The sequence below is a fragment of the Roseateles sp. AC306 genome (assembly GCF_979253795.1).
Map to the genome: position 1 here is coordinate 1 of NZ_CEEDEB010000016.1, position 54,425 is coordinate 54,425.

58 protein-coding genes and 1 tRNA gene (1 of these 59 running past the window's edge) are annotated in these 54,425 nt (G+C 68.6%); 23 read left to right on the top strand and 36 right to left on the bottom strand.

The window, feature by feature from the left end; genetic code table 11:
- Positions 1–170 precede the first annotated feature (170 nt).
- Positions 171–1,949, bottom strand: a complete 1,779-nt coding sequence (gene ptsP, locus AC0IZJ_RS23755; RefSeq protein ID WP_471854047.1) for a phosphoenolpyruvate--protein phosphotransferase — start codon at positions 1,947–1,949, stop codon at positions 171–173.
- A gap of 115 nt (positions 1,950–2,064) precedes the next feature.
- Here ptsP and AC0IZJ_RS23760 point away from each other — a divergent pair, with 115 nt between their 5' ends.
- The gene (locus tag AC0IZJ_RS23760) at positions 2,065–2,874 is read left to right on the top strand and encodes a GNAT family N-acetyltransferase (RefSeq protein WP_471854048.1); all 810 of its coding nucleotides are present in this window, start codon (positions 2,065–2,067) and stop codon (positions 2,872–2,874) included.
- Positions 2,875–2,928: 54 nt separating this feature from the next.
- Here AC0IZJ_RS23760 and AC0IZJ_RS23765 read toward each other — a convergent pair whose 3' ends face one another.
- From AC0IZJ_RS23765 to AC0IZJ_RS23775, 3 genes are read right to left on the bottom strand one after another with little or no spacing between them, the layout of a single operon-like run.
- Positions 2,929–3,198, bottom strand: a complete 270-nt coding sequence (locus tag AC0IZJ_RS23765) for an HPr family phosphocarrier protein (RefSeq protein ID WP_471854049.1) — start codon at positions 3,196–3,198, stop codon at positions 2,929–2,931.
- On the bottom strand, positions 3,195–3,593 hold the full coding sequence (locus AC0IZJ_RS23770; protein ID WP_471854050.1) for a PTS sugar transporter subunit IIA: 399 nt from the start codon (positions 3,591–3,593) through the stop codon (positions 3,195–3,197). The genes AC0IZJ_RS23765 and AC0IZJ_RS23770 overlap by 4 nt, the downstream gene beginning before the upstream one ends.
- 10 nt (positions 3,594–3,603) lie before the next feature.
- Positions 3,604–4,074, bottom strand: coding sequence for a hypothetical protein (locus AC0IZJ_RS23775; RefSeq protein ID WP_471854051.1), 471 nt, complete (start codon positions 4,072–4,074; stop codon positions 3,604–3,606).
- 71 nt (positions 4,075–4,145) lie between these two features.
- On the opposite strand from AC0IZJ_RS23775, the gene AC0IZJ_RS23780 reads away from it, so the two are divergent.
- The 4 genes from AC0IZJ_RS23780 to AC0IZJ_RS23795 all read left to right on the top strand — a co-directional run bounded on the left by AC0IZJ_RS23780 (position 4,146) and on the right by AC0IZJ_RS23795 (position 8,228).
- Positions 4,146–5,384 (top strand): CaiB/BaiF CoA transferase family protein, encoded by a 1,239-nt coding sequence (locus AC0IZJ_RS23780; protein WP_471854052.1) that lies wholly within the window; start codon positions 4,146–4,148, stop codon positions 5,382–5,384.
- Between the two features lie 140 nt (positions 5,385–5,524).
- Positions 5,525–6,673, top strand: coding sequence for a hypothetical protein (locus tag AC0IZJ_RS23785; protein ID WP_471854053.1), 1,149 nt, complete (start codon positions 5,525–5,527; stop codon positions 6,671–6,673).
- Between the two features lie 22 nt (positions 6,674–6,695).
- The gene (locus AC0IZJ_RS23790) at positions 6,696–7,187 is read left to right on the top strand and encodes a TlpA family protein disulfide reductase (protein WP_471854055.1); all 492 of its coding nucleotides are present in this window, start codon (positions 6,696–6,698) and stop codon (positions 7,185–7,187) included.
- Positions 7,188–7,229: 42 nt separating this feature from the next.
- Entirely contained in the window at positions 7,230–8,228 is a 999-nt protein-coding gene (locus AC0IZJ_RS23795) for an N-acetylmuramoyl-L-alanine amidase-like domain-containing protein (protein WP_471854056.1), read from the top strand.
- On the opposite strand, the gene lipA is transcribed toward AC0IZJ_RS23795, so the two are convergent.
- Both lipA and lipB read right to left on the bottom strand, forming a co-directional pair.
- Entirely contained in the window at positions 8,229–9,194 is a 966-nt protein-coding gene (gene lipA / locus AC0IZJ_RS23800; RefSeq protein ID WP_471854057.1) for a lipoyl synthase, read from the bottom strand. It lies immediately after the preceding gene.
- 2 nt (positions 9,195–9,196) lie between these two features.
- Positions 9,197–9,865, bottom strand: coding sequence for a lipoyl(octanoyl) transferase LipB (lipB, locus tag AC0IZJ_RS23805; RefSeq protein ID WP_471854058.1), 669 nt, complete (start codon positions 9,863–9,865; stop codon positions 9,197–9,199).
- 56 nt (positions 9,866–9,921) lie between these two features.
- Between lipB and AC0IZJ_RS23810 the strand changes: the two genes are divergently transcribed.
- Positions 9,922–10,542: a tetratricopeptide repeat protein gene (locus AC0IZJ_RS23810; protein WP_471854059.1), complete on the top strand. Its 621-nt coding sequence runs from the start codon at positions 9,922–9,924 to the stop codon at positions 10,540–10,542.
- Here the strand turns inward: AC0IZJ_RS23810 and AC0IZJ_RS23815 are convergent, their stop codons facing one another.
- Genes AC0IZJ_RS23815 through AC0IZJ_RS23840 form a run of 6 tightly spaced genes read right to left on the bottom strand, consistent with a single transcriptional unit; the run spans position 10,543 to position 14,522 of the window.
- Positions 10,543–10,845, bottom strand: a complete 303-nt coding sequence (locus tag AC0IZJ_RS23815; protein WP_471854060.1) for a YbeD family protein — start codon at positions 10,843–10,845, stop codon at positions 10,543–10,545.
- Positions 10,846–10,862: 17 nt separating this feature from the next.
- A complete protein-coding gene (locus AC0IZJ_RS23820; RefSeq protein WP_471854061.1) occupies positions 10,863–12,008 on the bottom strand; it encodes a D-alanyl-D-alanine carboxypeptidase family protein in 1,146 nt (381 codons plus the stop codon).
- Between the two features lie 9 nt (positions 12,009–12,017).
- Positions 12,018–12,641, bottom strand: a complete 624-nt coding sequence (locus AC0IZJ_RS23825) for an alpha/beta hydrolase (RefSeq protein ID WP_471854062.1) — start codon at positions 12,639–12,641, stop codon at positions 12,018–12,020.
- Positions 12,638–12,964 carry a (2Fe-2S) ferredoxin domain-containing protein gene (locus AC0IZJ_RS23830; protein ID WP_471854063.1) on the bottom strand — a complete coding sequence of 109 codons (327 nt, stop codon included), beginning with the start codon at positions 12,962–12,964 and terminating at the stop codon, positions 12,638–12,640. Before AC0IZJ_RS23830 ends, AC0IZJ_RS23825 begins: the two co-directional genes overlap by 4 nt.
- Positions 12,965–12,978: 14 nt before the next feature.
- Positions 12,979–14,079 (bottom strand): VanZ family protein, encoded by a 1,101-nt coding sequence (locus AC0IZJ_RS23835; RefSeq protein WP_471854064.1) that lies wholly within the window; start codon positions 14,077–14,079, stop codon positions 12,979–12,981.
- A gap of 14 nt (positions 14,080–14,093) precedes the next feature.
- The gene (locus AC0IZJ_RS23840) at positions 14,094–14,522 is read right to left on the bottom strand and encodes a CopD family protein (protein ID WP_471854065.1); all 429 of its coding nucleotides are present in this window, start codon (positions 14,520–14,522) and stop codon (positions 14,094–14,096) included.
- Between the two features lie 365 nt (positions 14,523–14,887).
- On the opposite strand from AC0IZJ_RS23840, the gene hemB reads away from it, so the two are divergent.
- Both hemB and AC0IZJ_RS23850 read left to right on the top strand, forming a co-directional pair.
- A complete protein-coding gene (gene hemB / locus AC0IZJ_RS23845) occupies positions 14,888–15,904 on the top strand; it encodes a porphobilinogen synthase (RefSeq protein WP_471854066.1) in 1,017 nt (338 codons plus the stop codon).
- A 5-nt stretch (positions 15,905–15,909) separates the two neighbouring features.
- On the top strand, positions 15,910–17,016 hold the full coding sequence (locus AC0IZJ_RS23850) for a magnesium transporter CorA family protein (protein WP_471854067.1): 1,107 nt from the start codon (positions 15,910–15,912) through the stop codon (positions 17,014–17,016).
- A gap of 6 nt (positions 17,017–17,022) precedes the next feature.
- On the opposite strand, the gene ybeY is transcribed toward AC0IZJ_RS23850, so the two are convergent.
- Complete coding sequence (gene ybeY / locus AC0IZJ_RS23855; protein WP_471854068.1) at positions 17,023–17,469, bottom strand: rRNA maturation RNase YbeY; 447 nt, start codon at positions 17,467–17,469, stop codon at positions 17,023–17,025.
- A complete protein-coding gene (locus tag AC0IZJ_RS23860; protein ID WP_471854069.1) occupies positions 17,466–18,440 on the bottom strand; it encodes a PhoH family protein in 975 nt (324 codons plus the stop codon). Before AC0IZJ_RS23860 ends, ybeY begins: the two co-directional genes overlap by 4 nt.
- A gap of 89 nt (positions 18,441–18,529) precedes the next feature.
- Between AC0IZJ_RS23860 and AC0IZJ_RS23865 the strand changes: the two genes are divergently transcribed.
- From AC0IZJ_RS23865 to ruvB, 4 genes are all read left to right on the top strand, one after another.
- Positions 18,530–19,942: a sensor histidine kinase gene (locus AC0IZJ_RS23865; protein WP_471854070.1), complete on the top strand. Its 1,413-nt coding sequence runs from the start codon at positions 18,530–18,532 to the stop codon at positions 19,940–19,942.
- 24 nt (positions 19,943–19,966) lie between these two features.
- Entirely contained in the window at positions 19,967–20,620 is a 654-nt protein-coding gene (locus tag AC0IZJ_RS23870; RefSeq protein WP_457422300.1) for a response regulator, read from the top strand.
- 78 nt (positions 20,621–20,698) lie between these two features.
- Positions 20,699–21,268 (top strand): Holliday junction branch migration protein RuvA, encoded by a 570-nt coding sequence (gene ruvA, locus AC0IZJ_RS23875; RefSeq protein WP_471854071.1) that lies wholly within the window; start codon positions 20,699–20,701, stop codon positions 21,266–21,268.
- On the top strand, positions 21,265–22,323 hold the full coding sequence (gene ruvB / locus AC0IZJ_RS23880) for a Holliday junction branch migration DNA helicase RuvB (protein ID WP_471854072.1): 1,059 nt from the start codon (positions 21,265–21,267) through the stop codon (positions 22,321–22,323). Before ruvA ends, ruvB begins: the two co-directional genes overlap by 4 nt.
- A 44-nt stretch (positions 22,324–22,367) precedes the next feature.
- Here ruvB and AC0IZJ_RS23885 read toward each other — a convergent pair whose 3' ends face one another.
- The 8 genes from AC0IZJ_RS23885 to AC0IZJ_RS23920 form a co-directional block, all read right to left on the bottom strand.
- A complete protein-coding gene (locus AC0IZJ_RS23885; RefSeq protein WP_471854073.1) occupies positions 22,368–23,324 on the bottom strand; it encodes a porin in 957 nt (318 codons plus the stop codon).
- A 137-nt stretch (positions 23,325–23,461) separates the two neighbouring features.
- Positions 23,462–24,103 (bottom strand): histidine phosphatase family protein, encoded by a 642-nt coding sequence (locus tag AC0IZJ_RS23890; RefSeq protein ID WP_471854220.1) that lies wholly within the window; start codon positions 24,101–24,103, stop codon positions 23,462–23,464.
- 2 nt (positions 24,104–24,105) lie between these two features.
- Positions 24,106–24,429, bottom strand: coding sequence for a DUF1840 domain-containing protein (locus AC0IZJ_RS23895; protein WP_471854074.1), 324 nt, complete (start codon positions 24,427–24,429; stop codon positions 24,106–24,108).
- A 32-nt stretch (positions 24,430–24,461) separates the two neighbouring features.
- A complete protein-coding gene (locus tag AC0IZJ_RS23900; protein ID WP_471854075.1) occupies positions 24,462–26,600 on the bottom strand; it encodes a putative bifunctional diguanylate cyclase/phosphodiesterase in 2,139 nt (712 codons plus the stop codon).
- The gene (locus AC0IZJ_RS23905; RefSeq protein ID WP_471854076.1) at positions 26,597–27,889 is read right to left on the bottom strand and encodes an HD-GYP domain-containing protein; all 1,293 of its coding nucleotides are present in this window, start codon (positions 27,887–27,889) and stop codon (positions 26,597–26,599) included. Before AC0IZJ_RS23905 ends, AC0IZJ_RS23900 begins: the two co-directional genes overlap by 4 nt.
- A gap of 284 nt (positions 27,890–28,173) precedes the next feature.
- Positions 28,174–29,532 (bottom strand): GH1 family beta-glucosidase, encoded by a 1,359-nt coding sequence (locus AC0IZJ_RS23910; RefSeq protein WP_471854077.1) that lies wholly within the window; start codon positions 29,530–29,532, stop codon positions 28,174–28,176.
- Positions 29,533–29,797: 265 nt separating this feature from the next.
- Entirely contained in the window at positions 29,798–30,829 is a 1,032-nt protein-coding gene (locus AC0IZJ_RS23915; RefSeq protein WP_471854078.1) for a LacI family DNA-binding transcriptional regulator, read from the bottom strand.
- A gap of 147 nt (positions 30,830–30,976) precedes the next feature.
- On the bottom strand, positions 30,977–31,330 hold the full coding sequence (locus AC0IZJ_RS23920) for an HU family DNA-binding protein (RefSeq protein ID WP_457422282.1): 354 nt from the start codon (positions 31,328–31,330) through the stop codon (positions 30,977–30,979).
- Positions 31,331–31,433: 103 nt separating this feature from the next.
- Here AC0IZJ_RS23920 and AC0IZJ_RS23925 point away from each other — a divergent pair, with 103 nt between their 5' ends.
- Positions 31,434–33,500: a putative bifunctional diguanylate cyclase/phosphodiesterase gene (locus tag AC0IZJ_RS23925; protein WP_471854079.1), complete on the top strand. Its 2,067-nt coding sequence runs from the start codon at positions 31,434–31,436 to the stop codon at positions 33,498–33,500.
- Positions 33,501–33,675: 175 nt separating this feature from the next.
- Here AC0IZJ_RS23925 and AC0IZJ_RS23930 read toward each other — a convergent pair.
- The 3 genes from AC0IZJ_RS23930 to AC0IZJ_RS23940 form a co-directional block, all read right to left on the bottom strand.
- Positions 33,676–33,760 (bottom strand) — tRNA-Leu (locus AC0IZJ_RS23930).
- A 30-nt stretch (positions 33,761–33,790) separates the two neighbouring features.
- Positions 33,791–35,302: an L-piperidine-6-carboxylate dehydrogenase gene (amaB, locus tag AC0IZJ_RS23935; RefSeq protein ID WP_471854080.1), complete on the bottom strand. Its 1,512-nt coding sequence runs from the start codon at positions 35,300–35,302 to the stop codon at positions 33,791–33,793.
- A gap of 17 nt (positions 35,303–35,319) precedes the next feature.
- Positions 35,320–36,414 carry a saccharopine dehydrogenase family protein gene (locus AC0IZJ_RS23940; protein ID WP_471854081.1) on the bottom strand — a complete coding sequence of 365 codons (1,095 nt, stop codon included), beginning with the start codon at positions 36,412–36,414 and terminating at the stop codon, positions 35,320–35,322.
- 119 nt (positions 36,415–36,533) lie between these two features.
- On the opposite strand from AC0IZJ_RS23940, the gene AC0IZJ_RS23945 reads away from it, so the two are divergent.
- The 6 genes from AC0IZJ_RS23945 to AC0IZJ_RS23970 all read left to right on the top strand — a co-directional run bounded on the left by AC0IZJ_RS23945 (position 36,534) and on the right by AC0IZJ_RS23970 (position 41,023).
- Positions 36,534–36,989 (top strand): Lrp/AsnC family transcriptional regulator, encoded by a 456-nt coding sequence (locus AC0IZJ_RS23945; protein ID WP_471854082.1) that lies wholly within the window; start codon positions 36,534–36,536, stop codon positions 36,987–36,989.
- 11 nt (positions 36,990–37,000) lie between these two features.
- Complete coding sequence (locus tag AC0IZJ_RS23950) at positions 37,001–37,570, top strand: NnrU family protein (RefSeq protein WP_471854083.1); 570 nt, start codon at positions 37,001–37,003, stop codon at positions 37,568–37,570.
- A 93-nt stretch (positions 37,571–37,663) separates the two neighbouring features.
- Positions 37,664–39,892, top strand: a complete 2,229-nt coding sequence (locus tag AC0IZJ_RS23955) for a C1 family peptidase (protein ID WP_471854084.1) — start codon at positions 37,664–37,666, stop codon at positions 39,890–39,892.
- Between the two features lie 13 nt (positions 39,893–39,905).
- Positions 39,906–40,337, top strand: coding sequence for a DUF6970 domain-containing protein (locus AC0IZJ_RS23960; RefSeq protein WP_471854085.1), 432 nt, complete (start codon positions 39,906–39,908; stop codon positions 40,335–40,337).
- Between the two features lie 15 nt (positions 40,338–40,352).
- Entirely contained in the window at positions 40,353–40,556 is a 204-nt protein-coding gene (locus AC0IZJ_RS23965) for a hypothetical protein (protein WP_471854086.1), read from the top strand.
- A gap of 32 nt (positions 40,557–40,588) precedes the next feature.
- Positions 40,589–41,023, top strand: coding sequence for a VOC family protein (locus AC0IZJ_RS23970; RefSeq protein WP_471854087.1), 435 nt, complete (start codon positions 40,589–40,591; stop codon positions 41,021–41,023).
- 1 nt (position 41,024) lies between these two features.
- On the opposite strand, the gene AC0IZJ_RS23975 is transcribed toward AC0IZJ_RS23970, so the two are convergent.
- From AC0IZJ_RS23975 to AC0IZJ_RS24010, 8 genes are all read right to left on the bottom strand, one after another.
- On the bottom strand, positions 41,025–42,272 hold the full coding sequence (locus AC0IZJ_RS23975; protein WP_471854088.1) for an FCSD flavin-binding domain-containing protein: 1,248 nt from the start codon (positions 42,270–42,272) through the stop codon (positions 41,025–41,027).
- Positions 42,269–42,559 (bottom strand): c-type cytochrome, encoded by a 291-nt coding sequence (locus AC0IZJ_RS23980; protein ID WP_471854089.1) that lies wholly within the window; start codon positions 42,557–42,559, stop codon positions 42,269–42,271. The genes AC0IZJ_RS23975 and AC0IZJ_RS23980 overlap by 4 nt, the downstream gene beginning before the upstream one ends.
- 171 nt (positions 42,560–42,730) lie before the next feature.
- Complete coding sequence (locus tag AC0IZJ_RS23985) at positions 42,731–43,810, bottom strand: class I SAM-dependent methyltransferase (RefSeq protein ID WP_471854090.1); 1,080 nt, start codon at positions 43,808–43,810, stop codon at positions 42,731–42,733.
- Positions 43,807–45,876: a putative bifunctional diguanylate cyclase/phosphodiesterase gene (locus AC0IZJ_RS23990; RefSeq protein ID WP_471854091.1), complete on the bottom strand. Its 2,070-nt coding sequence runs from the start codon at positions 45,874–45,876 to the stop codon at positions 43,807–43,809. The genes AC0IZJ_RS23985 and AC0IZJ_RS23990 overlap by 4 nt, the downstream gene beginning before the upstream one ends.
- Positions 45,873–46,703 carry a uracil-DNA glycosylase gene (locus AC0IZJ_RS23995; protein ID WP_471854092.1) on the bottom strand — a complete coding sequence of 277 codons (831 nt, stop codon included), beginning with the start codon at positions 46,701–46,703 and terminating at the stop codon, positions 45,873–45,875. The genes AC0IZJ_RS23990 and AC0IZJ_RS23995 overlap by 4 nt, the downstream gene beginning before the upstream one ends.
- A 1-nt stretch (position 46,704) precedes the next feature.
- Positions 46,705–47,187, bottom strand: a complete 483-nt coding sequence (gene rimI / locus AC0IZJ_RS24000; RefSeq protein ID WP_471854093.1) for a ribosomal protein S18-alanine N-acetyltransferase — start codon at positions 47,185–47,187, stop codon at positions 46,705–46,707.
- Positions 47,184–47,876: a tRNA (adenosine(37)-N6)-threonylcarbamoyltransferase complex dimerization subunit type 1 TsaB gene (gene tsaB, locus AC0IZJ_RS24005; RefSeq protein ID WP_471854094.1), complete on the bottom strand. Its 693-nt coding sequence runs from the start codon at positions 47,874–47,876 to the stop codon at positions 47,184–47,186. The genes rimI and tsaB overlap by 4 nt, the downstream gene beginning before the upstream one ends.
- Positions 47,877–47,937: 61 nt before the next feature.
- Positions 47,938–48,432, bottom strand: coding sequence for a TspO/MBR family protein (locus AC0IZJ_RS24010; RefSeq protein ID WP_471854095.1), 495 nt, complete (start codon positions 48,430–48,432; stop codon positions 47,938–47,940).
- 154 nt (positions 48,433–48,586) lie between these two features.
- Here AC0IZJ_RS24010 and AC0IZJ_RS24015 point away from each other — a divergent pair, with 154 nt between their 5' ends.
- The 4 genes from AC0IZJ_RS24015 to AC0IZJ_RS24030 all read left to right on the top strand — a co-directional run bounded on the left by AC0IZJ_RS24015 (position 48,587) and on the right by AC0IZJ_RS24030 (position 51,251).
- Positions 48,587–48,760, top strand: coding sequence for a hypothetical protein (locus tag AC0IZJ_RS24015; protein ID WP_471854096.1), 174 nt, complete (start codon positions 48,587–48,589; stop codon positions 48,758–48,760).
- Between the two features lie 218 nt (positions 48,761–48,978).
- Positions 48,979–50,127 carry a GGDEF domain-containing protein gene (locus AC0IZJ_RS24020; RefSeq protein ID WP_471854097.1) on the top strand — a complete coding sequence of 383 codons (1,149 nt, stop codon included), beginning with the start codon at positions 48,979–48,981 and terminating at the stop codon, positions 50,125–50,127.
- A 111-nt stretch (positions 50,128–50,238) separates the two neighbouring features.
- On the top strand, positions 50,239–50,928 hold the full coding sequence (lepB, locus tag AC0IZJ_RS24025; protein WP_471854098.1) for a signal peptidase I: 690 nt from the start codon (positions 50,239–50,241) through the stop codon (positions 50,926–50,928).
- Between the two features lie 116 nt (positions 50,929–51,044).
- Positions 51,045–51,251: a hypothetical protein gene (locus AC0IZJ_RS24030; RefSeq protein ID WP_471854099.1), complete on the top strand. Its 207-nt coding sequence runs from the start codon at positions 51,045–51,047 to the stop codon at positions 51,249–51,251.
- Positions 51,252–51,255: 4 nt separating this feature from the next.
- Here the strand turns inward: AC0IZJ_RS24030 and AC0IZJ_RS24035 are convergent, their stop codons facing one another.
- The 3 genes from AC0IZJ_RS24035 to AC0IZJ_RS24045 all read right to left on the bottom strand — a co-directional run.
- Positions 51,256–52,530, bottom strand: coding sequence for an ABC transporter permease (locus AC0IZJ_RS24035; RefSeq protein WP_471854100.1), 1,275 nt, complete (start codon positions 52,528–52,530; stop codon positions 51,256–51,258).
- A gap of 4 nt (positions 52,531–52,534) precedes the next feature.
- Complete coding sequence (locus tag AC0IZJ_RS24040; protein ID WP_471854101.1) at positions 52,535–53,464, bottom strand: ABC transporter ATP-binding protein; 930 nt, start codon at positions 53,462–53,464, stop codon at positions 52,535–52,537.
- A gap of 118 nt (positions 53,465–53,582) precedes the next feature.
- Positions 53,583–54,425: the 3' end of a winged helix-turn-helix domain-containing protein gene (locus AC0IZJ_RS24045; RefSeq protein WP_471854102.1), read on the bottom strand. Its footprint extends 1,086 nt past the window's final position; only the last 843 of its 1,929 coding nucleotides appear in the window; its start codon lies beyond the right edge, outside the window — the gene reads right to left on this strand; the stop codon is at positions 53,583–53,585.

Consider the following 54,425-nt stretch of genomic DNA (forward strand, 5'->3'; position numbering starts at 1 on the left):
CGTCTCCAGATCACTCAGCGCTTTGTCATCAGCGAAGCCCACGACTGTAGCACAGGTTTTTGATCAGGCGCAAGCGTCCCATCAGTTCAATACCTTGTGCGGGCCCTCGCCGCAGGGCGTGCATCCCGCCAGTGGCGGAGCGCATGCCGCGGTTGACTTCCCGTGCTTACTCAATGAACTACAGCAGCCCCACCTCTGGCGGTTGCGAGTTCCTTGCTCGCCGCAGTCCGGGGATCTTCACTTTCAAGCACGCGCGGCAGTGCGGCCGCCAAGCGCTGGGTATCAGCGCGGAGCACGCGCTGCTTGACGGCAGGGATCTGCGAGGGATGCATGGAGAAGCTGCGCAGCCCCATCGCCAATAACAAGTCCGTGAAATCAGGGTCGCCGGCCATCTCACCGCAGACGCTGACCCCCTTACCCGCTGCGCGCGATTCCGCGATGGCGCGGCTGATGAGCTGCAACACCGCCGGGTGCCAAGGGTCGTACAGGTGGGCCACCGCCTCGTCGGCGCGGTCGATGGCCAGCGTGTACTGGATCAGGTCGTTGGTACCGATGGAGACGAAGTCCAGATGCCGCAGCAGCATCGGCAGCATGACCGCCGCAGCCGGGATCTCGATCATGACGCCGAGCTCGACGCGGGTGAAGGCGTGTCCCGCATCGGTGAGCTGCTGCTGCACCTTGCGGATGGTCTCGATGATCTGCTTTACCTCGCTGAGGTGAGCAACCATGGGCACGAGCAGCCTGACCTTGCCGAAGGCGCTGGCCCTGTAAATGGCGCGCAGCTGCTGGCGGAACATGCTCGGCTCGGCCAAGCTCCAGCGGATGGCGCGCAGGCCCATCGCCGGATTCAGCACATGCTCGTGGCGCAGCTCGGAAACGCTGAGGCGGTCGAGCGGCTTGTCGGCACCGATGTCCACAGTCCGGATCGTCACCGGCATTCCCTTCATCGCCTCGACGGCCGCCCTATAGACAACGAACTGCTCTTCTTCGCTCGGCAGTTCACCGTCGCGGTTCATGAAGAGGAACTCACTGCGGAACAGGCCTACGCCTGTCGCGCCCGCGGCCACGGCGGCTTCCGCGTCTGCCGGCATTTCAATGTTGGCGTGCAGTTCGATGTGCTCGCCGTCCAGGGTGACGGCGGGCGTGTGCCTCAGCCGCCCGAGGCGGGCGCGCTCCAGCTCGCTCTGGCGTTGGCGGAAGCGGTACTCCTCCAGCACGATAGGCGAGGGGTTGACGATGACGGTACCTGCGTCGCCGTCGATGATGACCCAGTCGTCCTGGCGGATGAGGCGCGAGGCCTCGCGGGTGCCGACGACCGCCGGGATGTCCAGGCTGCGCGCGACGATGGCGGTGTGCGAGGTTTTGCCGCCGATATCGGTGATGAAGCCGCGGAAAACGCTGCGCTTGAACTGGATCATGTCGGCCGGCGCGATGTCGGCGGCGACGAGCAGCAGCGGGTCTTCACCGCCGAAGTCGCGCGGCGTGACGGGCGTGGGTGTGTCGCCGAGGGCATGCGCCAGGGCGCGCAGCACGCGCTCCACCACCTGCTCCAGGTCGGCCTTGCGTTCGCGCAGGTAATCGTCCTCCATCTCGTCGAACTGGCGCGCGAGCACTTCGAGCTGGGCGGACAGTGCCCATTCGGCGTTGTAGTGGCGGTCGACGATCCACTGGCTGGCGCTGCCGGTGAGGGCCTCGTCGTGCAACAGCATCAGGTGCACGTCGAGCAACGCGGCCAGTTCGTGGGGCGCGTCGCCAGGCAGTTCATCGCGCAGCGTTTCAAGTTCGAGCACGACAGCATCGCGACCGCGCAGCAGGCGGGCGATTTCCGACGCAATCTGGTCAGGCGCGACGAAATAGTGCGCCACGTCGACACGGCTGGACGCCACGAGCACCGCGCGGCCGATGGCCACGCCGCGTGAGACCGCAATGCCGAACACCTGGAAACTCATCGCACACCCCGCAGTTCGAGGGGTCAATGTAGCCGGTTGTACGAGCGCCGCACGTCATGGTTTTTTCATTGCGCCTTCATGGCTGCGTCAAACCAGCCGCTCAGCATTCCGCCGCATGAATCGCAGTCACATCGTCACGCGTGCGCCGTCGCAAGCCCCTGCCCTGCCGCGCCTGGAGCGCGCCACTCCCACCCGCCTGAGCGTCAGCTGGGCCAGCAGCGAGTCAGAGGTGCGCGAAGCCCAGGCGCTGCGCCACCAGGTGTTCGCGGTCGAAATGGGCGCGCGCCTGGCGCCGGCCAACGGCAAGGCGACCGGCCTGGATGTCGACCTCTTCGATGCCTACTGTGAGCATGTGCTGGTGCGCGCGGGCAGCGAGGACGGCGACGAGCCTGGCCCCGTCGTCGGCACCTACCGCGTGCTGACCCCGGCGGCCGCCAAGCGCGCCGGCGGCTTCTACAGCGACACCGAATTCGATCTCACCCGGCTGCGCGGCATGCGTTCGCGTGTGGCGGAGATCGGCCGCTCCTGCGTGCATGCCGACCACCGCAGCGGTGGCGCCATCATTGCGCTGTGGGGCGCGATGGCCGACTTCATGAACCGCAACGGGCTGGACACCGTCATCGGCTGCGCCAGCGTCAGCATGCGGGACGGCGGGCATTTCGCGGCCAGCCTGTGGAAGCAGATGGCGGCCACGCACCTTGCGCCCATCGACTGCCAGGTCCGCCCGCGCCTGCCGCTGCCAATCGCCCATCTGCGCCAGGACCTGAACGTCGAGGCGCCGGCGTTGATCCGCGGCTATCTCCGCTGCGGCGCCAAGCTCATGGGCGAGCCGGCCTGGGACCCGGACTTCAACACCGCCGACCTGCCGCTGCTGGTGCGCATGGCGGACCTGCCAGAGCGCTTTCGCCGCATCACCAGCTTTTAAGCCAGTTGGGGACAAAACTACTCGCTGCGCTCGATCGGTCTGTCCCGCAAGGTCTTATTGACCTTCGCCGAACTTGTCGTTGACGAGCGCGGTGATCGCGTCCTGCGCCGCCTGTTCATCTTCGCCCTCGGTCTCCAGTTCGACGGAGGCGCCAAGGCCGGCGGCCAGCATCATGACGCCCATGATGCTCTTGGCATTCACACGACGGCCGTTGCGTGTCATGTGGACATCGCACTTGAAACTGCCGGCCAGCTTGGTCAGCTTGGCCGAGGCGCGTGCGTGAAGACCCAGCTTGTTGCTGATGGTGAGGGTGGAAGTGATCATTCGTCGGAAGGCAAGGGAGGCGTGGCGACGACGCCGGCGACCGCGCCTTGCACGGCGCGCCGGGCCAGTTCGGTCAAGGACTTCTGGCTGGCGTAGCAGAGCGTGCGCCACAGCATGGGCACGCTGACGCCGCTGAGCACCTGCACCTGCTCCCCCGCCAGGCGCAGTGCGCCGTTGCAGGGGGTGGCGCCGAAGACGTCGGTCAAGACCAGCCACTCGGGCTGGCTGGCGTCGGTCATCAGCGCGCGAGCGGCCGTCTCGACATCGTCGGCGCACATGCCGGGGTGCACGTCCAATACGGTCAGCGTGGGCGCACAGTCCGGAAAGGTGTGTTCAGCCACCTGCCGCAGCGCAGAAGCGAGCGGCGCGTGGGCAATCACGAGGAGTTGGGCCATGAGCGGGATGTTAGCGGGCGGGCTCGATAGCCCCTGCCACACGCATGCCGCCGAGGAAGCTGTCCCACGCGGCTGAATCGTCTCGCGGCGCCGTCATCAGCGCCTGATAGACCCGCCCGCCATGGGAGAACACGGCCAGCCGGGCGGCGCCGCTGGCGCCGGCCATGCGGTACTGGGCGGCTTCGGGCAGGGGCGTCATGCCGGGAACCTGGAGCGGCTGCGCCAACGGCAGCGGCTGACCGACCTTGGCGGCCAGGGCCAGCGCCATGGCCTTGAGCGCGGGCCCTGACTGGCTAGGGTCGGGGGCGTCCGCCCAGGACAGCGCGAATCTCATTCCCGCAGCCTCGCACTGGGCCAGGCCCATGCCGGGCCGCTGCTCGACCTCCGGCTTGCAGGGGAAGAGCGCCACGGCGTTGGACTGCGCCGGCCGCACCTCGCGCCAGTTCAGCGCTGGCTGGCACGCGGCCAGCAAAACCAGCATTAGGGCAAATCCGGCGATGAGGCGATGGTGCATCGCCCAATTATCTGCAGGCAGCCCCCGACAATTCCGCCATGCAAGATTTGCCCTCCCCTCAAGCACTGTCTGGCGTGCGCGTGCTGGACCTGTCCCGCGTGCTGGCCGGCCCTTGGTGCACGCAGACGCTGGCGGACCTGGGTGCCGACGTCATCAAGATCGAACGGCCTGGCAGCGGTGACGACACGCGCGCCTGGGGGCCGCCTTACTTGAAAGACGCGCACGGGCGGGACACGACCGAGGCCGCGTACTTCCTCGGGGCCAACCGCAACAAGCGCTCGCTCGCCGTGGATCTCGCCACGCCCGAGGGGCAGACCATCGTGCGCAAGCTGGCCGCCCAGGTCGACGTGCTGGTGGAGAACTTCAAGGTCGGCGACCTGGCCCGCTATGGGCTGGACGCGCAAAGCCTGCTGGCCGAGCACCCCGGGCTCGTCATCTGCTCCATCACCGGCTTCGGCCAGACGGGCCCATACGCCGAGCGCGCCGGCTACGACTACGCCGTGCAGGGCATGGGCGGGCTGATGAGCGTGACCGGCGAGCGCGACGACCTTCCCGGCGGCGGGCCGCAAAAGGTGGGCGTCGCGGTGGCCGACCTCTTCACCGGCATGTACGCCACCGTCGCCATCCTGGCCGCGCTGCGCCACCGCGACGCCACCGGCCAGGGCCAGGTCATCGACATGGCGCTGCTGGACACCCAGCTCGCCATGCTGGCCAACCTGGGCAGCAACTACCTGTGCAGCGGCCAGGTGCCTGGGCGCATGGGCAATGCGCACCAGAACATCGTCCCCTACCAGGTGTTCGAGGCCAGTGACGGCCACCTGATCCTGGCCGTGGGCAACGACCGCCAGTTCGCCAAGTTCTGCGACGTGGCAGGCAGACCGGATTGGGCAGCGGACGCGCGTTTTGCCACCAATTCGGAGCGTGTCCGTCATCGCGCCATCCTCGTGCCGCAGCTGGCTGAAGCCATCCGCCTGCGCCCCCGCAACGACTGGCTGAGCGCGCTGGAGGCCGCCAAGGTGCCTTGCGGCTCCATCAATGGCATCGACGAGGCGCTGACCGACCCGCAGGCGCAGGCGCGCGGTGCGGTCGTCGGCATGGATCACCCGCTGACGCCGGATTTACGCCTCGTCGCCAGTCCGATGAAGCTGTCGGCCACGCCGGTTCAGTACCGACATGCGCCGCCGCTGCTCGGCCAGCACAGCGACGAATTGCTGCGAGAAGCCGGCTGTAGTGCGGAGGAAATCACGAACTGGCGCGCCAACGGTGTGATCGCTTGAGGGCAAACCCACCCCTAAACCAAGGGTTTCCCCCTGCCCAGGGGATGGAGGTTGGCGCGCCCTGTGCCCAGCATGCGTTCTCGCACCGCGGCGGGCCAACAACTTAGAACCATCCGCCGCGGCTTGTCGTCATCGGGGTCATGTCCACACCGCCTTCTTCAGCGCCAGTCAGCGCCGCCAACGATGTCACGCCTGAGCCCACGCCGGTGCAGTGGGCCGACATCGTCCAGCAATTGGGCGCCGAGATCGCCGGGCCGCTGAGCGCGGCGCTGGAACAGATCCAGGCCCTTGCCACCAGTGGCCAGATCGACCGCCGCGGCTTGCGCCTGCTGCGCCGCAGCGTCGACGACGCTCGCACCGCCGGCATGCTGGGCCAGCAGCTCTCGCGCCTGGCCTCCGGCCGCCTGCGCCTGAACCGTGAGCGCCAGCACCTCACGCAGATGCTGCGCAGCGTACTGGCCCAGCGAAGCCGCGAGACCCAGGCGCGCGGCGTGCAGGTGCGGCAGTCGCTGCAGGCCGTGGAGATCTGGGCCGACGGCGCGCTGCTGTTTGCGCTGTTGAACGCGCTGATGGATTGGGCGCTGGCCAACACGCATTCTTCCGTCGACCTGCGCCTGGACCTGACCCCCTGGCCCGTGAAGGCGCGCCTGAGCTGCCGCTTTGCCCACCGCTCGCTGGAGCTGCTGGGTGACCACCCGGAACCACGAGCAGCGTCCGCCGGCCTGGACTCGCTGGCCTGGAAGCTGCTGGAGCAGACGGCCATCACCTTGGGCGTGCTGCCGCTGCGCGAGCAGGAGGCCGGCATCACGCTGCTGACGCTGGAGTTCAACCAGCTTGCCCCCGACGAAGCGCCGCCGCCCGACAGCACTCAAGCGCGGCTGGAGGCGGAAGTCGAGCGCATGGGCGGCAACTCGCGCCCACTGGCCGGCTGCCAGTTGCTGATCCTGGCGGCCAACCGCGACCTGCGCACGGAGGCCCAGGCTGCCGTGCGCCACATGGGCATGCTGGTGGACGTGGTGGGCAGCGTGGCCGAGGCCGAGCAGTTCTGCCGCGAGGGCCTGCCGCATGCGCTGCTGTTCGACGCGGCGCTGATGAACGAGGCCCTGCTGCAACTGATCGCCGAGGTGATGCGCGACGCGCCGGACTTCTGCTTCGTCGAGATGTTCGACGCCGAGCACCGCACCCAGCTGTCCACGGCCACCGACGACGGCCTGGCCCGCATCTCGCGCCGCCATTTCCCCGACGCGCTGCCGTCGCTGCTGATGTTCGAGCTCGCCAAGAGGAATTGACGGGTTTCCTAGAATGCGGCCCATGCTCAAGCGCCGCACTCTCGTTCCTGCCCTCGCGCTGATCTGCGCTGCCGCACTCGGCGGCTGCGCCCGAGAACGCGCGCCTGAGGTCAGCTACACCCTGTTGAGTGGCCAGAAGGCCGGCTCCCAGCAGTGGGCTGGCAAGGTCATGCTGGTGAACTTCTGGGCCACGAGCTGCGCGACCTGCGTGAAGGAAATGCCGCAGATCGTCGCTACGCACGACAAGTTCAAGGCCCGCGGCTTCGACACGCTGGCCGTGGCCATGAGCTACGACCCGCCAGCCTTTGTGTCCCGGTTTGCCGAGACGCGCCAGCTGCCCTTCGGCGTGGCCATCGACAACACCGGCAGCGTCGCCCAGGCCTTCGGCCCGGTGCAGATGACGCCGACGACCTTCCTCATCAACAAGCGCGGTGAGATCGTCAAGCGCTACGTCGGTGAGCCGGATTTCTCATCCCTGCACGAGTTGATCGAGAAGCTGCTGGCCGAGGCCTGAGCCCACGCGGCAGCGCACCGGCCCATGGCTGACACTGCGGCGATGAAGCAACTTGGCGCCCTGGCCCTTTCACTCTTGCTGGCCGCCTGCGCGCACCAGCCCGGCACCCCGCCGCCGGCGCTGCCGCGCATCGAACCTACCGCCGCACAGCTAGATGCAGCACGCCGCGTCGGGCTGGATGGCGCCGAGCTGGGCTCGCTGCTCAACAAGCCGCTGTACCGGATGCAGCCTGCCGAGCTGGGCCGCTTCCTTGCCTGGCAACAGCTGGACCAGCCCGACCTGCGCCGGCGCATCGCGGCGCTGGCGCGCAAGAACATTGGCCAGCCCTACGAGCTCTATCTATTGGGCGAGTTTCCCTACGAAACCTACGACAGCCAGCCGCTGTTCAACCTCACCAAAAGCGACTGCGTCGTGTTCGCCGAGCACATCTACGCGATGGCGCTGAGCGCATCGTGGGAGGAGTTCTTCTGGATGCTGCAGCGCCTGCGCTACCGCGACGGCGTCATTGGCACGGCCACGCGCAACCACTACACGGAAGCCGACTGGAACATCGCCAACAGCTGGCTGGTGCAGGACGTCACTGGCGCGTTGGGTGCACCGACACAGGCCTACCGGCAGCGCATCGACCGCAGCGCATTCCTGCGCAAGCAATTCAAGATCGTGCGCGACATCCCCGTGCAGCAGTTCGAAGACGTGTTCGTCGCCAAGCAGGACGTGGCCGCCATCGAGACGCAGCTGCAGGAAGGCGATTTCGTCAACGTGATCTCGGGTCGCGACGGTGGCTATTGGGCCTCGCACGTCGGCCTCATCGTCATTGGCAGTGACGGCCGGCGCAACATCGTGCACTCGGCCGAGCCGCAGGTGCGCGAGGAGCCGTTGCAGAGCTTCATCGCCCGCCTGGACGAGCGCGACTCACGCCAGGCTGGCCAGAAAAAACCTCAGCTGGTGGGCTTCAAGTTCCTGCGCCTCAACGACGCGCCGCGGGTGCCGCCGATGGCACCGCAGCCCAGGCCTGCACGACCTGCCGCATTGCTGGGCTGATCAGGCGGCGGTGGGGTTCAGGGCCGCGTGGGCCTGCTCGTCCGCGTGGTAACTGCTCCGCACCATCGCACCCACGGCCGCGTGCGTGAAGCCCAGCTCGTAGGCTTCCTTCTCGAACTGCTTGAACATCTCAGGCGTCACATAGCGGCGCACCGGCAGGTGGTGGCCGGACGGCGCGAGGTACTGGCCGATGGTGATCATGTCGATGTTGTGCGCGCGCATGTCGCGCATCACCTGGCGGATCTCGTCGTCGGTCTCGCCCAGGCCGACCATGATGCCGCTCTTGGTCGGCACGCCCGGCACTTCTTCCTTGAAGCGGCGCAGCAGGTCCAGGCTGAACTGGTAGTCCGAACCCGGGCGCGCTTCCTTGTACAGGCGCGGCGCGGTTTCCAGGTTGTGGTTCATCACGTCCGGCGGCGCGGCCTTCAGGATGTTCAGCGCGCGGTCCGCGCGGCCGCGGAAGTCGGGCACCAGCACCTCGATCTGCGTCTGCGGCGACAGTTCGCGCGTCTTGATGATGCACTCGGCGAAATGACCGGCGCCGCCGTCCTTCAGGTCATCGCGGTCCACGCTGGTGATGACGACGTACTTCAGCTTCAGCGCGGCGATCGTCTTGGCCAAGTTCAGCGGCTCGTCCACGTCCAGCGGGTCCGGCCGGCCGTGGCCGACGTCGCAGAACGGGCAGCGGCGCGTGCACTTGTCGCCCATGATCATGAAGGTGGCCGTGCCCTTGCCGAAGCATTCGCCGATGTTCGGGCAGGAGGCTTCCTCGCAGACGGTGTGCAGCTTGTGCTCGCGCAGGATCTGCTTGATCTCGTAGAAGCGGGTCGACGGCGAACCAGCCTTGACGCGAATCCAGTCCGGCTTCTTCAGCACCTCGGCCGGAACGATCTTGATGGGGATGCGCGAAGTCTTGGCTTCGGCCTTTTGCTTGATCGTCGGGTCGTAGGTGGTCGTGTCGGACATGGTCATGACGTGAACTGTGCCGAGAGCCGTTCGGCGAGCCGCCCGGCCGCGGTCGGCCAGTCGGTGAAAACCCCGATTTTATCGAGGGATGTAGTTTCCAGCCCTTCGTATCCGCACGGGTTGATGCGCTGGAAGGGTTCCAGGTCCATCGCCACGTTCAGCGCGAGGCCGTGGAAGGTGCAGTGCCGGCTGACCTTGATGCCCAGGGCGGCCACCTTGGCCAGATCCTTGAAGGCATTCGCCGGGTCGACCGGGCCGGCCAGCGCGGCGTGGCTGCCAGGGTCGGCCGGGCGCACGTAGATGCCGGGTGCGCCGGCCACGCGCAGGCCGGTCACGCCATAGCTGTCGAGCGTCTGGATGATGGACGTCTCCAAACGGTAGACGTATTCCTTGACGAAGATGCCGAGGCGCCGCAGGTCGATGAGCGGATAGGCCGTCACCTGGCCAGGGCCGTGATACGTGACCTGGCCACCGCGCTCGGTCGGCACCACGGGAATGTCGCCCGGCAACAGCAGATGCTCCGGCTTGCCGGCGATGCCTTGGGTGAAGGTGGGCGGGTGCTCGCAGAGCCAGAGCTCGTCCGGCGTGTCGGCATCCCGCACCGCCGTGAAGGCGCGCATGGCCTCCAGCGTGGGCAGGTAATCAACCCGTCCGAGGGACTTGACGATCATGCGGGCATCATAGGCAGGCGCTGTAAGCCCTTGCCCGCCCCAACCGACTTGCCACGATGAAGATTCCGCTGATTGCCGCCTTGTTGGTCACCGCCTCGCTGGCCCACGCCACCTCGCTCGATGATGCATTGGCCGCCTACGACGAGGGCAAGTTGAAGATTGCCGCAAGGGGCTTCACCGCCGCCGCCAAGCGCGGGGAGGCGCTGGGCCAGTTCAACCTGGCGATGATGAACCTGCGCCGCGAACTGCCCGGCGCGAGCGATGCGAAGGCCTGGCAATGGCTGGAGCGCGCCGCGGCGCAGAAGTTCGCGCTGGCCGAGAACGCGCTGGGCGAGATGGTCGAGCAGGGCCGCCGTGGCAAGCCCGACCCGGCTGCGGCTTGCGATTGGTTCGAACGCGCCGCAGAACACGGCAACGGCGAAGGCGCGCTGGCGATCGCCACCTGCTTTTACCTGGGCCGTGGCCGGGCGCAGGACATGAGCCAGGCGCACCGCTGGTACCTCGAAGCCGCCAAGGCCGGCGACGTTGGCGCGCAATACCTCGTCGCGTCGATGTTCGAGACGGGGCTGGGCGTGGAAGCGGATGCGCGGCTGGCGCGCTACTGGTACGAGGCGGCCGCCAAGAACGGCGACGTGGCGGCCAAGGCCAAGATCACGGCGCTGGACAGCGCCACCTGATCACAGCACCACCTTGACCATCGGATGCGTCGTCAGCGTCCGGTAGATCTCGTCCAACTGCTCCCGGCTGGTGGCCGTGATGGTGATGGTCAGGCCGAGGTAGTTGCCGGCCTTGCTCGGGCGCTGCTCGATGGTGGCCGGATCGAAGCCGGGGTCGAACTGTTTCGCCACATGCGCGATGGCCTCGACGAAGCCGTCGGCCTTGGCGCCCATGACCTTGATCGGGAACTGCGACGGGTACTCGATGAGCGATTTTTCGGGCGGCACGTCGGGCAGTTCAGGCAAATCAGGCGGCAGATTCATCGCAACCTCCTCACTGCTCACTTGATCCACAAGCGGATGGAGTCGAACGCACGGCCGAGCAGGCCCGCTTGCGGCACGGTCTCCTGCACGATCAGCGGCACCTCGGCCACCGGCGCGCCGGCCGTCGTCGTCACGCGCAGCGTGCCCACGCGCTGGCCCTTGTTGAGCGGCGCGACCAGCGGGTCGGTGTGCTCCACCTGCGTTTGCAGCTTGCCGGCATCGCCCCGCGGCACGGCGACGAAGATGGCATCCGCAGCGCCCAGCTTGACCTCCTTGGCCTCGCCCTTCCAGACCGGCACGGTCTTGATGGCGGTGCCGGCGTCGAAGACCTTGACCGCATCGAAGGCCGTGTAGCCCCAGTTCAGCAGCTTCTGGCTCTCGCTGGCGCGGGCCTCTTTGGACGACGTGCCCATGACGACGCTGAGCAGGCGGCGCTTGCCGTTGGGGAAATCGCGGTTGGCGCTGGAGACGAGGCAGTAGCCGGCCGCCTCGGTGTAGCCGGTCTTCATGCCGTCGACAGTCGGGTCGCGGCGCAGCAGCAGGTTGCGGTTGTCCTGGCGGATCTTGTTGAAGGTGTAGTCGCGCTGCGAGTAGTAGGCGTAGTACTCGGGGTAGTCCGTGATGATGTGGGCCGCGATGGTGGCGATGTCGCGCGCGCTGCTCCGGTGGCCCGGCTCGGTCATGCCGCTCACGTTGCGGAACTCGGTGTTCTTCAGGCCCCAGGCCTGGGCCTGGCGGTTCATCAGCTGCACGAAGTTCTCGACCGTGCCGCCCACGCCTTCCGCCAGCGCCACGGCGGCGTCATTGCCGCTCTGGATGATGAGGCCGCGCAGCAGCTCGTCGACCTTGGGCGTCATCGTCGTGTCGATGAACATCAGCGAAGGGTCGCCCTTGCGCTCGTCCCAGGCCCGCTTGGACACGGGCAGCGTCTGCTCCAGCGTCAGCTTCTTCTCGCGCAATGCGCCGAAGACGACGTAGGCGGTCATCAGCTTGGTGAGCGACGCCGGATCTTGGGGCGCATCAGCCTCGCGCTCGGCGAGGGTCTTGCGCGTCGTCAGGTCGATCAGCACGTAGTTGCGCGCGGCGATCTCGGGCGGCAGCGGCGCCTGGGCTTGCGCAGTCAGGGACAGCGCGGTGAGGAGGGAAGCTAGCAGTCGTTTCATGGATTCGGGTCAGGCACGGGCCGGATCAAAGGCGCGCACCACAAGTGACTTGAGCAGCGGCAGCTGCCCATGGAAGAAGTGGCCCACGCCGGGGACGACGGTGACCGGCAGGCTCTGCGGGCGGGCCCAGTCGAGCACGGCGGAGAGGGGCACAACGTCGTCGACCTCGCCGTGGATGACCACGGTGTCGGCCGGCACGGGGGCGGTATCGAAACGGCTCGTGGCGGGGCCGACGAGGACGAGGCGCTGCGCGGGCGGGTCGGTGCGCAGCGCAGCTTGGGAAGCAACGAAGCCGCCAAAGGAGAAGCCGGACAGGATCAGCGCCTCGCCGGGCGTGCGGACGGCAGCGAGCACGGCGAGTGCGTCATCCACCTCGCCGCGGCCCTCATCCCACGCGCCTTCAGACTGGCCGATGCCACGGAAGTTGAAGCGCACGGCGCGCCAGCCCAGCTGGATGAAGGCGCGCGCCAGGGTCTGCACGACCTTGTTGTCCATCGTGCCGCCCTGGGTCGGGTTGGGGTGGCAGATCAGCGCCGTGCCGACGGGCGTGACGCCGTCGGGCGGGAGGTCGATGGCCACCTCGATCTGGCCGGCCGGGCCGGCGACGAGGCGTTTCTCGGTCTGCGAGTTCATCGACCGACGTTGTCCGGCAGCACCAGGCGCTCGACGACCTTGCCGTCACGCAGATGGCTTTCGACGATCTCGTCGATGTCGCTCTTGTCGACCCAGGAATACCAGACGGCTTCTGGATAGACCACGGCCACCGGCCCGCCGGCACAGCGGTCCAGGCAGCCGGCCTTGTTGACGCGCACGCCACCCTTGCCGGCCAGGCCGAGCTGCTTCACGCGGGACTTGCAGTGGTCGAAGGCGGCTTGCGCATCGTGGTCGCCGCAGCTGGACTCACCGTTGCTGCGCTGGTTCAGGCAGACGAAGACGTGGCGTTGGTAGTAGCTCATCGAGGTGGATTGTCTCAGCTTGGCCGTTGCACCAGCCGCGCCGCGAGCCAGACCAGGGCGATGAAGGGCCATGTCCAGGCCACCCAGCGCGTCAGGCCGTAGAGGTTGACGAAGCGGCCATGCTCCCAGGCCTGCAGATTCAGCGTCAGATAGGGGTCGCCGGGCGCGACGCTGATGAGGCCGATCAGCGCGCACAGCACGAAGAGGCCCAACGCCGCAGCCACGCGCGACGGCAGCAGGCAGGCCAGCAGCGACAGCACGATGCCAAGCCCCACGCCCGGCCGCGTCGCATCGCTGAGCCAGGCCCAGGCGTGGTCGGGCCCGAAGGCCATGGCCGTCGCCGTGGTCGTGCCCAGCAGGCCAAGCAGCACCGCACCGCCCGCCAGCACGAGGCGGCGCAGGCCGGGGCGGGCGACCGTGATCATCAGCAGCACGGGCGCCACCAGGCCCAACGCGATCGCCAGCGCCTGAAGGCCCGGCGGCAGTTCGTGTTCAACGGCAACCGTATCGCCCCAGCTCAGCGCCCACGGCGTGCCGGACAGGCCGTCCATCAGCGTCTCGCGCCACCAGGGCAGCCACTGACCAAGGCCGAAGGGCAAGGGTGTCGGATACAGCAGGGCCAGCGGCCACAGGGCCAGCAGGGCCAGGGCCGGCGCGCTGCTGGTGCCGAACCAGTGGTCGCGCACGTCCTCCCAGCGCTGCAGGCCGCCCAGGCTGTTGAGGAGCACGCCCAGCAGTGCGCCCAGCATGCTGCCGGCGGAATTCAGCGCCCAGTCCGACAGCGACGGCACACGACCAGGCAGGAAGAACTGCATCGTCTCCATCACAAAGGACACCGCCGGCCCCGGCAGCAGGCCGAACAGAAGTGACGCGCGCAGACCCCAGCCGGAACGCATCCCCGCCGCGAAGCCCAGCAGGCCGAGCGGGATGTAGCCGATCAGGTTGGCCTGCATGTCATAGGCGTAGAAGCGCGGTGGCCAAGGCAGGCCGAATACCCACGGCAGGCCCATGCCCGGCGGCCAGCGCCAAGGAAAGAAAGGGTAGAGGCTCGCGTAGACGACCAGCCCGATGTGGGCCAGCAGCAGCCAGGTGGCGGAACTCTGCCGGTGGCGCATGCCCGGGGTGATCCTCAGAACGGCTTGACCGTCACCAGCACGACGATGGCGGTGAACAGCAGCACGGCGCTCTCGTTGTAGACGCGGAACCACTTGTGGCTGCGGCGGTTGGACAGCTCCTCGAAGCTGCGCAGCAGGCGGCGGTTCATGTGGTGCAGGCCGATGGCACCGACGACGAGCAGCATCTTGGCGTGCAGCCAGTAGCTGCCCGAGAAGCGGCTGGCGCCCCAACCCACCAGCACCCAGATCCCCAGCAGCAGCGCCACGCCCATCAGGATGCTGCTGAACCGATGCAGCTTGTGCGCCATCAGCAGCAGGCGCTCACGTTCGGCATGGCTGTCGGGCGCCACCATGGCCAGGTTGACGAAGATGCGCGGCAGATAGAAGAGGCCAGCAAACCAGGCGGCGACGAAGACGATGTGAAAGGCTTTGACCCAGAGCATGGCGGCATTATGGGCAGCCAGTGAGGCAGAAGCAGTCAAGTCCGGTTGCGCAGCAGCAGGGCTTGCAGATGGACGAAAGCCGCGCCGCCAGGTGCGCTGCGCGACTGCGCAGGCGGGTTCGCGAAGCGGCACGGCGCTTTCGTACAGATGAAAAAAAGCCCCGGTAGAACCGGGGCGAGAAAGCCTTTTCGCTGTCATCACGTCAAGGCTCCTGCTCAGGGAGGAAAAGCAGGGAACGACGACCTTGCGGCTATCATTCGCTGACAAGTTTAGCGCGCTTGAGCGGTAGCCGTCACGAATAAATGACGCTGGATGTGTCGTCCATCACAAGCCGGGCCGCAGCCCCCGCAGATTGAGGATTCGACGTGCCCCGCTCAGTTATCACCTCCGCCGCCTTCCCTGCGGCACGCCCCCGCCGGCTGCGCCGCGACGCCTTCACGCGCGCCCTGGTGCGCGAGCATTCGCTGCTGGCCAGCGACCTCATCCTGCCCGTCTTCATCCACGAAGGCGAGAACCACCTGGACGCCGTCAAGTCCATGCCCGGCGTCTCGCGCCAGAGCCTGGATCACCTGTTGCGCACCGCCGAACAGTGCGTGGAACTCGGCGTGCCGGTCATCGCACTTTTCCCGGTCATCGACGCCGCACTGAAGACGCCCGACGGCGCCGAGGCGCTGAACCCCGACGGCTTGGTGCCACGCGCCGTGCGGGCGCTCAAACAGAACTTCCCGCAGCTCGGCGTGCTGACCGACGTGGCGCTGGACCCGTTCACCAGCCACGGGCAGGACGGCGTCATCGACGACAGCGGCTACATCCTCAACGACCCGACCGTCGAGATCCTGGCAAAGCAGGCCATCGTGCAGGCCGACGCGGGCGTCGACATCGTCGCTCCCAGCGACATGATGGACGGTCGCATCGGCGCCATCCGCCAGGCGCTGGAGGCCGCCGGCCACATCCACACGCGCATCATGGCCTATAGCGCCAAGTACGCGAGCGCCTTCTACGGCCCCTTCCGCGACGCCGTCGGCTCGGCCGCCAACCTGGGCAAGGCCGACAAGAAGACCTACCAGATGGACCCCGGCAACAGCGACGAGGCGCTGCGCGAGGTGGCGCTGGACCTGGCCGAGGGCGCCGACATGGTGATGGTGAAGCCCGGCATGCCCTACCTCGACATCGTGCGGCGCGTGAAGGAGGAGTTCCGCGTGCCGACATTCGCCTACCAGGTCAGCGGTGAGTACGCGATGGTCAAGGCCGCCGCGGCCAATGGCTGGCTGGACCATGACGCCGTCATGATGGAGTCGCTGCTGGCCTTCAAGCGCGCGGGGGCGGATGGCGTGCTGAGCTATTTCGCGCTCGACGCCGCACGGCTGCTGAAGAAGGGTTGAGGCCCATGCGGGTCTTCCACATCGAGCCGGACCGCTTTACCGAGCTGCCGGCCCTGCCCGACACGCTGCCCGCGCGCGGCTTCCTGTGGCTGGGCTACGGGCGGCGCGAGTTCGAGGTGGGCGAGGCGGCCGCGCAGCAGGCGCTGGCGCGCTGGGGCTGCGGCAACATCGTCGACCTGCACGTAGCGGATCTGATCAACAACCAGTTGCCCTCGCACTTCGACTACACCTCCTGGTACGACATGCTGGTGTTCCGCCGGCTGGCGGCCGCACCCGGCAGCGCCGAGCTGTTCGTGGACGACGAGCACGGCACGCTGGCGTCGGCGCAGAAGGCGATGCGCTCCATCGACACCAGCCCGGTGGGTTTCGCGGTGTTCGACCGCGTGCTGGTCACGGTGCATCCGACCGACTGTCAGGTGCGCGAGTTCTTTGCGCAGAAGCTGGACCGTCTTATCGAAGGGCGCGACAAGGCCCCCGCGCGCGGCAGCGCCCGCCTGCCGCTGAGCCCCGCCGACCTGATGCTGCGCATGGTCAACCACATGGTGGACAGCTACCTGGAGCTGCGCCGCCTGCTGACCCGCCAGCTCGGCACGCTGCAGCGCGTGCTGCTGGATCAAAGCAGCGAGTTCAACGACTGGCCCCTGCTGCTTGAGAGCCGCGACGCGCTGCACCGGCTGGAAGACACCTGCGAGGACCAGCGCGCCGCCATCCAGGAATGGATAGACGCGCTGGACGAATGGCCGGCCGACGGCGACCCGCACGAGACCCGTGAGCGAGAGCTGCTGCGGGTGCGTTCGCGCGACGTGCTGGAGCATGTGGAGCGTGTGCTGACCCATGTGCGCCGGCTGGAGTCGTCGGCCGAGTCTGCCGTGCAGATGCATTTCAGCGCGCTCGGCCACCGCACCAACAGCATCATGCGCACGCTGACCGTGCTGACGGCCATCTTCCTGCCGCTGAACCTGATCACCGGCATCTTCGGCATGAACTTCGAATGGATGCCGCTGATCAAGAACCCCCACGGGTTCTGGGAAGCGGCGCTGTTGATCGGGGCCGTGGCGCTGGGGCTGTGGCTGCTGTTCCGCAGCAAGCGCTATCTGGGTTCCGGCAAGTAGCGCCGGCTAGGGTTTGCGGCGATACGGGTCCGCAAAGCCCAGGCCGAGCAGGATCTCGGTCTCCCGCGCCTCCATGGCCTCGGCCTCGTCGTCGGCCTCGTGGTCGAAGCCCTGCGCGTGCAACGTGCCGTGCACGAGCATGTGCGCGTAGTGGTCCAGCAGCGGGATGCCCATCTCAGCGGCCTCGCGCTCCACGACCTCGGCGCAGATGACCAGGTCCGCGCCGACGACCGGCTCGTGGCTGTAGTCGAAGGTCAGCACATTGGTCGCGTAGTCCTTGCTGCGGTACTCGCGGTTCAGCGCACGGCCCTCATCGGCACCGACGATGCGCACGGCAATCTCGCCCGGCAGCTCCAGCGCCGCACGGATGAAGCGCTGCACCTTGTGGCGCGGCAGCAGCGCGCGGTGGCGCGGATCGGCGAACTGCAGCGACAGGTTCAACTCCGGCTTCATATCTCGCGCGCCTCGCGCAAGGCTCTCGCCTCATAAGCCTCGACGATGCGGGCCACCAGCGGGTGGCGCACGACGTCGGCACTGGTGAAACGCGTCATGGCGATCCCCTTGACCTTGGCCAGCACATGCTCGGCGTCGATGAGGCCGGACTGGGTGCCGCGTGGCAGGTCGATCTGGCTGGTGTCGCCGGTGACGACGCATTTGCTGCCGAAGCCGATGCGGGTCAGGAACATCTTCATCTGCTCGGGCGTCGTGTTCTGCGCCTCGTCGAGGATGACGAAGGCGTGGTTGAGCGTGCGCCCACGCATGAATGCAAGCGGGGCGACCTCCAGCTGGGCTTTCTCGAAGGCCTTGGTGACGCGGTCGAACCCGAGCAGGTCGTAGAGGGCGTCGTAGAGCGGGCGCAGATAGGGGTCGACCTTCTGCGTCAGGTCGCCGGGCAGGAAGCCCAGGCGCTCGCCGGCCTCGACGGCCGGACGGGTCAGGATGATGCGCTGCACGGCCGAGCGCTCCAGCGCGTCCACCGCGCAAGCCACGGCCAGGAAGGTCTTGCCCGTCCCGGCCGGGCCGAGGCCGAAGGTGATGTCGTGCGACAGGATCTGCTGCAGGTATTGATGCTGGCGCGGCGTGCGGGCCGCCAGGTCGGCGCGGCGCGTGCGCAGCACCAGGCCGCCGTCGTCGCCCGGCTTGGCTTCGGCGGCCTCGCTGGCCTCCGGCGTCTTGGCCTCGATGAGAGCCAGCTGCATGGTCTCGGCGGGCAAGGCGCGGCGCGCGCGCTCGTAGAGCGTCTCCAGCAAGGCCTTGGTGCGCTCGGCCGCGGCCTTGGGGCCGTCGACGCGGAACTCCGCGTCGCGGCGGCTCAGCTTCACGCCCAGCGCCGCCTCGATCTCGCGCAGGTGAATGTCCAGGCTGCCGCAGACACGGGCCAGGCGGGTGTTGTCGACGGGTTCGAGGACGAAGCGCAGGATCACTTTGTGGCGTCAAAAGCGAGTGGACCGCGATTGTCGCTGGTGCATTCCCCGCCCTGCCCGGCACCGGGCCTCCCGCACAATGCCGCCCCATGACGTCCCCCACCGCGCGCAGGCCTGCAATGGCCTGGCGCCCGCCCCTGTTCCTGTTGATGGCCCTGGCTGCGCTATGGCCGGCGGCCGCCCACGCCCAGACGCAGGCCGGCCTGTACTGGGCCGCCACGCTGCACGGCTGGCTGGCGGCCATGCTGGCGCTGATGGCCACGGTCGTCGGCCTGGTCTCCAGCCCGCATCACCGCGAGCGGCCGTCCAGCTTCCTCGTCGGCATGATGCTGAGCTGGGTTGTGCTGCGCGCCACTGCTGCACCGGGCGCCGCTGGCCTGAGACCGCTGCTGATGACGCTGCTGGTGCTCTGCGGCGTGCAGTTCCTGTTGCGCCAGATGAACTGGAAGCGCAGCTGGATCGACCACGCCCTGCTCATCCAATGCCTGGTCGTGCCCGCCAGCCTGCTGCTGATGGGCGGCCAGGTAGGCGCCCTCGGCACGATCTGGCATGCAGTGCTGAGCCTGGAGCTCGTGGCCGCAATGGGCTGGTCGCTGTGGCTGCGCCGCCTGCGCCTGCAGGCCTCGCCCGACGAAACGCAAGCGCGCGAGCTGCGCCTCATGGCTGTGCTGCTGTTGCCGACGATGGTGGCCCTGCTGGCCGAGATGTTCCTGGCAGGCGTCAGCGAATCGCTGTGGTGGACGGCCTCGCCGTGGCTCGGCCTGATGTTGCCGCTGCTGATGCTGGCCCTGGGGCTGCAGCTCGTGAACAACGTCGCGCACGCGCGCGCCGACGCCGAGAAGCGGATTGCCTCTGTCGAGCAACGCATGGCCGATCGCATTGCTGAAGTGGAACGCAGCCACAGCCAGCTCGCCGAACAGAAGCTGGAGCAGGTCACCGAGCGCGAGCGCAAGCGCATCGCCGCCGACCTGCACGACGACCTCGGCGCCAAGCTGCTGACCATCGTGCACACCAGCGAGTCCGACCGCATCTCGACGCTCGCGCGCGAGGCGCTGGAGGAGATGCGGCTGTCGGTGCGCGGCCTGACGGGCAAGCCGGTGCACCTCATCGACGCCTTGGGCGACTGGCGCGCCGAGGTCGTCTCGCGGCTGGGCCAGGCCAACATCCTGGCCGAATGGAAGAGCCCTGCGGAGGACATCGAGCACACCTTCCAGGCCCGCTCCTATGTGCAAACGACGCGCATCCTGCGCGAGTCGGTATCCAACATCATCAAGCACAGCGGCGCCACGAACGCGACCATCTCCAGCGCCTTCCAGGACGGCGACTTTGTGCTGACCATCCAGGACAACGGCCAGGGCATCCCGTCTGAACTGGACGGCCGGCTGGACAGAGGGCACGGCATGGCGAGCATGAAATCACGTGCCAAGCAAATGCATGGCCAGTGTCTGGTTGAATCCGGGCCGGGCTGGGGTACCGTTATCCGGCTGACCATCCCGCTGTGATTTCGATCTGACTCCAAGGCCCTCATGAACCACATCCTGCTGCTCGAAGATATCCCGGAGATCCGCGCCTGGTTGAAGGCCCTGGTCAAGCAGGTGTTCGCCAACGCCCAGATCACCGAATGCTCGCGGGTGCAGGACGCACTCTCCCTCGTCAACGGCCAACGCTTCACGCTCGCGCTGCTGGACCTGGGCCTGCCCGACGGTTCGGGCGTCGAAGTCATCGCCGCGCTGCGCGAGAAGCAGCCCGAGGTGCAGTCGGTCATCGTCACCATCCATGACGACGACGAGCACCTCTTCCCCGCCCTGCAGGCCGGCGCCTTCGGCTATCTGCTGAAGGAACAGTCCCGCGAGCTGCTGGTGGAGCAGCTGCAACGCATGAGCGGTGGCGAGCCGCCGCTGTCGCCGTCCATCGCGCGCAAGGTCATCGCCTATTTCGCCGCGCAGGTGAAGAAGCCGTCGTCGACGCTGCTGCACGAGGTCTCACTGACCGACCGCGAGACCGAGGTGCTGCTGCGCGTCGCCAAGGGCTATACGCTGCCTGAAATCGGCGTGCAACTGGGCCTGAGCCGCCACACGATTGCCGACTACGTGAAGCAGATCTACCGCAAGCTCAACGTGAGCTCGCGCGCCGAGGCCGCGCTGGAAGCGCAGCGCCTGGGTTTGTTCGGTCGAAACTAATGATTTGGGGATGGACCTGCGTGCGCAGCGCGCAGCTCCGTCCTCAACTGACTCAGCGTCGGCCCAGATAATGGGGCAATGATTGGAAGACTGACTGGCGTCATCGCCGAGAAATCGCCCCCGCAGGTCGTCATCGACGTGGCGGGCGTGGGCTACGAGGTGGACGTGCCGATGAGCACCTTCTTCAACCTCGGCGGTCTGGGCGAGCGGGCGGTGCTGCTGACCCACCTGACCGTGCGAGAAGACGCGCACCAGCTCTTCGGCTTCCTCACGCACGAGGAACGCGCCACCTTCCGCATGCTCATCAAGATCAGCGGCGTCGGCCCGAAGATGGCGCTGGGCCTGCTGTCCGGCCTGTCCGTGCCCGAACTGGCGCAAGCCGTGACGCGCCAGGAGGCCGGCCGGCTGACCAAGGTGCCGGGCATAGGCAAGAAAACGGCAGAACGGCTGCTGCTGGAGCTCAAGGGCAAGCTCGGCGCCGACCTTGCGCTGCCCGCCACGGTGGCCAACGATGCCCAGGCGGACATCCTGCAGGCGCTGGTCGCGCTGGGCTACAGCGAGAAAGACGCCGCCGCGGCGCTGAAAGCCCTGCCGCCTGATGTCGGCGTCAGCGACGGCATCAAGCTCGCGATGAAGAAGCTGTCGTGAGCATCCAGACCGACGATTTCGCCCCCGCGCCGCGACTGATCAGCGCAGCGCCCGAGTCCGCCCGCGAAGAGGCGATGGAACGCGCGCTCCGGCCCAAGCATCTCGACGACTACGTCGGCCAGGTCAAGGCCCGCGAGCAATTGGAAATCTTCATCGGCGCCGCCAGGAAGCGCCGCGAGGCGCTGGACCATGTGCTGCTGTTCGGCCCGCCGGGGCTGGGCAAGACGACGCTGTCCCACATCATCGCCGCCGAGCTGGGCGTGAACCTGCGCCAGACCTCCGGCCCGGTGCTGGAAAAGCCCAAGGACCTGGCCGCCATACTCACCAATCTCGAGAAGAACGATGTCCTGTTCATCGACGAGATCCACCGTCTGAGTCCCGTCGTCGAGGAGATCCTCTACCCGGCGCTGGAGGACTATCAGATCGACATCATGATCGGCGAGGGCCCGGCGGCGCGCTCGATCAAGCTGGACCTGCAGCCCTTCACGCTCGTGGGCGCCACGACGCGCGCCGGCATGCTGACCAATCCGCTGCGCGACCGTTTCGGCATCGTCGCGCGGCTGGAGTTCTACACCCCGGCCGAACTGCAGCGCATCGTCACCCGCTCCGCCGGCCTGCTGGGCGCGCCCATCGACGCCGACGGCGCGTTGGAAATCGCCCGCCGCTCACGCGGCACGCCGCGCATCGCCAACCGCCTGCTGCGCCGCGTGCGCGACTATGCCGAGGTCAAGGCCGACGGCCGCATCGTGGCCGGCATTGCCGACAAGGCGCTGGCGATGCTGGACGTCGATTCGCAAGGCTTCGACCTGATGGACCGCAAGCTGCTGGAAGCCGTCGTGCATCGCTTCGACGGCGGACCGGTGGGCCTGGAGAACGTCGCCGCCGCCATCGGCGAGGAAGCAGGCACCATCGAGGACGTCATCGAGCCCTACCTGATCCAGCAGGGCTTTTTGCAGCGCACGCCGCGCGGCCGCATTGCGACCGTCGCTGCCTACCGCCACCTGGGTCTGGCGCCCCCTGGCAACAAGAGCGCGCCCGATCTGTTCGGAGAATGAAAAAAGCGCCCCGAAGGGCGCTTTCTGTTTCCGGTCCCGAAGGATCAGAAGTTGTGGCGCACGCCCACAGCCAGCGAGTCGAAGTCGCCAGCCTTGTTGGCCAGCTTCTGGTCGATGCTGGTGTAGAAGCCGTAGACCTTGGTGCGCTTGCTCAGGTTGTAGTTGTAGCCCAGCGTCCACTGCGAACCACCAGCGAAGCGGAACGTGCCGTCGCCGCCGGACTTGGTGCCGCCGACGTTGACGTGGAACTCGGAAGCGCCGGTCGTGTACATGGCCGACACGCGACCGATGTCACGCGAACGGAAGCCGTTGACTTCTTCACGCTGGTAGTAACCAGCCACCAGGAAGGGACCGAACGCGTAATCGGCCTCAAGCGTGTAATTCTTGCGGCGAGCGGCCGTGTCGGCTTGCGAGTAGGTCGCGCCGATGTGCAGGCCATTCATCTCGTAGTTGCCCGACAGATCGAACGCGCGTGCATCCCCGGCCGTGCCTTCACCAGCGTGGGCGCTGGCGATGAAGCTGAAGCCACCCATCGTCGGCGAGAAGTAGCCGATCTTGTTGGTGCGGAAGCCGAAGGCAAAGGACGAGAACAGCGCGTCCGAGGACGTGCCGGTGTCGTGGTTGTGGTTGCTGACGCGGTCGACCGTCGAGAAGTACGAATCAGGGAACCAGGAACCCAGGCGGACAGTACCGAACGAACCGATCAGCTCGACGTTGGCTTGGCGGCTCCAGAACTGCGTGCCGCCGGAGGCTGCACCGGTGTCCGAATTCAGGCCGTGCTCCAGGTTGAAAGCAGCCTTCAGGCCGCCACCCAGGTCTTCCGTGCCACGCACGCCGAGACGGGAGCTGTTGTTCTCCATCACGGACTTGCGATCCTGGTTGCCGACCTTCTGGCTTTCAACCGTGGTGTTCAGGCGACCCCACAGGGTGACCGAGCTTTGTGCGAAAGCGGGAGCGGCCGAAATAGCGGCGAGCGCGGCAACGAGTGCGATTTTCTTCATCGTGGGCCTTTGAAAAGGGGGTTGCGGCGGGTTGACAGCCCGGCCGGGGGAGGACAAGTAGAAACGAGTATAGGAGGGACCTTTGTCACAACCGACACGAGCGACGTGCCGATGCAACAGTTGGCCTAGGGGTCAGTTCAGGCGGCGATGTCGTCGGCACTCAGGCCGGCGAGGTGGCGGTCGTCGTTCCAGCCGACCAGCGTGAAGCCTTCGGGCGTGGCGAGCAGGCGGTTGATCGTCGCGTTGCCAAGCTGCCAGCTGCGCGGCGCGTCCAGTGCGGTTCGCGTCGCCGCTCGATAGAGGCAATCCAGTACGCCGCCATGCGCGACCAGCGCAATGTTGTCGCCCGGATGGGCGGCCACGATGCGGCGGGCGGCTGCCAAGCAGCGGGTGCTGAAGGTGTTCAGGCTTTCGCCGCCGCCGACGTCGAAGTCGGGCTCGCGCCTGCGCCAGCGGGCGGAATCCTCGGGATGGTTCTGCGCAATCTCGTCCCAGCTCAGGCCCTCGAAGCGGCCGAAGGCGCGCTCGCGCAGGCCGGCATCGGTTCGCACAACAAGCCCGTGGACGCTTGCTAGCGCCTCGGCGGTCTGGCGGGCGCGGCTGAGGTCGCTGGCATAGACGGCGGCCAAGGTTTCGTCGGACAAGGCTTCGGCCAGGCGCTGAGCCTGCGCGAGGCCCAGCGCGCTGAGCGGGATGTCGGTATGGCCCTGGATGCGAGTCGCACGGTTCCAGGTGGTCTCGCCATGGCGGATGACGATGAGCCGGGTGGCCTGCTCCAGCACTAGACGCCCCAGACGACGTCCGCACCCTCGCGCTGGCTGCGCACCATCAGCTCGCGCAAGGGCCAGGCCCGCTGGCGCAGGGTCACGCCCTGGCGACGCGGCACGGGTTCGCCGGCCGCCTTGGCAGCGTCGACGGCGCGCTGGAATTGCGCATCGTCGTCGGCGACACCGGCTTCCAGCGCCTGGACCAGGCCGGGCAGGACTGCGGCTTCGAGGATGCCTTGCGGGGCCGGTTCACGGCCCATCAGGCGCAACACGGCGTCGCCGGACTCGCCCAGCATGACGACGTCGGCACCAGCCTTGGATTTGAAGCGGTAGAGCATGGGCGCATTGTGGCGCGCCCGCCGGCAAGGATTCAGCCGTGGCTTGCGAGGCCGAGCCAGCCCGAGACGGCCGCATCGACGACATGACGGCGCGGTCGCACCCGCTGCTCGAACTCGTCGGGCGGCAGCGCCGGCGCGAAGAGATAGCCCTGGAATTCATGGCAGCCGGCCTGGGCGAGGAAGTCGCGCTGCGCTTCGGTCTCGACACCCTCGGCGATGACCTGCAGGCCCAGCGCCCGGCCCATCTGCACGATGGCGTTGGCGATGCCGCAATCGCTGGCGTCGCCCGGAAGGCCTTTCACAAAGCTCCGGTCGATCTTCAGGCGCTGGATGGGAAAGCGCTTGAGATAGCCCAGGGACGAATAGCCGGTGCCGAAGTCGTCGATGGACAGCGTCACGCCCAGGGCCGCCAGGGCCTGCATGCGCTTGAGGCCTTCGTCGGCGTCGCCCAGCAGCACGCCTTCGGTCAGCTCCAGCTCCAGCATGCTGGCCGGCAGCGCGGCGTCCCTCAGCGCGGCGGCGACGCTGTCGACGAAGTGCGCCTGCTGGAACTGCAGCGCCGACACGTTGACGGCGACCGGCATGCGCAGACCGCGACTGAGCCAGTGGGCGGCCTGGTCGATGGCCTCGCGCAGCACCCAGTCGCCGATGGCGATGACGAAGCCGCTCTCCTCGGCCAGCGGGATGAACTCGGCCGGCGAGATGTCGCCGCGCTGCGGGTCGCGCCAGCGGATCAGCGCCTCGGCGCCGATGACGCGGTCGCTGCCCAGCTCGACCTGGGGCTGGTAGTGCAGGCGGAAGCGCCCTTCGGCAAGCGCCTGGCGCATGTCGTGGTCCAGCCGCATGCGCGACAGCAGGTCGACTTCCTTGCGCGGCACGTGGAAGCGAAAGCCCGCGCGGCCACTTTCCTTGACCCAGTGCATCGCGCGCTCGGCGCTGGCCAACAGTTCGTCGGGCGAAGCGCCGTCGCCGGGGTAGAGGGCGATGCCGCAGCTGGCGGTGACGGTGAAGCTCAGTGTGTCGAAGCTGAAGGGCTGGGCCAGCAGTTGCTGCACGCGGCGTGCCGCGGCCTCGGCTTCGAACATCTGTGCGCCGTCGACCAGCAGCGCGAATTCGTCGCCGCCGAGGCGGGCCAGCGTGTCGTTGGCGCCGACTGCGACGCGCAGACGTTCGACGATCTCGCGCAGCACGCGGTCGCCATAGCTGTGGCCCAGCGTGTCGTTGATCTGCTTGAAGCGGTCGAGGTCCAGGTGCAGCAGCGCGAAGGCTGGCGTCGGCTCGTCGGCAGGCACGGCCGCCATCTGTTGCACGATGCGGTCGGCCAGCGCGCGACGGTTGGGTGCGCCGGTCAGCGCGTCCGAGCGGCCGAGTTCCTCGATGCGCTGGTGGGCGGCCAGCTTCTCGCTGAGGTCGCGGAATGAAAAGACCCGCCCGATGGGCTCGCCGCGGCTCATCTGCGGCAGCGAGACCTGCTCCAGCACGCGGCCGTCGGCCAGGCGCAGCACGTCGCTGGAACGCATCAGCGGCGCGTCCAGCAGGGCCTCGATGCGCAAGCGGTACTGCTCGCCGTCACGCATGACGCGTTGCAGGCTCAGCCACAGGCCGGCGTCGCCCGGCTCGTGCAGCAGGCCGCCGGGCAGACCCCAGAGCTTGGCAAAGCGGCGGTTGAAGCTGCGTACGCGGCCGGAGAGGTCGACGACGAGGATGCCGTCGGCGGTGGATTCCAGCGTGGCTCGCAGTTCCGCCAGCAGGGTCTCGCGCTCCGCCTCGGCGCGGCGGCGGCGGGTCTGGTCGTGCAACAGCACCAGCCAGTAGCGGTCGCCCTCGGGCGTGTGGATGGGGCTGATGCTGCGGCTGACCCAGCGCGGCTGGCCGTCGCTGTGCGTCAGCACGGTGTCTGAGCGGATGCGGGCGAAGGGGTCGCGCGCAGCACCCTGCCAGAAGGCCTCGTCTTCCAGCGAGCCGCACAGCATCGCCGGCGCCTGGCCAAGCGCGCGTTCGGGCTTGAGGCCGAGCAGGCGCAGCGCAGCGCGATTGACGACGCTGACGGTCAGGCTCTCACCGTCGACCAGCCAGGCGGGTTCGGGCAGACCTTCGAGCAGCGCGCTGATCACGGACGGCGCCTCTGAGACGCGCGGCAGGGCCGGGTTCGCCTCGCCGCCGACGTTCACGCCGCTAGCTCCCCGGGCCCGGTGCTGACGGCGTCGAAGAAGTAGGCGATGCGCGCCCGGGGGCTGAGGTAGTCCAGCGACGCGCGCGGCAGGAACTGGGGCTTCAGGCTGCGGCGGATGCCGAGGTCGGGCATTTCTTCCAGGTTCAGGATCAGGGCCTCTTCCTTGGCCACCTTGACGTCATGGACCATGACGCGTGGCTTGAGCGGCCGCGCCGAGTTGACGGACACGACCAGCGCATAGCGGTCGTCGGTGAGCTGGACGGTCGAGCCTGGCGGGTAGACGCCCATCATGCGGATGAAGGCGTTCAGCATGGTCGCGTCGAAACGGTTGCGGCCCTGGGCGAACATCAGCGAGAGCGCCTCGTGCGGCGTCATCGCCTTGGAGGTGATGAGCGGGTTGCACAGGCCGTCGAAACGGTTGACCAGCGCGACGATGCGCGCGCCGGTGCTCATGCGGTCCATGTTGATACGCTGCGGAAAGCCGCTGCCGTCGGCGTGCTCATGGTGCTGGGCAATGATGAGGAGCGGCGCTGGTGACAGGCCCATGGTCTGGGCGATGGCGACGCCCTTGGCGACGTGCTGCTGGTAGGCCTGGGTCTCGGCGGCAGTGAAGCTTTCGTCGCGGTGGCGCAGGCGGGCGGCCACTTCGAGCTTGCCGACGTCGTGCAGCAGGGAGCCGACGCCCAGATCCATCATCTCGTCGCGGCCCAGGCCGAAGGCGCGACCCAGCAGCAGCGCAATGATGCAGACATTGAGTGCGTGCGCGGTGCTGCGGTCGCCAGCGGCTTCGTTCAGCAACCGCATATTGAGATCACCCTCGACCAGCATCTTGTCGAGCAGGGCGGCTGTCAGGCTCTCGGCCTCTGAACGGGCCTGCTGCGGGTCGGTCTGGACGTTCTCCATGACCATGCGGAAGCCGTCGGCGGCTTCGCCATACTGCTCCTCGCACAGGCGCAGCGCTTCGCGCTGGGCGGCGAGTGCGCGGCGGTGGGCCTCGCGAGCCAGTTCCTCGGGGCTGGGTTCGGTGGGCGGGGAGGCCGCGGCCTTGTCGTTGCCGCCGGCGCCAACGACTTCGAGCGTCGGCTGAAGGGAGAGGTCGCTCTTGGCGGGGCTCCAGCGCACCTGTGTCAGGCCGAGCCGGCGCAGGATCAGCAGTTGGTCGCTGGAGGCGATCTTGAAGCTCGACAGCGGAAACGGATGCGACATCCAGCCCAGATCCAGGTGGATGAACATTCCCACGGTCAATTGGCTGACGTCGATCAGCGGATCGTTTGATCTATCCTGCATTCACTCAAACCCGCGACCGGGCACCCCTCGCCTTGACTCACGCTTCGGCACCGCTGCCGAGGAACATGAGCCAGCCTCCTGCTATACGTCAAATCGGCAGATCTGCGCCCCAGGCAATTCGGGAAAATTTCCACGGCGGGGCGCAATGCGGAGCTTAGCGCCTGAACGCGACCGAAATTCCGTGCGTTTGTCGGGGCAAACGCGGAGGAATGCATGACCTGGCGCCCGCGTGACACCCGAGACGCGCGCCGGGGAGTGAAGGCCCGGCTCGAACAGGCGCCGTGTCAGCGCCGCGCGTGGTGCCGGGCGATGAGGTCGCTGTACCAGTGGGCGCTGTCCTTGGGCAGGCGCGCCAACGTTTCATAGTCGACGTGAATGAGGCCGAAACGCTTGTCGTAGCCAGAGTTCCACTCGAAGTTGTCGAGCAGGCTCCAGTAGAAATAGCCACGCACATCAGCGCCCAGGCTCATGGCTACGGACAGGGCCTGCAGGTGGGCCGACAGGTAGGCGATGCGCTCGGTGTCGGGCACGCGGCCATCCACCACGCGGTCAGCGTTCGCCATGCCGTTCTCGGTGATGTACATCGGCGGCGGGTTGTACTCGCGCGCCAGGCGCACCAAGTGTTGGGCGAAGACCTCGGGCACGATCTCCCAGCCCATGTCGGTGACGCCGAGCTTGGCCGGCCCCTTGACGGTCTTGCCGTCGGCGCCGAACAGGCTGCGCGTGTAGAAGTTGATGCCGAGGAAGTCCAGCGGCTGGCGGATGCGTTCCAGGTCGCCCAGCTCGATTTTGGGGGCGTCGGCGCCGACGTGATCGATGGCGTCCTGCGGGTAGGCGCCGCGGAAGATCGGGTCCATGTACCAGCGCACGTTCAGGCCATCGTCGATGCGGGCGGCGCGGCGGTCGCCCTCGTTGGGCGTGGCAGGGAAGGACGGCGTGTGGTTCAGGACGATGCCGAGCTGGGTCTTGGTTTCGGCGCGCATTGCCTTGACCGCATCGCCGTGCGACAGCATCAGGTGGTGGGCGACCTGCAGGCTCTCGGCGCGGCTCTTGTGGCCGGGCGCGAACTGGGCCGTCTCGTAGCCCAGCGTGGCAGTGCACCAGGGTTCGTTGTGGGTGGCGATGCTGGCCAGGCGGTCGCCAAAGCGGCGGGCCGTCTCGGCCGCGTAGTCGGCAAAGCGGGCGACGACGTCGCGAGACAACCAGCCGCCCAGGCCTTCGTCCAGCGCCTGGGGCAGGTCCCAGTGATAGAGGGTGGCGTGCGGCTGCAGGCCGGCCTGGAGCAGTTCGTCGATGAGGCGGTCGTAGAAGCCAAAACCGGCTTCGTTCCAGGCACCCTGACCGGTGGCCTGCACGCGCGGCCAGGACAGGCTGAAGCGGTAGCAGTCCAGGCCCAGGCTCTTCATCAGGGCCACGTCTTCGCGATAGCGGTGGTAGTGGTCGCAGGCGACGTCGATGTTGGAGGCGTCGTTGATGCGGCCCGGCTGGCGGCAGAAGTGGTCCCAGATGGACGGGCCTTTGCCGTCCTCGGCACCGGCGCCCTCGATCTGCGCGGCGCTGGTGGCCACGCCCCAGAGGAAGTCGGGCGGAAAAGACTGGGCCAGCGTGGCGGGATCGAGGCGTGCGGGATCGAAAAGATTCATGTTGCTGGAGGGCCGGGCTTGCCGGTGCCGGGACGGGATGGAGGACGTGAATCGGAGTGAGCGCTGCTTACCCCGGGGCGAAACTGCAAAGCCGGCCCACGATGGCACCGATGCGCCGGATCCACGACCCAGCAAAAAAGATCATCCCCGATCGTTGACAACGCTGTCAATCGGAAATGACAGCGGTGTCTTTCAGGAGTTGATCTATTTCACGAGCCAGCGCCGTTCACATCTGCCGCCGCGTCAGTGGCGCGGCAAGCGGAATTCAGCAGGCGCGGGTGGAGTCGCGCACGATCAGTTCATGCGCCAGCACCTTGTGCAATTCGCCATCGTCGGCGGGCACGTCGGCCTTGTGGCCCGATACCAGCATCTCCACCGCAGTTCGCGCCATCTCGGCGACCGGCTGGCGCACGGTGGTCAGCGGCGGCCACACGAGGGCGGCTGTGGCTGAATCGTCGAAGCCCACCACCGACAGTTCGTTGGGCACGTTCAGCCCCAGCCGATGCGCGGCGGCCAGCACGCCCAAGGCCATGTCGTCATTGCTGGCGAATACGGCAGTCGGGCGCTGGCGACCACTGAGCAGCTTGTGCGCGGCGTCGCGGCCACTGGCAAAGGTGAAGTTGCCGCGCTGGATCAGTTCTGGGTCGGGCTCCAGGTCGTGCGCACGCAGCGCCGTGGCAAAGCCTTCGTAGCGCGCTGCGCTTGCCGACTGGTCGGGCGGGCCCTTGATGAAGGCAATGCGCTGGTGGCCGAGGCTGAGCAGCAGGTTGGTGATCTCCTCGGCCGCGTGGACGTCGTCCATGCGCACCGAGGGCACACCCCGGATGTCGCGCTCCGGGGACATCAGCACGCAGGGCGTGCCGCTCTCGCGCAGCGCGGCGAGCACCTCGGGGTTGTCGCACAGCGGCGGCGTCAGGATCATGCCGTCGGGCCGCAGCGCCATGACCATGCGGTCGATCTGCTGGCGCAGGTCGGGCGCGTCGTTGTGAAGTGACTCGACAACCAAGTGATAGCCGAGTTCGCGGCAGCGCAGCGTGGCGCCCTGCTGGACGCTGCCGACGAAGTTTGCGCTGGGGTCGTAATAGAGCAGGCCGATCAGAAAGGAGCGACCGCCTGCGAGGCTGCGAGCCGACTGCTTGGGCCGGTAGCGCAGCGCCTCCACCACCTTGAGCACCGCGTCCCGGGTGCTCTCGTGCACGCCGGGCTCATGGTTGAGCACGCGGGACACGGTCTTGATCGACACGCCCGCTTCACGGGCAACGTCGACGATGGTGGGAGTACCGCTGCGCGCGCTCATGGAGCCCCTCGTCCAAGGTTTACCTTGGCCGGTCCCCCGAGGGGACGGCGATGCTCACGGGGCATGCCCCGCTCGCACATCGCCTGACGGGCCGGCTTGGGAGCGGCCTGGCACTCGGCCCGAAAACCGCTCCACATGCGTTTCACCTTACTTCTTCTTGGCCTTGGCAGCCGGCTTGGCAGCGGCCTTGGCGGCGGGCTTTGCAGCAGCCTTCTTCGCAGCAGCCTTGGGATCGACGGCAGCCTTGAAGCCAGCACCAGCGGTGAACTTGGGCAGCTTGGCGGCAGCGATCTTGATCTTGGCGCCGGTGCTGGGGTTCACGCCGTTGCGGGCGGCACGGGCGTGCTGCTTGAAGGAACCGAAGCCCGGGATCGACACGGCGCCACCCTTCTTGACGGTGGTGACGACGGCGTCCAGCAGCGTCTCGAGGATGCGGCCGGCTTCGGCCTTGCTCAGCTCGTGCTTGGCGGCCAGGTGTTCGATCAGATCGGTCTTGTTCATGCGGGGGGTCTCGTTCAAAACGCGCCCGAACGGCTCGGGCGGGCGGGATTGTGGCGCATACAGTCGGGCCAGATCCCCGTGTTCATCGCCAATGCCGCCGCCCGTGCACTTTGCCTCGCTCCTGGACGCCCTGCCGCAACAGGTCTGGAAGGCCGACGCGCAGGGCCGCCTGCTGTGGATGAACGCGCGATTGGCCGAAGCATTGAACCGCCCCGCCCTGCCGACGCCACTGGCCAGCTGCCTGCACGACGACGACCGCGCCGCCTTCGCGCAGACTTGGGGCGAGGCGCAGATGACCGGCCGCTTTGCGATGGAGTACCGCCTGGGCCACACCTGGGTGCTGGCCCAGGCGCAGCGCCTGCCCGACTCGCCGCTGTGGCTGGGTACGCACACCGACATCGCGGCACGGCGCGCGGCCGAGAACCGGCTGAACGAGGCCGATGCCATCTGGAAGCTGGCTCTGGAATCCAGTGGCGACGGCGTCTGGGACTGGCATGTGCAGGCCGGCACCGAATATTTCTCGGACCGTTGTCTGCGCCTGTACGGCTTCGAGCCCGGCGACGTCGAGGCGACGCCCGAGGCGTTCGATGCGCGCACGCATCCGGACGACTTGGCGCAGATGGCGCGCGACCGCGAGGACCATTTCGCCGGCCGGGCCGCCGTCTACCGCAATGAGCACCGCGTGCGGGCCAAGGACGGCACCTGGAAATGGGTGCTGAGCCGCGGCATGGTCATCGCACGGGATGCGGCGGGCCAACCGCTGCGCATGGTGGGTACGCACACCGACATCACCGACCGCAAGCGCCAGGAGACGCTGGTCTGGCAGCAGGCACGCATCGACACGCTGACCGGCCTGCCGAATCGCCGCTCGCTGCGCGAACGCATCGAGCGCGCGCTGGCCCAGCGCGCCATGCGCGGCGAGGAGCTGGCCGTCATGTTCGTGGACCTGGATCACTTCAAGGAGGTCAACGACTCGCTGGGCCATGACGTGGGCGATGCGCTGCTCGTGCAAGTGGCCGAGCGGCTACGGGGCTGCATGCCGGCGGGCAGCGCGAGTTCCAGCGTGGTCGCGCGCATGGGCGGCGACGAGTTCACCGTGCTGCTGGCGGCGCCCCAGGCCGCGCCCGAAGCGGAGCGCGTCGGCCATGAGTTGCTGGAAGCCTTGTCCGAGGCCTTCGAGGTGGCCGGTGAGCGGGTCTACGTGTCGGCCAGCATCGGCGTCTGCCTGGCGCCTCGCGACGGGCTTGAAATCGAGGCCTTGTTCAAGCATGCCGACCTCGCCCTGTACGAGGCCAAGGGTGCCGGCCGCAACCGCATGGCCATGTTCACCCCGGCCCTGCACGAGGCCGCGCAGCGCCGCAACCGGCTGGCCGCCGAGTTGCGCGAGGCGCTGCGGCTGGGGCAGTTCAGCCTGGTCTACCAGCCCATCCTGTCGCTGCGGGACCCGGCCGCGCCGCCCCGCAAGGCCGAGGCGCTGCTGCGCTGGAAACATCCGCAGCTGGGCGACGTCAGCCCGGCGCAGTTCATCCCGATTGCCGAGGCCACCGGCCTCATCGTCGACATTGGCGACTGGGTGTTCCGCACAGCGGCGGCGCAGGCACTGGCCTGGCGCACGGCGGGGCAGGCAGGCTTCCAGATCAGCATCAACAAGTCGCCGGTGCAGTTCCTCGGCGAGCGCAGCCACCGCGCCCAGCCGGACTGGGCCGGCTACCTGACGGACATGGGTCTGAGCGGCGACGCACTGGCAGTTGAAATCACCGAGGGCCTGCTGCTGGAGCGCGACGAGGCCGTGGCGGAGCGGCTGCGCGCCCTGCGCGAGGCAGGGCTGACGATCTCGCTGGACGACTTCGGCACCGGCTATTCATCGCTGAGCTATCTGCAGCATCACGAGATCGACACGGTGAAGATCGACCGCAGCTTTGTCGCCGGCCTGGAGAGCGGCGGCAAGGCACTGGCGCTGTGCCGGGCCATCGTGACGATGGCGCATGAGCTCGGGATGGAGGTGGTGGCCGAAGGCGTGGAGACCGTGGCGCAGATGCTGGCGCTGCGCGAGATGGGCTGCGACTGGGGGCAGGGGTGGTGGTTTGGGAAGGGTGTGCCGGCGGCGGAGTTTGAGGAGAGGTGGTTTGGCGCCACGCCTGTGGGCTCGGTTTCCGCCACCACTCGCTGAAGCGCCCATTTAGGGCGCATCAGCGGGGACTCGGTCACGTCCCGCGACCCCGGCAGCCACATGCCCTTTGTCGCTGCGCGACCAACTTTGGAGCCAAGCTCCAAAGTTGTGAGTCCTCTCCTGGGCATCAAAACGCAAAAAGCCAGCGCAAGCGCTGGCTTTTGTCTTTTTGTTTTGGTGCCCAGGAGAGGACTCGAACCTCCACGGAGTTACCCGCTAGTACCTGAAACTAGTGCGTCTACCAATTCCGCCACCTGGGCTTTCAGGAGCCGCAGACTATAGCCCAGAAATCACAGGTCGAACTTGACGCCCTGGGCCAGCGGCAACTCGCTGGAGTAGTTCACCGTGTTCGTCGTGCGGCGCATATAGGCCCGCCATGCGTCCGAGCCGCTCTCGCGGCCACCGCCCGTTTCCTTCTCGCCGCCGAACGCGCCGCCGATCTCTGCACCCGACGTGCCGATGTTGACGTTGGCGATGCCGCAGTCGCTGCCAGCCGCGCTCATGAACGCTTCAGCTTCCCGCAGGTCGGTCGTGAAGATGGCCGACGACAGGCCTTGAGGCACGCCGTTCTGAAGCTCGATCGCCTCTTCAAGCGTCGAGTACTTCAGCGTGTAGAGGATGGGCGCAAAGGTCTCGTGGCGGACGACTTCGGTCTGCGACGGCATGCGCACCAGCGCCGGCACGGCATACCAGGCCTCGGGAAAGCGATCTGCAAGCGCTCGCTCGCCGCCCGACACCTGCCCGCCCTGCTCCCGCGCTGCGCTCAACGCGAACTGCATCGCGTCGAAGGCCTGCACGTCGATCAACGGGCCGATCAGGGTGCCTTGCTCAATGGGCGAGCCGATGGGCAGCTGCGCGCGGGCGCGGTCCAGGCGGTCGACCAGCGCGTCATGGATGCTCTCGTGGATGATGACGCGGCGCGTCGTCGTGCAACGCTGGCCGGCCGTGCCGTAGGCCCCGAACAGGATGCCGCGCACGGCCAGGTCGAGGTCGGCGCTGGGCGTGACGATGATGGCGTTGTTGCCGCCCAGCTCCAGGAGCGAGCGGCCGAAGCGCGCCGCCACGCGGGGGCCGACGGCGCGGCCCATGCGGGTGGAGCCGGTGGCGGAAACCAGCGCCACGCGAGCGTCGTCGACCATCACTTCGCCCACGTCGGCGCGGCCGATGACCAGCTCGGACAGACCGTCAGGCGCTGCATTGCCGGCGGCGCGGTAGGCCTTCAGCGCGCGCTCGAACAGCGCTTGCGTGGCGAGCGCCGTCAGCGGCGTCTTCTCGCTTGGCTTCCACACGCAGGCATCGCCGCAGACCAGCGCCAGCGCCGAGTTCCAGGCCCACACGGCGACCGGGAAGTTGAACGCCGAGATGATGCCGACGACGCCCAGCGGCAGCCACTGTTCCATCATGCGATGGCCGGGGCGCTCGCTGGCGATGGTCAGGCCGTGCAGCTGGCGCGACAGGCCGACGGCGAACTCGCAGATGTCGATCATTTCCTGGACTTCGCCCAGGCCTTCACTGGTCACCTTGCCGGCTTCAATCGAGACGAGCTGTGCCAGTTGGCTCTTGTGCGCGCGCAACTCTTCGCCGAACAGGCGGACCAGTTCGCCGCGCTTCGGTGCCGGTACGACGCGCCAGGCCTTGAAGGCTTCGTGAGCCCGGCCCACGGCGGCCTGCATGTCGGCGGCGCTGGCGGTGGGCAGTTGGGCCAGCACGCTGCCGTCGATGGGCGAGCGAACGGTGAGGTCGCCTGCGCCGGGCAGGTGGACGCCCAGTGCGTCCAGAACGGAAAGGGTTTGTTGCTTCATGGCCAGTATTGTCCTGATCAGGAAATCGACTCGACTTGACGCGACTGTTGATACGCCGAGCCGAAGCGGTTGGCCAGAAAGTCAGGCAGCGCGACCTCTTCCTGGCGCACGAAGCCCTTCTGCGGCAGCCGGCCCTCGCGGAACAGGTCGACCGCAGCGCAGATGCCGGCTGCCGTCGTGATCTGGATCGCGCTCAGCGGCTGAGCGCCGTCACGCGTGGCGAAGATCTTGCGCGCAAACACTTCCTGCAGCAGCACGCCGTTCTTCATGCCCGAGACGGTGACGAAGACGAGGACCACGTCCTGCATCGTCGCGGGCATGCTCTTGCGCATGATGTCCTTCAGGTTGCCCTGGTCGCTCTTCAGGCCCAGGTCGCCGAGCAGGAACTGCATCAGGTCGCGGTGGCCGGGGTAGCGCACGGTCTTGTAGTCGAGGTTGCGCACCTTGCCCGCCCAGGTCTCGCACAGCGTGCCCAGGCCACCGGAGGTGTTGAAGGCCTCGTACTCGGTGCCGTCCAGGCTGAAGTGCTCCAGGCCCTCCAGCGGCAGCGCAGCAATGGTCTCGCCCTCGTGGATGGCCTCGCAGGGGTGGCAGTACTCGTTGATGAGGCCATCGACCGACCACGTCAGGTTGTACTTCAGCGCGTTGGTCGGGAAGGCCGGCAGCGCGCCGACGCGCATCTGCACGTCGCGCACCGAGTCGAAGCCGCTGGCCAGGTGGTGGGCGACGATGCCGATGAAGCCGGGCGCCAGGCCGCACTGCGGCATGAAGGCGGTCCTTGCGCCCTTAGCCATGTCCTTGATCGCCTTGGTGGCCGCCACGTCCTCGGTCAGGTCGAAATAGTGGCAGCCGCACTCCAGTGCCAGCTCGGCGGCGGTGATGGCCAGGTGGTAGGGCAGCGCGTTGACGACGGCGTCCTTGCCGCGCAGTTGGGCGGCCAGCGCAGCGCGGTTGTCGCTGTCGACCTCGGCGGTGGCGATGCCCTCGGCGGCCAGCACCTTCAGGTAGCCGGGGTTCTTGTCGAGCACGGTGACCTGGTAGTCGCCGGTGGCGTGCAGCAGGCGGGCGATGGTCTGGCCGATGTGGCCGGCGCCGAGCAGGGCGATCTTCATGGGGGACTCCAGGCGGTGTTTGCGTGGAGGGAACTCTAGGCAGGGTCGGCGACGAAAGAAAGCCATGCTTCGACGAAAGCGATTGATGTTTCGCCGATTCGTCGCGATGATTCGCCGAAATGACCGATGCCCCCACAAATGCACCCGACGACTTCGACCGCCGGCTGATCCTGCTGCTGCAAGCCAATGCGCGCGAGAGCACAGCCACGCTGGCGCGCAAGCTCGGCGTGGCGCGCACCACCGTCGTCGCCCGGCTGGCGCGGCTGGAGGCCAGCGGACGCATCGTTGGCTACACGGCGCGGCTCGGTGGCGACGAAGCGGGCCGCAGCGTGCAGGCGTTTGTCGGCATCACCGTCAGCCCCAAGGCCGGGCGCGAGGTCGTCAAGCGACTAACAGAACTTCCGGAGCTGCGCCAGCTCGCCTCCGTCAGTGGTGAGTTCGACTACATGGCGCTCTTGCGCGCCGACACTACGGCCCGGCTCGACGCATTGCTCGACGAGATCGGCGACATCGACGGCGTGCTGCGCACGAACAGCTCGGTGGTGCTGGCACTGCGCGTTGACCGACAAACATGACGGAGAACTCCATGATCTGGCTCGCCCTCGGCCTCACCCTCTTCCTCGGCATCCACCTGACCCGCGCGCTGGCACCGAAGTGGCGCGAGGCGCAGATCGCCCGGCTTGGCGACAAGGGCTGGAAGGGCCTGTATACGGTGGCGTCGCTGGTCGGCTTCGGGCTGATCCTGTGGGGCTATTCGCAGGCGCGCTACAACCCCGTCGTGCTGTGGCAGCCCATTCGTGGCATGAACCACCTGGCTGCTGCGCTGGTCCTCATTGCCATGATCCTGATGGCTGCCGCCTACGTGCCGCGCAACCACTTCAAGGCCAGGCTTCAGCACCCGATGACGCTGTCAGTCAAGGTCTGGGCCCTCGCCCACCTGCTGGCCAACAACACGCTGGCCGACGTGATGCTGTTCGGCAGCTTCCTGGTATGGGCCATCGTGGTTTTCCGCGCGGCGCGGCGCCGGCCCGCGCCGGTGCTTGCCACGCCGACTGCAGCGGGCACGGCGGCCACGATCGTCGCTGGCGTCGTGTTGTGGGCGGTGTTCGCGTTCTGGCTGCATGCGGCCTGGCTCGGCGTGGCACCGCTGCACTGACCGCCGACCTCAATCGAGAGGATCAGCCTGACCTGCAGGCTTGTCCGGGCCTGCGGTGCCGGCCATCATCCGCTGTTCCTCCAGGAGACAGCCATGGCCACCAAGCCCCGCAAGCCCGCCGCCAAGAGAGCCGGGAAGACCGCAGCCAACGCAAGGCCCACGCCCAAGCTCGACGCCCGCCCCGACCGGCTGGACCTGCGCGACCTCGTCTACCGCGCGCCGCTGCGTTCGCTGCCGGCCCGCTGGCCGCTGGACGCCGACCTGAAGAAGCTGCTGCCCGCCTACGTCAAGTCCGGCCGCATCCTCAACCAGGGCAACGAGGGCGCCTGCACAGGCTTCGGCCTGGCCTGCGTCACCAACTACCTCTACTGGCTGCGCCACCTCGAAACGCCGCGCGTCAAGCTGCCCGACGCGGTCAGCCCGCGCATGTTCTACGAGCTGGCCAAGCTCTACGACGAATGGCCGGGCCAGGACTACGAGGGCTCCTCCTGCCGCGGCGCGCTCAAGGGCTGGCACAAGCACGGCATCTGCTCGTCCACGCTCTGGCCCTATCCGCTGGACGCCAACGGCGGCGGCGTCTTCCAGCGCCCTCTGGCCGGCTGGGACGAGGACGCGACGCGGCGGCCGCTCGGCGTCTACTACCGCGTCGACAAGAAAAGCGTCGTCGACATGCAAGCCGCCATCTACGAGATCGGCGCCGTCTACGTGTCGGCGGACGTGCACGACGGCTGGGGCCTGGGCGAGTCCACGATGCCGGCCAGCCACGACAAGCTGCCGCGCATCGCGCGCATGACGAGCAAGACCGGCGGTCATGCCTTCGCGCTCGTCGGCTTCAACGAACGCGGCTTCGTCGTGCAGAACAGCTGGGGCACCGGCTGGGGTGCCAGCGGCTTTGCGGTGCTGCCATATGAGGATTGGGTCACCAACGGAACGGACGCCTGGGCGGTGGCCCTGGGCGTGCCGCAGGACCTGTCGGACATGTTGTCCCGCCAGCCGGTGGCCGCCAAGGCCGGCAAGGCGGCGGTGCACGCGGTCGGCGGCTTTCGCGTCATGGCCGGGCGCGGCCTCAGCGATGTCGCCGCCACGCTGTGCGTGGGCGACAACCCGCAGGACGACCCCTGGCCCTTCAACCATGAGTTTGCGCACAAGCCCTACCACCCGCTGCGCACCGATGAGGCCTACACGCACACGCTGGTCTCGGGCAACGACGGACAGCTGATGTCCACCGACTTCACACGCGCCCGCGACGACCGCGAAGGCCTGGCGCGCGAGCTCGTCGTCGAGCGCCCGCTGGCCTGGTTCAAGCGCAGCAAGGACAAGACCGTCAAGCTCGCCCTCTACGCCCACGGCGGGCTCAATTCCGAGATCGGCTCCATCCAGCGCATCCGCGTGCTGGCGCCCTACTTCCTGGCCAACGGCATCTACCCGCTGTTCTTCACCTGGAAGACCGGCCCGGGCGAGACGCTGATGGACATGATCGAGGACCTTGCCCACCGCGTCATCGACGGCGACCGCAGCGAAGGCTGGCTGGACCGCCTTCGCGAGGCCGTTGCCGAAGCCAAGGACCGCGCCATCGAGGCCGTCGGGCGCCAGTTCGCCCGCGGCATCTGGAGCGAGATGCGCGAGAACGCCGCCGGTGGCGCGACGGCCGACCATGTGCTCGACCTCACCGCCCGCCTGCTGCGCGAGCTGCGCGACGCGCTGGCCAAGAGCGGCAAGACGCTGGAGGTCCACCTCGTCGGCCACTCGGCCGGCTCCATCCTGCTGGGCCACCTGCTGGGCCGCCTGGGCGGCGTCAACATCGTGCAGGCCGCGAGCTGCGAGCTCTATGCGGCCGCCTGCTCCAGCGGCTTTGCCGTGCAGCACTACGGCGCGGCCCAACAGGCCGGCGTGCTGTCGTTGAAAAACCTGCGCCTGCATGTGCTGACCGACAGCAATGAGCGCGCCGACGGCCTGCCCAATGCCGAGCGCGACATCTACGGCAAGTCGCTGCTCTACCTCGTGTCGCGCGCGCTGGACGACATCCGCAAGCAGCCCCTGCTGGGCATGGAGCGCGCGCTCGTGGCCAGCGACCCGCTGTGGGCCGGTGACCAATGGGCCGACGGCCAGGCCCGCCAGGACATCGCGGCCTGGCGCAAGCTCTGGCCTGCAGGCGACCTGCTGCACCGGGTCACGGCGCCATCGGTGCGCACCACCAAGACCGGCAAGCAGATCGCCGCCAGCCACGGCAGCTTCGACAACAACATCGACGTGCTCACGGGCACGCTGGAGCGCATCCGCGGCGGCGCCCTCGTCGCGCCGATGGAGTGGCTGGACTACTGAGAAACTCGCCTCCATGCGCCTGCCCAAGCTCACTGCTTCTACCCGCCGGTATGCCGGCATCGTCCTCGGCATCAGCGTCGCTCTGGCCTTGGCCGCTGCCGCCAGCAGCGCCGTCGAATTCGGCGAGCCGGCGCCCGTGTCCACGGCAGCGCCCAATGCCGCCGTCCGCGAGCGCATCCGCGCCTTCGAGGCCGATCCCCGGCCGCGCGCGCTGGACGACGTGACCGCCTTCGTGGGCCCGGACAACCGACCGGTCTATCTCTTCACGCCGATGTGCTGCGACCAGTTCAACCCGCTCTATGACGCCGACGGCCGCTTCATCTGCGCGCCCTCAGGCGGCTTTGGGGGTGCTGGCGACGGCAAGTGTCCGACGTGGGCGCACAGCCTCGGCCGAAAGCTGCGCCTGCCAAAGCCCACCGGCGAGCAACTTCAGCAGCCCGGCTGACGGTCGGAGCGACCGATGGACGCCTCCACGCTGCTCTGGGGGCTCCTGTTCGGCGCCATCGGCGCTGGCTTCTTCATCTATGGCAAGAAGCAGCGGGCCTGGGTGCCGCTGTGCTGCGGCCTGGCGCTGATGGTGTTTCCCTACTTCATCGCCAATGCCTGGCTGCTCGTGGGCGTAGGCGTCGTGCTCTGCGGCGTCCCGTATTTCTACCGGCCCTGACGAGGCCATTGCCCAACCGTGAAAATGCGCGCATGAAATACCTTCACACCATGGTCCGCGTCGAAGACCTCGACGCGTCGATGCGCTTCTACCGCGACGCCCTCGGCCTGCACGAGGTCAAGCGCTCCGAGCACGCCGCCGGCCGATTCACGCTGGTCTACCTGGCCGCGCCCGGCGACGACGACGCCCAGGTCGAACTGACCTACAACTGGCCCGACGTGGACGGCAAGGCCGAGTCCTATACCGGCGGACGCAACTTCGGCCACCTGGCCTATGCGGTGGACGACATCTACGCCGCCTGCCAGAAGCTGATGGACCACGGCGTGCTCATCAACCGCCCGCCGCGCGACGGCCGCATGGCCTTCGTGCGCTCGCCGGACGGCATCTCCATCGAGCTGCTGCAGCACGGCCCGGCACTGGCACCGGCCGAGCCCTGGGCGTCCATGCCCAACACCGGCGCTTGGTAGGTCACAAGGCGAGCGTGTCCGCCCAGATGTTGTCGGCCCAGCCCAGCGCATAAGCCGCTTCCGCAGCGCTCGCGGCGGCCGACACGCCGCCCGAGCCGGGCACCGTCTTCATCGTCTTCTCCACCGCGTCGTACTGGTGGACCGAGGCCACGTGCATGGCCTCGGCCGGCGTGACGAAGCTGTAGCAGGTGTTCATCACCACCGGCGCCGGGTTCACCGCCTCGCCCTTCAGCAGCGCCAGCACGGCCGCCGCCGCGAGCTTGGCCTGCTGGTTGGCGAGGTGGGCTGACTTGGGCATGCCGGGCGCCGACAGGATGGCGTCACCGACGACATGCACGCCCGGCGCTGCCTGAGCCTGCATGGTCAGCCAGTCGATGCCCACCCAGCGGCCGTTCACGTTGGCGAAGTCGCGCGCGAGATCACCGGCGCGTTGCGGCGGGATGAGGTTGAGCACATCGGCCTTGATGTCCTCGAACTCGAAGCGCGCGACGCCGCCGCTCACCTCCTTCAGTTCGGCGTTGGGCCGGTACTCCAGCACCCCGGCGTGATGCTGCGCAAAGGCACGCTCAAACAGCGCCTTCTTGCTCTGCACCTCGGGGTTGGCGTCCAGCACCAGCAGCTTGGCGCGCGGCTTGGCGCGGCGCAGGTAAGACGCGATCAGGCAGGCGCGCTCGTAGGGCCCAGGCGGGCAGCGATAGGGCGCCTTGGGAATGCTCATCAGCACGACGCCACCGTCGCGCAGGTCTTCGAGCTGGCGGCGCAGCGCCAGCGTCTGCAGGCCGGCCTTCCAGGCATGCACGGCGCGGCCGCTGACGTAGGCCGCGGCCAGCCCCGGGATGCCGTCGAGCATGAAGTCGACGCCCGGCGCGAGGATGAGGCGGTCCCAGCGCAGCGTCGTGCCATCGGCGAGGCGGACCGACTTGGCTGACGGGTCGATGGCGACCACTTCGCCGCGCACCCGTTTCACGCCCTGCGCCTCCAGGCCCGCATAGCCTTGGCCGATGCTGATGGCGTCGCGCACGCCGGCGACGACGAGGTTGGACATGGGGCAGGAGATGAAGCCCTCGTTGCGCTCCACAAGCATGACGTCGACGTCCGCGCCGCCCCAGAGCTTGAGGTAGCGCGCCGCGGTCGCGCCGCCAAAGCCGCCCCCGACGACGACGACACGGCCGAGGCTGGCCGTCGTTGGCGTGGCGCAGCCCGCCAACGCCAGGCTGCCCACCGAGACGAGTTGGCGCCGCGTGATCATGGCTTGGCCTGCGCAGCAAAGTAGGCGGCCACCAGGCGCAACTGGGCCTCGGTGTAGCCCTTGACGATCTGCGGCATGACCGTGCCGGGCTGGCGGCCGCTGCGGTAGTCGGCCAGCGCCTGCAGCATCACCTCGGCCTTCATGCCGGCCAGTGGCGGCATGGCGGAGCCGCGCGGCCGGCCGTGCGTGCCGTGGCAGCTGGCGCAGGTGGCCGCGAGGCTGCGGCCGGCATTCAGATCTTGAGCCAGCGCCGGAGCGCACAGCAACAGCAGCAACCAGGCCTTCATCAGCAACTCCTCAGAAGCTGTGAACGGACTCCGCGCAGCAGAGCAGACCGCCGCGGCGGCGCCAATCAAGGCGCAAAGCACAGCCGTAGCCGGCACTACGGCGAGCATTTGGAACGCAGAGTGGCGGCGTTGCGGCGGGATGAGCGGCTGTGGGGAGTTCGTTCACGGCTTCTACAGTTTGTGAGACCGGTCTCCGCGTTCAAAACCCAGCGCGTCGAACGGCGCATTCAGCGGCGCGAAGCCGACCACCTTGAACAGCTCGCCCATCTCGTGCTCGGCCAGCAGGCGGTGTGCCATCGCGCGTTCACCCAGCGACGCGCCGGTCAGCAGTTCAGCGATGCCGCAGTTGAGCAGAAAGTTGGCCTGACTGGTATAGCCCAGCACGACGAGACCGGCGTCCTGCCCCGCCAGCGCAATGCCGGTGAAGTTGATGTGCGCCGTGATGTCCTTGTCGCCCACCGACACGAGCGGGTCGGCATCAGCGAGATGGGCCTGGTGGCACATCAGCGTGCCGCCGAGGCGCTGCGGGTGGTAGTACTCCGCTTCGGGGAAGCCGTAGTCGATGAAAAAGGCCGCGCCGCGCCTGAGCGCGCGGGCCAGCGTGCGCGTGAAGGCCTCGGCCTGCGGGTGGATCTCGGTGACGGTGCCAGGCACCAGGCCGGTCTCAAGCGGCGGCCGCAGATGGCTGTCGCGGTCCTCGAAGGCGAAGCCCTCACCGGCGGAGACCACACCGCGCTCGCGCCACACCTGGCCGTCGAAGGCGACGAGCTGCACGGGCATCGCGTCCAGCACCTCGTTGCCGATGACGACGGCCTCGATGTGCTCGGGCAGCGTGTCCAGCCATTCGACACGTTCACCCCAGTGGCTCAGCCGTTCGCGCTGGCGCTCGCGCAGCTCGGCCGACAGCTCGACGATGCGGTAGCGCACCAGGCCCGCGTCCAGCGCATCGAGCTCGGCAATCAGCTGGGCCGCCAGCGCACCCGAGCCGGCGCCGAACTCCATCACGTCACGGCAGCCGCTGGCTGCAAGCGCCTGCGCGACCTGCCGGGCCAGCGCGCGGCCGAACAACGGCGACATCTCTGGCGCGGTGACGAAGTCCGAGCCCTCGCTCGGCATCTGGCCGAACTTGCGCCGGCCACCGGCGTAGTAGCCCAGCCCGGGCTCGTAGAGGGCCATCGCCATGAAGCGGTCGAACGGCAGCCAGCCACCGGCAGAAGCGATCTCGGCGTGGATCTTCTCGGTCAGGCTCACCGTGCGCTCACCCAGGCCTCGAAGTCCGCCGCCGGCATCGGCAGGCCCACCAGCTCGCCTTGCAGCTGCTGGCAGCCCCAGCTCGCCAGCAGCTGCCATTGCGCCGCCGTGCGCACGCCCTCGGCCGTGACGGTCAGGCCCAGGCCCACGGCCATCTGCACGATGGCGCGGGTGATGGCCTGGGCGCCGACGTCGTCGGGCAGGCGGGCGGTGAAGCTCTGGTCGATCTTCAGCTTGTCCAGCGGCAGCTCGGTCAGGTGGGCCAGCGAGGTGTAGCCGGTGCCGAAGTCGTCGACCGACACGGTCAGCCCCATGGCGCGCAGCTGGGCCAGCGTGGCAGGCGCGTGCTCGATGTCTTCGATGAGCATGCGCTCGGTCAGCTCCAGCTCGAGCCACTGGCCCTTGGCCCCGGCCTCCGTCAGCACCCGCTTGACCGTGTCGGCAAAACCGTCGAGGTGGAACTGCATGCGCGACAGGTTGACGGCGATGCGCATCGGCCCGTGGGCGCTGGTCATGCCCTGCTCGCGCCAGCGCCGCGCGGTGATGGCCGCCTCGCGCATGACCCACTCGCCCAGGGCCAGCATCAGGCGGTGGCGCTCGGCCACGAAGATGAAGGTGTCGGGGCTGAGCAGGCCGCGCTGCGGGTGGCGCCAGCGCAGCAGCGCCTCGGCGCCGGAGAGCTGGCCCGTGGCCGCATCGACCTGGGGCTGGAAGAAGAGCTCGAACTCGTTGCGCGTCAGGCCCTGCGCCAGCTCGGCCTCCAGCACCAGGTCGCGCAGGGCCGTCTCGGCCAGCGCCGGCTCGAAGAACTGGTAGGTGGCGCGGCCGCGGGCCTTGGCCCGGTACATGGCCGTGTCGGCATGCTGGATGAGTTCCTCGGCCTGGCGACCATCCTCTGGGAAGACGGCGACGCCGATGGATGGCGTGACCGACAGCGCCCGGCCGTCGGCCTTGACGGGCACCTCGACGACCGACAGCAGCGCCTCGAGCACGACGACGATGTCGGCGCGGCTTTCCAGGTCGCTCAGCAGCACGACGAACTCGTCGCCACCGAAGCGGCCGATGAGGTCGCTGCCACGCAGCGCGCCCACGAGGCGCTCGGACACCGTCGTCAGCACGCTGTCGCCTTCAAGGTGGCCCAGCGAGTCGTTGACGCGCTTGAAGTTGTCCAGGTCGATGAACAGCAGCGCCAGCATCTCGCCCTTGCGCTCGGCGTGCTTGAGCAGCAGGGCCATGCGGTCCATGAAGGCGGCGCGGTTGAGCAGGCCGGTCAGCGCGTCGTGGTGGGCGAGGTGCTGGATGCGGGCGGCGCTGGCAAGTCGGTCGCGGATGTCGCGCACGATGGTCATGCGCAGCTTCTCGCCGTCGCGCTCCATCGTGCGCACGATGAACTCGACCGGGATGCGCGTGCCGTCCTTGTGCGTCACGGCCGTCTCGTAGCGCAGCTCCTTGCCAAGCCGCATCACGTCCTTGACCTTGGGCCGCTCGTCCTCGGCGATGAAGGACAGCACATGCCGGCCCACCATCTCCTCCAGCGTGTAGCCGACCAGCTCGCAGCAGGGCGGGTTCACGTCCGTCGTGATGCCGTCCCGGTGGAAGAGGATGCCTTCGACGGTGGCGAGCATGAACTTGTCCAGCCGCGCCTCCGACTCGCGCAACTGGCGCTCGGCCAGGCGGTGCTTGGTGATGTCGTTGACGAGCACGCAGCTCGCCACCGGCTCGCCGTCCGCGCCCAGCTGCGGGATGAGGTGGACCTCGATCCAGCGCGGCGTGCCGTCGGCCTCGGGCAGCTCGCGCTCGTAGCTGACGGCGACGCGCTCGCTGAGCACGCGGTCGACGGCCGGCTGGATCAGCGCCGCCGCCTCGGCGCCGATGACCTGCGCAAAGGTCTTGCCCAGGATGCCCTGCTCGGTCTCCCCGAAGGCCTCGGCATAGCCGCGGTTGGCGAACAGGCAGACCTGGGTCTTGGAGTCGTAGAGGGCGATCCAGGCGGGCAGGTAATCGGCCAGCAGCTTGAAGCGGGCCGCCTCGACGGAGCGAAGGATGTCGACCGCGTTCACTGTCATGTCGTCGAAGTCGCCAGCGCCAGGCGCAGATCGTCCCAGGCGCCGGCCTTGTCAGCGGGCGAACGCAGGAGGTAGGCCGGGTGATAGCTCACCACCACGGGAAGATCACGCCAGGCATGCACGCGGCCGCGCAGCCGGCCGAGGGGCTCGGTCAGCCCCGTCAGGCGGCGTGCGGCCTGCAGGCCCAGCGCCAGCACAAGGCGCGGTTGCAGCAGTTCGATCTGGCGGGCCAGCACGGCCTCGCAGGCGTCCAGTTCGGCGGCCTGCGGCGCACGGCCACGCGGCGGGCGGCACTTGACCAGGGGCGTCACAAAGGCGGTCGGCGCCTCGCCCGACTTGCCGGCCAGCCGCGTCTGGCCGGCGGCCAGCAGCATGCGGTCCAGCAGCCGGCCAGCGTCGCCACTCATGGCCTGGCCGGAGGCATCGTCGGCATCGTCCGGCGGGTCGGTGACAACCAGCCACTGCGCCTGCTGCACGGCGCCGTTGCCGAAGACGGCATTGCGGCGCTGCTCGCACAGGCCGCAGGCACGGCAGGTGGACACGGCCTCGCGCAGCGCGGCGGCGTCCAGGCAACCGGCGAAACCGGCGAACCCGGCAAAACCGGCGATGGCGGCGGGCACGGCCGGGGCGGTGCGGTGAGCCGGCGCAGGAGTGGGCGCCGGCGCAGCAATCGGCGGCCGTGAGATGACCGCAGGTGGCGCCGACACGGCGGGCCGCTCGACGACGGCAACCGCAGGCTCGTCAGGCGCAACGGCCTCCGCCGCGCGCATCGGCAGCTTGAAACCCATCTCGGCCAGCATGGCCCTCTGACGCGCGTCCCAGCTCATGTCAGGCCGCCACGGACAGGCTCATCAGCACGGCATCCTCACGCGGCCCCTGCTGCGAGGGGTAGTAGGCGCGGCGCCTGCCGACCTCGGCAAAGCCGTAGCGCAGATAGACGTCCCGCGCGCGCTCGTTGCCGACGCGCACCTCCAGCCACAGCTGCGTCAGCCCACGCGCGCGGCAGCAGGCCACCAGCCGGTCCAGCATGGCCACGGCCAGGCCACGCCCCTGCCACGCGGGCACGACGGTGATGTTGAGCAGGTGCAGTTCGTCCACGCCCGGCATGGCAACCCAGTAGCCCAGCAGCGCGGCACGCGGCCCGCGCAGCACCTCGGCCGGGTAGCCGGCGGCGAGTGAGTCGACGAAATTGCCATGGGTCCACGGCACCGGGTAGGCCTGGCGCTCGACGGCCATGACCTCGGTCAGGTCGGGCACGCGCATCGCGTCGGCGTCCCAGGGCGGTGGCTGGCGGTCCAGTTGGGCGCTCACTGATGAACCACCTTTTGCGCCCGCTCCGCCGTGGTCAACGCGACCTTGTCGCGCACATAGACGGGCAGAGCCTCGGCGGCGTCGAGCGTGTCGCCGCGCTGCCAGGCGGCAAGCGCCAAGGCACCCAGGGCTGCGGCGCGAGAGCGGGCCAGCGGCCAGGCGTTGGCCACCGTGCCCAGGGCGGCGGTGTACTCGCTCAGCGCCGAGCCGGCCACGGCGGCCGATTGGCCCCAGCGGCCCGCCAGCACCTCGGGGGCGTAAAGCGCAGGCGCCTCGACAATTTGCCATACGCCATCGGCCCAGCGATAGCGCGCCGCATAGATCTCACCGATGCGCGCGTCCATCGCCACCCAGATGTCATCACCGGCGCCCTGGGCGCGGGCGTCCTCGGCGACCAGCATCAGGCTGTCGATGGCCAGCACGGGTTTGTCGAGGCCGAAAGCCAGGCCCTGCGCCACCGCGCAAGCCGTGCGCAGGCCGGTGAAGGCGCCGGGGCCCTGGCCGAAGGCGATGGCGTCGATGTCGGCCATCTGTACGTCGGCACTCGCCAGCAAGGCCTTGATCTCGGGCAGCATGCGCGCCGACGCCTGGGCGCCGCCCGCCGCCTCGAACAGCTTCGTCTGTCCCGGCGTCACGAGGGCCAGGGCCATCGTGTCGGTGGAGCTGTCGAGAGCAAGCAGAACGGGCATCAAGGCAGTTTACCGTCGGGGTCGACGGCGGGCCGTGCCTCGAGACGGCCGCCCGGCCCCCCTAGAGCAAGCCGGGATTGCGTTGCCAGACCGCCCAGGTCAGCGCCGTAGCAAACGCCACCCAGGCCAGGTAGGGCAGCAGCAGCAGCCCGGCCAGCCGGTGGATGCGCCAGAAGGCAGCGGCGGTGATGGCAACGAGGGCCAGCAGCAGCAGCACATCGGCGAATGCCAGCGCGCCCTGGTGCCAGCCGAAGAACAGCCACGACCACAGCGCGTTGGCCACCAGCTGCATGATGAAGAGGCCCAGCGCCCCGTCCACGCTTTGCGACGGCCGCTGGCGCCACACCAGCCAGGCGGCGACGCCCATCAACAGGTAGAGCACGGACCACACCGGGCCGAACACGCCGGGCGGAGGCGCCCAGCCGGGCTTGGCAAGCTGGCCGTAGAAGGCCGGCGCATCCATTGACGCGATGGCGCCCACGGCCGCCGCGACGAACGTGAGCGCCAGCCAGGCCACCAGGCCGATGAGCTGGACGCGCGTGGAGTTCTTCATCATGGCTGGCACGATAGCGGGCGCGCCTTGCGCCCCCTGAAGGCGCAGGCGCGAACAGCCGGTAGGAACGGGCCTACGGTGCGGTTGAGCCCAGTCCGACCGTCGCAAGGCCGCTGCCGCCCTAGAGTGACTCGACACATCCAAAAACGGAGTTGCCATGTCCTTCGTCCTCTACCTCCTCGGGCTCGCCGTGCTGCTCGGCGGCATCGCCTGGGCCTTGATCAGCGCCGGCCTGGCGGCCACCTATGTGGCCATCGCCTGCCTCATCGTCGCCGGCATCGGCATCATGATGGCCGTGTCGCGCACCCGCCTGAAAGATCCGCCGACCTGAATCAATCGCGGCGCGCCGGGTACGACCGAGGTCTGGACCTTCCGCAGCCGGCTGGCCAGGCCCCGCAGACGGCTGCGGCGCAACAGCGGCCGCACTTTCAACCACGCACCGAGATGAACCACCCGGCGGGCCGGGTTGCAAGGTCGCGAAAAGACGGCCGGTGCAGGAATCAGCCAAACTGCGCACCTCGCAGCCCCTGAAACCCGCCGGAGCGTCACTTGACCGCGCAACCCTTGCTGATCGCGCTCGTTTCGGTGCAGTTTTTCGTCCATGCGCTGGCCTGGGCCATGACGGCCCGTCTCGCGCGACGTTGGCAGGCAGCCGAGGGTCATTTCGCGCTGTTCTGGCTGCTGCTGGCCATGGGCCTTGCGCTGTTCGTGCCGCCCTGGACCAGCGGCAGCGCGCCGCGCAATCTGGCCGATCTGTTCATCGTCGCGGCCTCGATGTTCCAGCACCGCGGCCTGGCGCTGCACTGGGGTCGGCGGCCGGGCCTGCGGGCCTATGCGCTCGGGCTGGCGGTTGCGGCAGCCGTGATCGCGGCGAGCTTCCTGCTTGAGAACGGCCACGGCCTGCGCGTCGCCGTCGTCTGCCTGGGCTGCGCCGCCATGATGCTGGCCAGTGTCAGCCTGATGTGGCGCTTCGGCCGCACGGCCACGCCGCTGTTCGCGCTCATCGCTGCGGCCGGCTACAGCCTGCTGGGTGCCGCCCTGGTGGTGCGCGGCGTGCAGGCGCTGTTGGTTGGCGCCACGACCAAGATCTCCATCGATGCGCCCGGCCACGCCAACATCCCGCTGGCGATTGCCGTGCTCTTTGTCGGCGGCCTCATCAACCTGGCCCACATCCGCCTGGTGCTGGGCCGTGTGCTGGACCTCCTTGGCCAGCAGGCCAAAACCGACGAGTTGACCGGCGCCCTGAACCGCCGCGGCCTGCTGCAGCAGCTCGAAGCCGCACACGCCGGCGCGCTGCAGGGCAAGACCGGCTACGCGCTGATGATGGTGGACGTGGACCACTTCAAGGCCATCAACGACCAGCACGGCCATGCCGAAGGCGACCATGTGCTGCAGGGCATATCCGCCAGCCTGCGCGGCGCACTGCGCAGCGACGACCGCGTCGGCCGCTGGGGCGGCGAGGAGTTCTGCGTGCTGCTGCCGCGCACGCCGATGCGCGACGCCGAGGCGCTGGCCCAGCGCGTCGCGACCCATGTGGCAGCGTCAAATTCGGGCATCCGCGTGACGGTGAGCATCGGCGTGTCGGAGTACGGCCCCGCCGATCTCGACCTGAAGGCCGTCATCCGCCGTGCTGACGACGCGCTCTACCGCGCCAAGGCGACCGGGCGCAACCGCGTCGTCACGGCGGACGCCGCCTGAGACCGACGCGCCGTCGGCAGCTCATTCGCCGGATTCACCATTCGCCCGGCTGACCCTGCCATTCGCCCGCCACGCCTGCCGCGCCATCGCCACCACTCGCACCATGGCGGCATGAAAAACCTCCGCCACACCCTCAAGGCCAACCGCGGCTTCATCGTCTTCCTGCTCGGCCTGGCGCTGCTGCGCACGGCGGTGGCCGACTGGAATCCCATCCCCTCGGGCTCGATGCGGCCGACGCTGCTGGAGGGCGACGTGGTGCTCGTCAACCGGCTGGCCTACGACCTCAAGCTGCCGCTCACCGACGTGGTGCTGCTGCCGCTGGGCGAGCCGCAGCGCGGCGATGTGGTGACGCTCAGCTCGCCGGCCGGCGGCACGCGCCTCATCAAGCGCATCGTCGGCCTGCCGGGCGACCGCATCGCCATGCGCGAGGACGTGCTGATCCTGAATGGCCAGCCGCTCATCTACAGCGACAAGCTGTCGCAGGGCGAGACCGTCGCGCCCGGCTGGGTGGTCGACGCCGTGCGCGCCAGCGAGGACCTCGGCGGGCGGGCCCACGCCGTGCAATTCCTGCCGTCGCTGCGCGCGCGGCGCGACTTTGCCGAGCGGACGGTGCCGGCGGGCCATTACTTCCTGCTCGGCGACAACCGCGACAACAGCGAGGACTCCCGCTTCATCGGCACCGTGCCGCGCGAGAAGCTCATCGGCCGCGCCCACCATGTGCTGGTGGCGGCCGACTGGCTGGGCGAGGACGGCTGGCGCATGGCGCCGCGATTCGGGCGCTGGGCCATGACGATCCGCTGAACCGAGGAACGCACACAAGCTGTATCAAGCTCCGCCGTCAACCGCGCCGACGTGCCAGCGTTCAAGGAGGGCCGACAGCAAGAACCCGTCGGCTCCATCTGACGGAAGCACCGACCATGACCACGCTGACTCTCACCTTCAACGGCCCCTCGAGCCAGGCCCGCAGGGCACTCGGCGGTCTGCTTCAGCGCTACCGCTCGGCCTATTTCGTGGAGCGCAGCAGCAATGAGTACGCCGTGACGGCCGATGAAGTCACCGCCGCAGAACTGGCACGGCAGCCGCTGTGGTCAAGCCGGCTGGCGCCGGCCCAAGCGCCGCGCTGACCCCTCACTCCTCCCACCGGAACCGCCACACCGCCACCGCCATGAACACGGCGGTGAAGCCCAGCATCACGGCGGTGGGCAGCAGCGCCTCGGCAAAGCCCTGGCCGCGCCAGGTCATCGCGTCCAGCGCATCCACCGCCCAGCGGGTCGGCACGACGAGGGACACGGTCTGCAGCCACTCCGGGAAGATGAAGGCCGGCACCCAGGCACCGCCCAGCATGACCATCAGCAGCGTGGTGAGGATGGCCAGGCCGCGCGTGGCCTCGGGTGTGCCGCCCATTGCGGCCACCAGCAGGCCGAAGCTGGCCGTCAGCAGCGAGAAGCTCACCAGCACGAGCGCGAAGCCCGCCGGGCTGCCGAGCACGCGCACGCCGAATGCGGCAATGGCCACCGCGTAGATGACGGCGAAGACGATCAGCGAGATCAGCGCACTGGCCAGCACGCGGCTGCCCAACAGCTGGGCGCGCGACAGCGGCGCCGCTCGCAGCCGCTTCCACAGGCCCAGGCGGCGCATCAGCAGCAGGCCGACGGCCATGTCGACACTCGCCATCAGGATGAACTGCACGCCCATGCCGGCGAAGGAATGCGCATAGCTGTTGTAGGCCACCGGCGCGGCGTTGGCGGTGGCCTGCACGGCCTCGACCTCGCGGGTGGTGTAGGGCATGGCCAGGCCGCCACTCTCGGGCGCTGAAGCCGCAGCGTCATGACGTTGCACGGTGCTGATGGCCTCGAACATGCGCGCCAAGTCGGCACGTTGCGAGTCGGGCATGCTGGCCGCGCCGCTGAGCTGGCGCTGCATCTCGCCCAGGCCCGCCGGGCTCAATGTGGAGCGGCTGACCTCCTGCATCAGCGTCTGGGCCAGCAGCCCGCGCACGACGGCCAGCACGCTGGCCTGCGAGGGGTCGTAATGCAGCACGATCTCGGGCTTGCTGGCGCCGCCAAACATCGCGCCGCCCGCCTGCTGGCCCAAACCCTTGGGCAGCACGGCCACGGCGCGCAGCTTGCCGGCGCGCACCTGCGCCAGCGCATCGGCCTCGTCGGTGACGGTGGTTTTCAGCGAGGCCTCGGCCTGCAGTGCGGCGACGACGCGCTGGGACAACGGGCTGCCATCCAGGTCGACCACGCCGACAGCGATGCCGGCCATCTTGGCGCCGGTGCCGAACAGGCTGCCGAAGAAGGCGGCGATGAGGATGGGCGCGACGATGCTGAGCAACACGGCGCGGCGGTTGGAGAAGTGCAGCTTGAGTTCTGCACGGACAAGGGCGAGCAAGGCTTGCATGATTTCAGTCCCGCAGTTGACGGCCGGTCAGGTTCAGAAAGACGTCTTCGAGCGTGGCCCTCGCCGTGGCGAGGCCGCGCAGCTTCACGCCGCGCTCGGCCAGTGCTGCCAGCACGGTGCCGGTGTCGCGGGTGATGTCGGTCACGCTGACCTCCAGCCGCTGGCCCGAGCGCTTCAGGCCAGAGAGGCCCGCCAGGGCGGCGTCGCCCGGTTCACCGTCGAGTTCGACCTGCAGCATCTGCGCCGCCGGCAGCACCGCGAACAACTCCGCCTGAGTGCCGCTGGCCACCACACGGCCGTGGTCGACGATGACGATGCGGTCGGCCAGGCGCTCGGCCTCCTCCATGTAGTGCGTCGTGTAGATCAGCGCCTTGCCGGCCGCCTTCAGCATCTCCAGGTTGTCGAAGATGGCGTTGCGGCTCTGGGGGTCGACACCGGCCGTGGGCTCGTCGAGCAGGATGACCTCGGGATCGTGGATCAGCGCGCAGGCGATATTCAGGCGCCGCTTCATGCCGCCGGAGAAGGTGGACGGCTTGTCCCTGGCGCGGTCGGTCAGCCCCACCATCGCCAGCACCTCGTCGGCGCGGCGCTTCAGCAGGTCGGGCGGCATGCCGTACAGCGCGCCGAAGAGTTCGAGGTTCATGCGCGCCGGCAGCTCCTCGTAGAGCGCGATGTCCTGCGGCACGAGGCCGATGCGGCGCTTGTAGCCGGCCTCGTCACTGGCCAGGCTCACGCCGCCGGCCAGCGTCACGCTGCCCGCGTCGGGCGCGGTCAGGCCGCTGATGATGCCCACCGTCGTCGACTTGCCGGCGCCGTTGGGGCCGAGCAGCCCCAGCACCTCGCCGGGGCGCAGCGCGAGGCTGACCTCGTGCACGGCCACCCGGTCGCCATAGGCCTTGCGCAGGCCCTTCGCCACCAACACGTTTTCCGTCATGCCACCTCCCTGGATATCGAACTGGCGCCATGCTAGGAAAAAGGCACGGGCGGCGACGGCCTGATTGCGACGGCTCGCCAGCGCAAGGTGTGAATCGACAGCGCAGCGGGCCGGCAGTTCAGCTCGGCGACAGGCCCGGCCCGTAGCCGTCCAGCCGCAGCGCGCGCAGCAGGGCCTTGAAGCGCGGCTGCCCGCGCAGCGGCGCCCAGCGCGGGTCGTCCTTCAGGAAGACGAGCTGGGTGTCGTGCGCCGCATGGGCGCGCTCCAGCGCGTCCAGGGCGAGCGCCGGCTCACCGAGGGCGGCATGCAGCACGGCGATGGACAGCGGCGACACATGGGCCTGGCGGGCGCGCTGCAGCAGCCGGTCGAGGATGGCCCGCGCCTCGTCGGCGTGGCCGAGCCGCGCCAGATACATGCCCAGCAGCGCCTGCGGCCGGCTGTTTCTGCCCGCGCCGGCGGCCATCTCGCGCAGCTCGGCCAGGGCCAGGTCAGGCCGGCCGTCGGCCATGTACAGCTGGGCCTGGCCGCGGTGGGCGAGGTAGAAGTCGGGCGCGATATCGAGCGCGCGCTGCAGCCGCCGCCGCGCCGCCTCGCGCTCACCGCGGGACACCAGGTAGCCGGCCTCCACCGCGTTCAGGAAGGCGGACATCGGGTCCAGCTCGCGGGCCAGCCGCAGGTGCTGCATGCCTTCGTCGGCGCGGTCCTGCGTCAGCAGCAGCTGCGCGAGGCCGAAGTGAGCCATGGCGACGTTCGGGTTCACCGCCAGCGCACGACGGAAGCCGCGCTCCGCACCGGGCCAGTCGAAGTCGAAGTAGTAGCGGCTGAAGCCTTCCTCGGAGAGCGCCTCGGCGAGGCCCGGCGCCAACGCCAGGGCGCGCTGCACGGCCTGACGGGCCGGGGCGAAGACCTCGGCGGGCGGGGCATCCGCAGACAGCAGCGTCTCACGCAGCGCCTCGGCCAG

Coding starts and splice junctions, on each gene's coding strand:
- ptsP (WP_471854047.1), bottom strand. CDS start 1,949: ATGAGTTTCCAGGTGTTCGGCATTGCGGTCTCACGCGGCGTGGCCATC.
- AC0IZJ_RS23760 (WP_471854048.1), top strand. CDS start 2,065: ATGAATCGCAGTCACATCGTCACGCGTGCGCCGTCGCAAGCCCCTGCC.
- AC0IZJ_RS23765 (WP_471854049.1), bottom strand. CDS start 3,198: ATGATCACTTCCACCCTCACCATCAGCAACAAGCTGGGTCTTCACGCA.
- AC0IZJ_RS23770 (WP_471854050.1), bottom strand. CDS start 3,593: ATGGCCCAACTCCTCGTGATTGCCCACGCGCCGCTCGCTTCTGCGCTG.
- AC0IZJ_RS23775 (WP_471854051.1), bottom strand. CDS start 4,074: ATGCTGGTTTTGCTGGCCGCGTGCCAGCCAGCGCTGAACTGGCGCGAG.
- AC0IZJ_RS23780 (WP_471854052.1), top strand. CDS start 4,146: ATGCAAGATTTGCCCTCCCCTCAAGCACTGTCTGGCGTGCGCGTGCTG.
- AC0IZJ_RS23785 (WP_471854053.1), top strand. CDS start 5,525: ATGTCCACACCGCCTTCTTCAGCGCCAGTCAGCGCCGCCAACGATGTC.
- AC0IZJ_RS23790 (WP_471854055.1), top strand. CDS start 6,696: ATGCTCAAGCGCCGCACTCTCGTTCCTGCCCTCGCGCTGATCTGCGCT.
- AC0IZJ_RS23795 (WP_471854056.1), top strand. CDS start 7,230: ATGAAGCAACTTGGCGCCCTGGCCCTTTCACTCTTGCTGGCCGCCTGC.
- lipA (WP_471854057.1), bottom strand. CDS start 9,194: ATGTCCGACACGACCACCTACGACCCGACGATCAAGCAAAAGGCCGAA.
- lipB (WP_471854058.1), bottom strand. CDS start 9,865: ATGATCGTCAAGTCCCTCGGACGGGTTGATTACCTGCCCACGCTGGAG.
- AC0IZJ_RS23810 (WP_471854059.1), top strand. CDS start 9,922: ATGAAGATTCCGCTGATTGCCGCCTTGTTGGTCACCGCCTCGCTGGCC.
- AC0IZJ_RS23815 (WP_471854060.1), bottom strand. CDS start 10,845: ATGAATCTGCCGCCTGATTTGCCTGAACTGCCCGACGTGCCGCCCGAA.
- AC0IZJ_RS23820 (WP_471854061.1), bottom strand. CDS start 12,008: ATGAAACGACTGCTAGCTTCCCTCCTCACCGCGCTGTCCCTGACTGCG.
- AC0IZJ_RS23825 (WP_471854062.1), bottom strand. CDS start 12,641: ATGAACTCGCAGACCGAGAAACGCCTCGTCGCCGGCCCGGCCGGCCAG.
- AC0IZJ_RS23830 (WP_471854063.1), bottom strand. CDS start 12,964: ATGAGCTACTACCAACGCCACGTCTTCGTCTGCCTGAACCAGCGCAGC.
- AC0IZJ_RS23835 (WP_471854064.1), bottom strand. CDS start 14,079: ATGCGCCACCGGCAGAGTTCCGCCACCTGGCTGCTGCTGGCCCACATC.
- AC0IZJ_RS23840 (WP_471854065.1), bottom strand. CDS start 14,522: ATGCTCTGGGTCAAAGCCTTTCACATCGTCTTCGTCGCCGCCTGGTTT.
- AC0IZJ_RS23850 (WP_471854067.1), top strand. CDS start 15,910: ATGCGGGTCTTCCACATCGAGCCGGACCGCTTTACCGAGCTGCCGGCC.
- ybeY (WP_471854068.1), bottom strand. CDS start 17,469: ATGAAGCCGGAGTTGAACCTGTCGCTGCAGTTCGCCGATCCGCGCCAC.
- AC0IZJ_RS23865 (WP_471854070.1), top strand. CDS start 18,530: ATGACGTCCCCCACCGCGCGCAGGCCTGCAATGGCCTGGCGCCCGCCC.
- AC0IZJ_RS23870 (WP_457422300.1), top strand. CDS start 19,967: ATGAACCACATCCTGCTGCTCGAAGATATCCCGGAGATCCGCGCCTGG.
- ruvA (WP_471854071.1), top strand. CDS start 20,699: ATGATTGGAAGACTGACTGGCGTCATCGCCGAGAAATCGCCCCCGCAG.
- AC0IZJ_RS23885 (WP_471854073.1), bottom strand. CDS start 23,324: ATGAAGAAAATCGCACTCGTTGCCGCGCTCGCCGCTATTTCGGCCGCT.
- AC0IZJ_RS23895 (WP_471854074.1), bottom strand. CDS start 24,429: ATGCTCTACCGCTTCAAATCCAAGGCTGGTGCCGACGTCGTCATGCTG.
- AC0IZJ_RS23905 (WP_471854076.1), bottom strand. CDS start 27,889: ATGCAGGATAGATCAAACGATCCGCTGATCGACGTCAGCCAATTGACC.
- AC0IZJ_RS23910 (WP_471854077.1), bottom strand. CDS start 29,532: ATGAATCTTTTCGATCCCGCACGCCTCGATCCCGCCACGCTGGCCCAG.
- AC0IZJ_RS23915 (WP_471854078.1), bottom strand. CDS start 30,829: ATGAGCGCGCGCAGCGGTACTCCCACCATCGTCGACGTTGCCCGTGAA.
- AC0IZJ_RS23920 (WP_457422282.1), bottom strand. CDS start 31,330: ATGAACAAGACCGATCTGATCGAACACCTGGCCGCCAAGCACGAGCTG.
- amaB (WP_471854080.1), bottom strand. CDS start 35,302: ATGAAGCAACAAACCCTTTCCGTTCTGGACGCACTGGGCGTCCACCTG.
- AC0IZJ_RS23940 (WP_471854081.1), bottom strand. CDS start 36,414: ATGAAGATCGCCCTGCTCGGCGCCGGCCACATCGGCCAGACCATCGCC.
- AC0IZJ_RS23945 (WP_471854082.1), top strand. CDS start 36,534: ATGACCGATGCCCCCACAAATGCACCCGACGACTTCGACCGCCGGCTG.
- AC0IZJ_RS23950 (WP_471854083.1), top strand. CDS start 37,001: ATGATCTGGCTCGCCCTCGGCCTCACCCTCTTCCTCGGCATCCACCTG.
- AC0IZJ_RS23955 (WP_471854084.1), top strand. CDS start 37,664: ATGGCCACCAAGCCCCGCAAGCCCGCCGCCAAGAGAGCCGGGAAGACC.
- AC0IZJ_RS23960 (WP_471854085.1), top strand. CDS start 39,906: ATGCGCCTGCCCAAGCTCACTGCTTCTACCCGCCGGTATGCCGGCATC.
- AC0IZJ_RS23965 (WP_471854086.1), top strand. CDS start 40,353: ATGGACGCCTCCACGCTGCTCTGGGGGCTCCTGTTCGGCGCCATCGGC.
- AC0IZJ_RS23970 (WP_471854087.1), top strand. CDS start 40,589: ATGAAATACCTTCACACCATGGTCCGCGTCGAAGACCTCGACGCGTCG.
- AC0IZJ_RS23975 (WP_471854088.1), bottom strand. CDS start 42,272: ATGATCACGCGGCGCCAACTCGTCTCGGTGGGCAGCCTGGCGTTGGCG.
- AC0IZJ_RS23980 (WP_471854089.1), bottom strand. CDS start 42,559: ATGAAGGCCTGGTTGCTGCTGTTGCTGTGCGCTCCGGCGCTGGCTCAA.
- AC0IZJ_RS23990 (WP_471854091.1), bottom strand. CDS start 45,876: ATGACAGTGAACGCGGTCGACATCCTTCGCTCCGTCGAGGCGGCCCGC.
- AC0IZJ_RS23995 (WP_471854092.1), bottom strand. CDS start 46,703: ATGAGCTGGGACGCGCGTCAGAGGGCCATGCTGGCCGAGATGGGTTTC.
- tsaB (WP_471854094.1), bottom strand. CDS start 47,876: ATGCCCGTTCTGCTTGCTCTCGACAGCTCCACCGACACGATGGCCCTG.
- AC0IZJ_RS24010 (WP_471854095.1), bottom strand. CDS start 48,432: ATGATGAAGAACTCCACGCGCGTCCAGCTCATCGGCCTGGTGGCCTGG.
- AC0IZJ_RS24015 (WP_471854096.1), top strand. CDS start 48,587: ATGTCCTTCGTCCTCTACCTCCTCGGGCTCGCCGTGCTGCTCGGCGGC.
- lepB (WP_471854098.1), top strand. CDS start 50,239: ATGAAAAACCTCCGCCACACCCTCAAGGCCAACCGCGGCTTCATCGTC.
- AC0IZJ_RS24030 (WP_471854099.1), top strand. CDS start 51,045: ATGACCACGCTGACTCTCACCTTCAACGGCCCCTCGAGCCAGGCCCGC.
- AC0IZJ_RS24035 (WP_471854100.1), bottom strand. CDS start 52,530: ATGCAAGCCTTGCTCGCCCTTGTCCGTGCAGAACTCAAGCTGCACTTC.
- AC0IZJ_RS24040 (WP_471854101.1), bottom strand. CDS start 53,464: ATGACGGAAAACGTGTTGGTGGCGAAGGGCCTGCGCAAGGCCTATGGC.